At 63.9% G+C, this 55346-nt stretch carries 55 protein-coding genes and 2 pseudogenes (1 of these 57 running past the window's edge); 25 read left to right on the forward strand and 32 right to left on the reverse strand.

Features of this window, described 5'->3' with window-relative positions; translation table 11 throughout:
• Positions 1-130 precede the first annotated feature (130 nt).
• The 9 genes and pseudogenes from NKH80_RS13195 to NKH80_RS13235 all read right to left on the reverse strand — a co-directional run bounded on the left by NKH80_RS13195 (position 131) and on the right by NKH80_RS13235 (position 7515).
• Positions 131-370: a DUF680 domain-containing protein gene (locus tag NKH80_RS13195; protein ID WP_352700926.1), complete on the reverse strand. Its 240-nt coding sequence runs from the start codon at positions 368-370 to the stop codon at positions 131-133.
• Between the two features lie 65 nt (positions 371-435).
• The gene (locus NKH80_RS13200; protein ID WP_254815995.1) at positions 436-642 is read right to left on the reverse strand and encodes a DUF680 domain-containing protein; all 207 of its coding nucleotides are present in this window, start codon (positions 640-642) and stop codon (positions 436-438) included.
• 71 nt (positions 643-713) lie between these two features.
• Positions 714-917, reverse strand: coding sequence for a DUF680 domain-containing protein (locus tag NKH80_RS13205; protein WP_352480241.1), 204 nt, complete (start codon positions 915-917; stop codon positions 714-716).
• A gap of 440 nt (positions 918-1357) precedes the next feature.
• Positions 1358-2104 (reverse strand): FAD-binding oxidoreductase, encoded by a 747-nt coding sequence (locus tag NKH80_RS13210; protein WP_352480240.1) that lies wholly within the window; start codon positions 2102-2104, stop codon positions 1358-1360.
• On the reverse strand, positions 2101-2712 hold the full coding sequence (locus tag NKH80_RS13215; RefSeq protein WP_352480239.1) for a molybdopterin-dependent oxidoreductase: 612 nt from the start codon (positions 2710-2712) through the stop codon (positions 2101-2103). Before NKH80_RS13215 ends, NKH80_RS13210 begins: the two co-directional genes overlap by 4 nt.
• Before the next feature lie 131 nt (positions 2713-2843).
• Positions 2844-4382, reverse strand: a pseudogene (locus tag NKH80_RS13220) (DegQ family serine endoprotease).
• Positions 4383-4746: 364 nt separating this feature from the next.
• Positions 4747-5472, reverse strand: coding sequence for an MBL fold metallo-hydrolase (locus tag NKH80_RS13225; RefSeq protein WP_352991907.1), 726 nt, complete (start codon positions 5470-5472; stop codon positions 4747-4749).
• A gap of 16 nt (positions 5473-5488) precedes the next feature.
• Positions 5489-6655, reverse strand: a complete 1167-nt coding sequence (locus NKH80_RS13230) for a diphosphate--fructose-6-phosphate 1-phosphotransferase (RefSeq protein ID WP_352991909.1) — start codon at positions 6653-6655, stop codon at positions 5489-5491.
• Positions 6656-6750: 95 nt separating this feature from the next.
• The gene (locus tag NKH80_RS13235; protein ID WP_352505924.1) at positions 6751-7515 is read right to left on the reverse strand and encodes a L,D-transpeptidase; all 765 of its coding nucleotides are present in this window, start codon (positions 7513-7515) and stop codon (positions 6751-6753) included.
• Positions 7516-7703: 188 nt separating this feature from the next.
• Here NKH80_RS13235 and NKH80_RS13240 point away from each other — a divergent pair, with 188 nt between their 5' ends.
• From NKH80_RS13240 to xylB, 3 genes are all read left to right on the forward strand, one after another.
• A complete protein-coding gene (locus NKH80_RS13240) occupies positions 7704-8327 on the forward strand; it encodes a LysE family translocator (RefSeq protein WP_352751845.1) in 624 nt (207 codons plus the stop codon).
• A gap of 9 nt (positions 8328-8336) precedes the next feature.
• Positions 8337-9662 (forward strand): tetratricopeptide repeat protein, encoded by a 1326-nt coding sequence (locus NKH80_RS13245; RefSeq protein WP_352751843.1) that lies wholly within the window; start codon positions 8337-8339, stop codon positions 9660-9662.
• 191 nt (positions 9663-9853) lie between these two features.
• On the forward strand, positions 9854-11308 hold the full coding sequence (xylB, locus tag NKH80_RS13250; RefSeq protein ID WP_352754353.1) for a xylulokinase: 1455 nt from the start codon (positions 9854-9856) through the stop codon (positions 11306-11308).
• A 38-nt stretch (positions 11309-11346) separates the two neighbouring features.
• On the opposite strand, the gene NKH80_RS13255 is transcribed toward xylB, so the two are convergent.
• Complete coding sequence (locus tag NKH80_RS13255) at positions 11347-11709, reverse strand: nuclear transport factor 2 family protein (RefSeq protein ID WP_352505928.1); 363 nt, start codon at positions 11707-11709, stop codon at positions 11347-11349.
• 110 nt (positions 11710-11819) lie between these two features.
• Between NKH80_RS13255 and xylA the strand changes: the two genes are divergently transcribed.
• Positions 11820-13145 (forward strand): xylose isomerase, encoded by a 1326-nt coding sequence (gene xylA / locus NKH80_RS13260; protein WP_352505929.1) that lies wholly within the window; start codon positions 11820-11822, stop codon positions 13143-13145.
• Positions 13146-13274: 129 nt separating this feature from the next.
• On the opposite strand, the gene NKH80_RS13265 is transcribed toward xylA, so the two are convergent.
• Positions 13275-13907, reverse strand: coding sequence for a TetR/AcrR family transcriptional regulator (locus NKH80_RS13265; RefSeq protein WP_352505930.1), 633 nt, complete (start codon positions 13905-13907; stop codon positions 13275-13277).
• Positions 13908-14000: 93 nt separating this feature from the next.
• On the opposite strand from NKH80_RS13265, the gene NKH80_RS13270 reads away from it, so the two are divergent.
• Together NKH80_RS13270 and NKH80_RS13275 are read left to right on the forward strand one after the other, a co-directional pair.
• Positions 14001-14657 (forward strand): O-methyltransferase, encoded by a 657-nt coding sequence (locus NKH80_RS13270; protein ID WP_352505932.1) that lies wholly within the window; start codon positions 14001-14003, stop codon positions 14655-14657.
• A 165-nt stretch (positions 14658-14822) separates the two neighbouring features.
• Entirely contained in the window at positions 14823-15032 is a 210-nt protein-coding gene (locus tag NKH80_RS13275; protein WP_352505933.1) for a hypothetical protein, read from the forward strand.
• A 61-nt stretch (positions 15033-15093) separates the two neighbouring features.
• Here the strand turns inward: NKH80_RS13275 and NKH80_RS13280 are convergent, their stop codons facing one another.
• The gene (locus tag NKH80_RS13280) at positions 15094-16074 is read right to left on the reverse strand and encodes a GlxA family transcriptional regulator (RefSeq protein WP_352505934.1); all 981 of its coding nucleotides are present in this window, start codon (positions 16072-16074) and stop codon (positions 15094-15096) included.
• A 76-nt stretch (positions 16075-16150) separates the two neighbouring features.
• Here NKH80_RS13280 and bcoG point away from each other — a divergent pair, with 76 nt between their 5' ends.
• The 7 genes from bcoG to NKH80_RS13315 all read left to right on the forward strand — a co-directional run bounded on the left by bcoG (position 16151) and on the right by NKH80_RS13315 (position 23895).
• Positions 16151-17062 carry a 3-dehydrocarnitine:acetyl-CoA trimethylamine transferase BcoG gene (gene bcoG, locus NKH80_RS13285; RefSeq protein WP_352505935.1) on the forward strand — a complete coding sequence of 304 codons (912 nt, stop codon included), beginning with the start codon at positions 16151-16153 and terminating at the stop codon, positions 17060-17062.
• A gap of 28 nt (positions 17063-17090) precedes the next feature.
• On the forward strand, positions 17091-17720 hold the full coding sequence (locus tag NKH80_RS13290; protein ID WP_352505936.1) for an HD domain-containing protein: 630 nt from the start codon (positions 17091-17093) through the stop codon (positions 17718-17720).
• On the forward strand, positions 17717-18790 hold the full coding sequence (locus tag NKH80_RS13295) for a 3-hydroxyacyl-CoA dehydrogenase NAD-binding domain-containing protein (protein ID WP_352505937.1): 1074 nt from the start codon (positions 17717-17719) through the stop codon (positions 18788-18790). The genes NKH80_RS13290 and NKH80_RS13295 overlap by 4 nt, the downstream gene beginning before the upstream one ends.
• A gap of 4 nt (positions 18791-18794) precedes the next feature.
• Positions 18795-19958, forward strand: a complete 1164-nt coding sequence (locus NKH80_RS13300) for an acyl-CoA dehydrogenase family protein (RefSeq protein WP_352505938.1) — start codon at positions 18795-18797, stop codon at positions 19956-19958.
• A 64-nt stretch (positions 19959-20022) separates the two neighbouring features.
• The gene (locus NKH80_RS13305; RefSeq protein ID WP_352505939.1) at positions 20023-22101 is read left to right on the forward strand and encodes an acetate--CoA ligase family protein; all 2079 of its coding nucleotides are present in this window, start codon (positions 20023-20025) and stop codon (positions 22099-22101) included.
• Positions 22094-22876 (forward strand): carnitinyl-CoA dehydratase, encoded by a 783-nt coding sequence (locus NKH80_RS13310; protein WP_352505940.1) that lies wholly within the window; start codon positions 22094-22096, stop codon positions 22874-22876. Before NKH80_RS13305 ends, NKH80_RS13310 begins: the two co-directional genes overlap by 8 nt.
• Before the next feature lie 77 nt (positions 22877-22953).
• Complete coding sequence (locus NKH80_RS13315; RefSeq protein WP_352991912.1) at positions 22954-23895, forward strand: alpha/beta hydrolase; 942 nt, start codon at positions 22954-22956, stop codon at positions 23893-23895.
• A gap of 46 nt (positions 23896-23941) precedes the next feature.
• Here the strand turns inward: NKH80_RS13315 and NKH80_RS13320 are convergent, their stop codons facing one another.
• The 3 genes from NKH80_RS13320 to NKH80_RS13330 form a co-directional block, all read right to left on the reverse strand.
• Positions 23942-24205 carry a hypothetical protein gene (locus NKH80_RS13320; RefSeq protein WP_352505942.1) on the reverse strand — a complete coding sequence of 88 codons (264 nt, stop codon included), beginning with the start codon at positions 24203-24205 and terminating at the stop codon, positions 23942-23944.
• Positions 24206-24299: 94 nt separating this feature from the next.
• Positions 24300-25085, reverse strand: coding sequence for a DUF899 domain-containing protein (locus NKH80_RS13325; RefSeq protein ID WP_352480219.1), 786 nt, complete (start codon positions 25083-25085; stop codon positions 24300-24302).
• Between the two features lie 170 nt (positions 25086-25255).
• A complete protein-coding gene (locus tag NKH80_RS13330) occupies positions 25256-25810 on the reverse strand; it encodes an autotransporter (RefSeq protein ID WP_352505944.1) in 555 nt (184 codons plus the stop codon).
• A 99-nt stretch (positions 25811-25909) separates the two neighbouring features.
• On the opposite strand from NKH80_RS13330, the gene NKH80_RS13335 reads away from it, so the two are divergent.
• Entirely contained in the window at positions 25910-26656 is a 747-nt protein-coding gene (locus tag NKH80_RS13335) for a GntR family transcriptional regulator (RefSeq protein WP_352686559.1), read from the forward strand.
• Between the two features lie 136 nt (positions 26657-26792).
• On the opposite strand, the pseudogene NKH80_RS13340 reads toward NKH80_RS13335, so the two are convergent.
• From NKH80_RS13340 to NKH80_RS13360, 5 genes and pseudogenes are all read right to left on the reverse strand, one after another.
• Positions 26793-26976 (reverse strand): annotated as a pseudogene (locus tag NKH80_RS13340) (FAD-binding protein); the annotation flags it as partial.
• A gap of 55 nt (positions 26977-27031) precedes the next feature.
• Positions 27032-28018, reverse strand: coding sequence for a Gfo/Idh/MocA family protein (locus NKH80_RS13345; protein ID WP_352686556.1), 987 nt, complete (start codon positions 28016-28018; stop codon positions 27032-27034).
• Positions 28019-28160: 142 nt separating this feature from the next.
• Positions 28161-28736: a YceI family protein gene (locus NKH80_RS13350; protein WP_352686553.1), complete on the reverse strand. Its 576-nt coding sequence runs from the start codon at positions 28734-28736 to the stop codon at positions 28161-28163.
• A gap of 68 nt (positions 28737-28804) precedes the next feature.
• Positions 28805-29383: a cytochrome b gene (locus tag NKH80_RS13355; RefSeq protein WP_352991914.1), complete on the reverse strand. Its 579-nt coding sequence runs from the start codon at positions 29381-29383 to the stop codon at positions 28805-28807.
• A gap of 60 nt (positions 29384-29443) precedes the next feature.
• Positions 29444-30334, reverse strand: a complete 891-nt coding sequence (locus NKH80_RS13360; RefSeq protein ID WP_352991916.1) for a LysR family transcriptional regulator — start codon at positions 30332-30334, stop codon at positions 29444-29446.
• Between the two features lie 105 nt (positions 30335-30439).
• Between NKH80_RS13360 and NKH80_RS13365 the strand changes: the two genes are divergently transcribed.
• A complete protein-coding gene (locus NKH80_RS13365; RefSeq protein WP_352769738.1) occupies positions 30440-31435 on the forward strand; it encodes an aldo/keto reductase in 996 nt (331 codons plus the stop codon).
• A 257-nt stretch (positions 31436-31692) separates the two neighbouring features.
• On the opposite strand, the gene NKH80_RS13370 is transcribed toward NKH80_RS13365, so the two are convergent.
• The 7 genes from NKH80_RS13370 to infC all read right to left on the reverse strand — a co-directional run bounded on the left by NKH80_RS13370 (position 31693) and on the right by infC (position 38392).
• On the reverse strand, positions 31693-32295 hold the full coding sequence (locus tag NKH80_RS13370; RefSeq protein ID WP_352736793.1) for a nucleotidyltransferase family protein: 603 nt from the start codon (positions 32293-32295) through the stop codon (positions 31693-31695).
• A 39-nt stretch (positions 32296-32334) separates the two neighbouring features.
• Positions 32335-34743: a phenylalanine--tRNA ligase subunit beta gene (gene pheT / locus NKH80_RS13375; RefSeq protein ID WP_352991919.1), complete on the reverse strand. Its 2409-nt coding sequence runs from the start codon at positions 34741-34743 to the stop codon at positions 32335-32337.
• 142 nt (positions 34744-34885) lie between these two features.
• The gene (gene pheS / locus NKH80_RS13380) at positions 34886-35971 is read right to left on the reverse strand and encodes a phenylalanine--tRNA ligase subunit alpha (protein WP_352991921.1); all 1086 of its coding nucleotides are present in this window, start codon (positions 35969-35971) and stop codon (positions 34886-34888) included.
• A 96-nt stretch (positions 35972-36067) separates the two neighbouring features.
• Entirely contained in the window at positions 36068-36469 is a 402-nt protein-coding gene (rplT, locus tag NKH80_RS13385; RefSeq protein ID WP_006201247.1) for a 50S ribosomal protein L20, read from the reverse strand.
• A 147-nt stretch (positions 36470-36616) separates the two neighbouring features.
• Positions 36617-36820 carry a 50S ribosomal protein L35 gene (gene rpmI / locus NKH80_RS13390; RefSeq protein WP_006201248.1) on the reverse strand — a complete coding sequence of 68 codons (204 nt, stop codon included), beginning with the start codon at positions 36818-36820 and terminating at the stop codon, positions 36617-36619.
• Positions 36821-37011: 191 nt separating this feature from the next.
• Positions 37012-37653, reverse strand: coding sequence for a methyltransferase family protein (locus tag NKH80_RS13395; RefSeq protein ID WP_254815960.1), 642 nt, complete (start codon positions 37651-37653; stop codon positions 37012-37014).
• Between the two features lie 202 nt (positions 37654-37855).
• Positions 37856-38392, reverse strand: a complete 537-nt coding sequence (gene infC, locus NKH80_RS13400; protein WP_023677573.1) for a translation initiation factor IF-3 — start codon at positions 38390-38392, stop codon at positions 37856-37858.
• A gap of 214 nt (positions 38393-38606) precedes the next feature.
• Here infC and NKH80_RS13405 point away from each other — a divergent pair, with 214 nt between their 5' ends.
• From NKH80_RS13405 to NKH80_RS13420, 4 genes are all read left to right on the forward strand, one after another.
• A complete protein-coding gene (locus NKH80_RS13405; protein WP_352991923.1) occupies positions 38607-39374 on the forward strand; it encodes an alpha/beta hydrolase in 768 nt (255 codons plus the stop codon).
• A 4-nt stretch (positions 39375-39378) separates the two neighbouring features.
• Positions 39379-40521: a benzoate/H(+) symporter BenE family transporter gene (locus NKH80_RS13410; protein WP_352480205.1), complete on the forward strand. Its 1143-nt coding sequence runs from the start codon at positions 39379-39381 to the stop codon at positions 40519-40521.
• A 116-nt stretch (positions 40522-40637) separates the two neighbouring features.
• Positions 40638-41114 carry a DUF2852 domain-containing protein gene (locus NKH80_RS13415; protein WP_352480204.1) on the forward strand — a complete coding sequence of 159 codons (477 nt, stop codon included), beginning with the start codon at positions 40638-40640 and terminating at the stop codon, positions 41112-41114.
• 97 nt (positions 41115-41211) lie between these two features.
• The gene (locus tag NKH80_RS13420) at positions 41212-41970 is read left to right on the forward strand and encodes a M48 family metallopeptidase (protein ID WP_352472563.1); all 759 of its coding nucleotides are present in this window, start codon (positions 41212-41214) and stop codon (positions 41968-41970) included.
• A gap of 8 nt (positions 41971-41978) precedes the next feature.
• Here the strand turns inward: NKH80_RS13420 and NKH80_RS13425 are convergent, their stop codons facing one another.
• On the reverse strand, positions 41979-42197 hold the full coding sequence (locus NKH80_RS13425) for a hypothetical protein (protein WP_254815955.1): 219 nt from the start codon (positions 42195-42197) through the stop codon (positions 41979-41981).
• 164 nt (positions 42198-42361) lie between these two features.
• Between NKH80_RS13425 and NKH80_RS13430 the strand changes: the two genes are divergently transcribed.
• The 6 genes from NKH80_RS13430 (at position 42362) to NKH80_RS13455 (ending at position 47980) form a co-directional block, all read left to right on the forward strand.
• Positions 42362-43021, forward strand: coding sequence for a phosphoribosylanthranilate isomerase (locus NKH80_RS13430; protein ID WP_352879513.1), 660 nt, complete (start codon positions 42362-42364; stop codon positions 43019-43021).
• Positions 43022-43054: 33 nt separating this feature from the next.
• The gene (gene trpB, locus NKH80_RS13435) at positions 43055-44305 is read left to right on the forward strand and encodes a tryptophan synthase subunit beta (RefSeq protein ID WP_352879442.1); all 1251 of its coding nucleotides are present in this window, start codon (positions 43055-43057) and stop codon (positions 44303-44305) included.
• A gap of 2 nt (positions 44306-44307) precedes the next feature.
• A complete protein-coding gene (gene trpA, locus NKH80_RS13440) occupies positions 44308-45147 on the forward strand; it encodes a tryptophan synthase subunit alpha (protein ID WP_352879440.1) in 840 nt (279 codons plus the stop codon).
• Positions 45148-45183: 36 nt separating this feature from the next.
• Positions 45184-46110, forward strand: a complete 927-nt coding sequence (gene accD, locus NKH80_RS13445) for an acetyl-CoA carboxylase, carboxyltransferase subunit beta (RefSeq protein ID WP_352480200.1) — start codon at positions 45184-45186, stop codon at positions 46108-46110.
• 62 nt (positions 46111-46172) lie between these two features.
• On the forward strand, positions 46173-47498 hold the full coding sequence (locus NKH80_RS13450; RefSeq protein WP_352700958.1) for a bifunctional folylpolyglutamate synthase/dihydrofolate synthase: 1326 nt from the start codon (positions 46173-46175) through the stop codon (positions 47496-47498).
• Between the two features lie 62 nt (positions 47499-47560).
• Positions 47561-47980: a VOC family protein gene (locus NKH80_RS13455; RefSeq protein ID WP_352700959.1), complete on the forward strand. Its 420-nt coding sequence runs from the start codon at positions 47561-47563 to the stop codon at positions 47978-47980.
• 48 nt (positions 47981-48028) lie between these two features.
• Here the strand turns inward: NKH80_RS13455 and NKH80_RS13460 are convergent, their stop codons facing one another.
• From NKH80_RS13460 to addB, 4 genes are all read right to left on the reverse strand, one after another.
• Positions 48029-48310: a cupin domain-containing protein gene (locus NKH80_RS13460; protein ID WP_023718287.1), complete on the reverse strand. Its 282-nt coding sequence runs from the start codon at positions 48308-48310 to the stop codon at positions 48029-48031.
• A 128-nt stretch (positions 48311-48438) separates the two neighbouring features.
• Positions 48439-48762 carry a thioredoxin gene (gene trxA, locus NKH80_RS13465; protein ID WP_023677558.1) on the reverse strand — a complete coding sequence of 108 codons (324 nt, stop codon included), beginning with the start codon at positions 48760-48762 and terminating at the stop codon, positions 48439-48441.
• A 73-nt stretch (positions 48763-48835) separates the two neighbouring features.
• On the reverse strand, positions 48836-52348 hold the full coding sequence (addA, locus tag NKH80_RS13470) for a double-strand break repair helicase AddA (RefSeq protein ID WP_352991927.1): 3513 nt from the start codon (positions 52346-52348) through the stop codon (positions 48836-48838).
• Positions 52345-55346, reverse strand: the 3' portion of a protein-coding gene (addB, locus tag NKH80_RS13475; protein WP_352991929.1) for a double-strand break repair protein AddB. Its footprint extends 136 nt past the window's final position; the window shows 3002 of its 3138 coding nt (coding positions 137-3138); its start codon lies beyond the right edge, outside the window; it ends in the stop codon at positions 52345-52347. Before addB ends, addA begins: the two co-directional genes overlap by 4 nt.

The raw sequence follows: 55346 nt of genomic DNA on the forward strand, positions 1-55346 counted from the left end.
CGGCCGCCCCCGCCTGGGCCCCCCATCACCCCGAAGCAACGGGGGCTGGAGGCCGGGGTTTTTCCCCCCCCAAAACCCCACGCGCGGCGGGCAGGCCCCGCCGCTCTTATCTGGAATTCCGGTTCGGCTGTTAGTTGTTGCCGAAGAGGTTGCGGTCGGCGCCCTGAGGCGCGGACTTGGGCACATCGCCGGACGAATTCAGCAACTTGTAGATCGGCGAGTTGCTGTCACGCACCGAATATGTCTGCGTCTTGTCGACATTGACGGTCGACTGCTTGTTGATGTCGGTCCCGCCAACATTGTCGTTTTGGGCATAGGCGCCGCCGGCGGCAATTAAGAGTGCGGCGGCAGTAAGAACAATCTTTTTCATTTGGATACTCCTGGATTTTCGGATCAAAGCGGCGGGCATGCCCGCCTTGATGATGGGATCGGCTGTTAGTTGTTGCCGAAGAGGTTGCGATCGGCGCCCTGGCCGACCGGCTGCTTTTCAGCCTGATCCGACTTCTTGAGGGAGGCCGTGTACGAGCTGTCGACCGCGACGGCCGGCTGGTTGGCTCCGTTGGAACCATAATTGTCGCTGCCGGCGAAAGCGCTGCCGGTGATGGCCAAAACGGCGACGGCGGCAAGAAAGATCTTTTTCATTTCAATACTCCTGAATTTTTTCAGATCCCGGGCGGCGGATATGCCCGCCGCCCTGATGCTGGGATCGGCTGTTAGTTGTTGCCGAAGAGGTTCCGGTCGGCGCCCTGGACAGGCTGCTTGTCAGCATCAGCCGGTTTCTGAATGGAAGCCGTGTACGAGCTGTCGCCCGAGGCGGCAGGCTGGTTCGCACCATTGGAACCATAATTGTCGCTGCCGGCGAAGGCGCTGCCGGTGATGGCCAAAACGGCGACGGCGGCAAGAGCGATCTTTTTCATTTTTAGTACTCCAGTATCTTAGTCTCAGTCCGTCTAGCGGCGTGTCTTGGGAGGAGTTCGCGTCGTTCGGACCGCCCCGATGTGGGAAAGCCAATGGCCAGTTTCCAATCACGAAGTTGTTTGGTGTGGACCAAGAATCTACACCTTGAAATTGTGCCACGGACTCCCTCCGCCACATTTTTACCGTTTAATGTCAACAAGATAGCCCATCGCCTCGGTCTGACTGCAATGGGACTTGGAAGGCAGCGTTCACAGCGTCCTGCACGCATTGTCAACAGAAACGAACCGTTCGGTTCGATTTTTTAAACCGATAAAAGTCGCAGCCGGGGTTGTTTGTCGAATCGTTAACCATTTCAGCCAAGCGCGGCCTCGCCGTTCTGCCGGTTTTCGGCCCGTTTAGGCCGGCCGGCAAAGGCAGCAACCGGGCAAGCAGAACCGGGTCAGACCCCGTAGCGTTCGGTGCGGATGAGAGCCGCAGGCACCCCGGCATCGATCAGTGCCTCGGCGGCGGCCGTCACGAATGCGTTCGAGCCGCAGACAAAGGCCAGCTTCGGCGGCGCGGGCAACCTGGTCATGGCTTGCACCATCATCGCGGCGTCGACCCGCCGCGCATAATCCGCCGGACGGCGGGCCGGCTCGCGCGTCAGCGTCAGCACCAGGTCGAAGCCATCCCGGCGCTCGGCGAGGTCGATCAGCTCATCGCGAAAGATCACCTCGTCCCAGACCCGCGCCGAAACCACCAGGGCGGCGGCAACCAGCGACCCCCGCATCGCCCGGTGACGGACCATCGACATCAACGGCACCACGCCCGACCCACCGCCGACGAGCAGGAGCGGTCCGCCATCGCCGTCGGACCAGACGAAATGGCCGCCGAGCGGCCCGCGCAATTCGAACTCGTCGCCCACCGCCGCGATCTCGTGAAAGAACGGCGAGACCTCCCCGTCCTCGAGTTTTTCAATCGCCAGCTCGATGGTCTCGCCGGTCTCCGGTGCCGAGGCGATGGAGTAGGAGCGCCGCGCCTGATAACCGTCAGGCGCCGTCAGCCTGACATCTACATGCTGTCCGGCACGGTAGGCGAAGGGCCGCGACGGCTGCAGGAAAAAGCTGGTGACGCGCGGCGTGCGCTTTTGGATGCGGGTGATGGTCACTATCTGCCAGGGCGACTGCGCCGCCGGTGCGTCGCTCATGGATCGTTCGTGTAGCGCTGCTCGCGCCACGGGTCGCCATAGATATGATAGCCTCGCAACTCCCAGAAACCCGGCTCGTCACGCTCGGTGAACTGCAGCCCGTTCAGCCATTTGGCCGATTTCCAGAAATAGAGATGCGGAACGAGCAGCCGCGCCGGGCCGCCATGGTCGGGGGTGATCGGCTTGCCCTCGTAAAGCAGCGCCACCATCGCCTTGCCGCCGGTGAGATCCTTCGTCGGCACGTTGGTGGAATAGCCGTCGAAACCCAACGCCAGCGTGAAGGCGGTGGGCGGCTCGATGCCGGCGTCGGCAAGGATGTCGTCGACCAGCACGCCCTGCCACGCCGTGTCGAACTTGGTCCATGCGGTGACGCAATGGATGTCGCGCGTCATCTTGGTCAGGGGCAGCGCGTTGAACTCGGCCCAGTTCCACTTCTTGATCGGCCGCGGCCCGTGCTTAAGCGTGAACGACCAATCCTCGGTGCGCACATGCGGCGTCGGGCCGGCCGACAGGACCGGGAAACCTTGCTCGAGATATTGCCCCGGCGGGATACGTGCACCCGTATCCGTCGGCGGCTTTCGTCCGGAAGAGAAGCCTCGGGTAGCCATCGAGAATATCCGTTTGCGCAAGGTCCAATCGACCTTTGTCAGTTTTCTCGAAGACGCGCGCGCGGGCAACCGAAATCTTGGCTCGGCCTGGCGGCAATGCCTCCATCGATCTTGGCAGCGCGGCGCCTGCCTCAGCCACTGGCGAAGGGGACGGCGACAAACATCTGGGCGTCGCCGCGCTGGACAAGCAGCAGCACCGATTTCTTGCCGGATTTGGCAGCCTGCACGATCGCCTGGTTAGCCTGCCTGGCGCTTCTCACCGGATGCTGGTCGACGGCGACGATGATATCGCCGGGCTGGATGCCGGAAGCCGATGCCGCCTTGTTCGGGTCGACGCGCTCGACCAGTGCGCCGTGCTGGTTGCCTGCCAGGTTCATTGCCTGGCGTACATCCGGGGTGACATCCATCAGGCGCAGACCGAGCGCCGGTGCACGGAGGCCCTGCTCCGTCGACGGCTGACCCTGATCGCCGGTCACCGATCCCGTTGCCATGTCGTCTTCGTTGCGCCCGATCTCGACCGAGATCTGCAGGCTTTGGCCCTTGCGCCAGACATTGAGGGTTTCCCTTGTGCCGGGCGCAACGTCGGCGACAGCGCGCGACAGGTCCCTTGGGTCCTTTATGTCGCGATCGGCGAAGCTGGTGATGACGTCGCCGGTCTCGATGCCGGCCTTGGCGGCCGGCGATCCGTCGCTGACCTGCGCGACGAGCACGCCGGCGGGGTGATCGAGGCCGATGGCGCTCGCCATATCAGGCGTCACCGGCTGGATCTGGACGCCGAGGTAGCCGTACTGGATGGAGCCGCCCTTCATCAGCTTGGCGACGACCTTTTGCGCCTGGTCCGAGGGGATGGCGAAGCCGACGCCGACGCTGCCGCCATTCGGCGAAAAGATCGCCGTGTTGATGCCGACGACATTGCCGTTCACATCCGTCAGCGGGCCGCCGGAATTGCCCCGGTTGATCGGTGCGTCGATCTGGATGAAGTCGTCAAACGGCCCGCTGTGCAGGTCGCGGCCGCGCGCCGAGACGATGCCGGCCGTCACCGTGGTGCCAAGGCCGAAAGGATTGCCGAAGGCGAGCACCTGGTCACCCGGCATGAGCTTGTCGGAATCGCCTCATCTGACGGTCGGCAAGGGCTTGCCGGCTTTGACCTTGAGCACGGCAAGATCGTTCTTGGCGTCATGGCCGATCAATTTGGCGGGAAGCTCGGTGCCGTCGTCGAGCGTCACCTTGATCGATTGGGCGCCATCGACAACGTGATTGTTGGTGACGATGGTGCCGTCGCTGGCGACGATGAAGCCTGAACCGAGCGCCTCGGTGCGCGGCGCCTGTTCCGGCGGTGTTTTGGGAGCGGGCAATCCCTGGTCACCGAAGAAATGGCGGAAATAGTCGTCGAAAGGGGAGGTTCCGCCAAAGGGAGAGGCGTCGCTCATGGTGTCGGGCTGTTGTACTTTCATGACCGTCGTGATGGTCACCACCGCCGGCTTATCGGCCGCCACGACCGGCGCGAACGAGCCGCTCGGCGCCGTCATGCCGGTGACGGGAGGGGTGACCGTTGCCGCCAGGACATCATTCAGCCTGGGAGCGAGAGGCAGAGCGAAAGGGCTGACGATCAGCGCTGCGCCCAGCAGAGCGGCGACGCGATGTCTGCGAAGGGTCAGGATTGGTGACATGGCCGTTGTCCGGGCGAGAGATTGGTGAAGCGCCCTAACGTTCCGTCACCGGAACAATTCATCGGCGCGTCGGTCGTCGGCCTTGCCTGTCTCGCCTGTCAGGCAGCCGACCGGATCGACAGCCCCGCATCTAGGGCGCCGATCATGGTTTCCAGATAATGTTACGAAGATTTAATTTTCGGCTGGCAACCGCCGTGCCGGGCTGGCGCCGAAACCCGAAAACAAAAACCCGCCTTGCGGCGGGTCGTTGGGGCAAATCAGCACCATACCCAAATTACTAGCATAGCTGCCGGCACAAAGCAAGAACAAAATAGCTACCCAAGCCAAATAGCTTCAGGCCCCCCTCACTGCCCCGCCAAGGCTTCTATGCCGCTGTCCCGTCCGTTCGCCTGAGATACGCCGAGGCGATCTCGCGCATCCGCCTGCCGTCGAAGCTCGGTCCATGGCCGCCATGACCGATCCGGATCGGCAGGTCGAGCAGTCGCTGCATGGTGCGGCGGTAGGCGGCACGATCGGAATCCGGCAGGTCGTCGATCAGTGTGGCGTCATAGATGGCGTCGCCGGCGAAGAACAGGCCGTCTGCCTCATCGAACAGCGCGATCGAATCCGGAGAGTGGCCGGGCAGGTGCAGGACGCGGAATTGCCGGTCGCCGAGGTCGATCCTATCGCCCTCGTCCAGGGTCCGGTCCAGCGGCGCCGGTGGAATCCTGTAATCGGCCGCTTTCCAGCCCTTTGCCGGCAGTCTGGAGACGGCGCCTTCCAGATCATGGAACATGTAGGCGTAGGTCACCGCTTCGTCCATGCTGTCGAACTGCGTGGCGCTGTGGCGCGGACCTGCCCGTAACGGAAACTCGTGCAGCGAGCCGACATGATCGAGATGGATATGCGTGGCGACGACGAGCAGCGGCTTGCCGGCCGGCGTGTCGATCTGCGGCGCCAGCGGGCAGATCCCCATGCCGGTGTCGACCAGCAGGTCGACATCGCGGCCGCGCACATGCCAGATGTTGGCGCGCACGAAATCATGCACGAAGGGCTCGGTCAGCATCATCGTGTTGGCGTCGACGATAGTTTTGCTGAACCAGCTGTCCATCAGATCAAGGCCGGCATCAGACGAACGGCTTACCAACCCTGTACTTTCGCGGAACCAGCCGCTTCAGATAGGCCATGCCCGCATCGGACAGCCGGTTGACGTCGGGCAGCATGAAATCATCCGGCATATGGCGCGTCTTGCCGGCGACGTTCTTCAGCGGCACCTTCTTCAGTACGGTTTTTTTGCCGTCATATTGCAGCGCCACCGAACCGCCGCCCTCGTCGGCCACGGTGACGGCGAAGGCACCGGCATCGAAGGCCTCCTGCGCGTCCACCGCGCTGATGGCGCCGACATAGCCGCGCGGCATATAGCCGAGCGCATCGACGCGCGCCCGCTTGCCCGGCAATCCTTCGGCGAGCGCGCGCTCCAAGGCTGCCGGCAGGTCGCTGCCCGACAGCTTGACGTTGCCGTGCTGGTCGCGCTCCAGCCTTTCCGGCGGCACCAGGCTTTCGACCAGCGCCTTGCCGTCGGCGGTGCTGACGCCTTCGGAGACGGCAACGATGCAGCGCTTGTGGCGGTCGAGCGTGGCGCGCACGTCGTCGATGAAACCGGCCGCCGAGAACGGCCGCTCCGGCACGTAGACGAGATGCGGGCCGCTGTCCTGGTCGAGCTGCCAGGCCGCGGATGCGGCCGTCAGGAAACCGGCATGCCGCCCCATGACGATGCCGACATAAATGCCCGGCAAAGCGCGGAAATCGAGATCGACCGAAAGAAACGCGCCGGCGACGAACTCGGCCGCCGACATGAAGCCGGGCGTATGGTCGTTCTCCTCGAGATCGTTGTCGATGGTTTTCGGCGCGTGAACGAAGGCGATCTTGCCGCCGGCGGCGTCGGTGAGGATCTGCTGCGTGCCCGAGGTGTCGTTGCCGCCGATATAGATGAAGGCATCGGCGCCGGCTTTCTTCAAGCCGCTGAGGATGAGGTCGCAATAGGCGGCATCCGGCTTGTCGCGCGTCGAACCGAGCGCGGCGCTCGGTGTCGCCGCGATCAGCCGCAGGCGGTCCTCGGGGATGGCGGAAAGATCGACGTAATTGCCGTCACGAATTCCGCGCACGCCGTGGATGGAACCAAGCACCTTGGCGCCGGGATGCCGCTTGCGGATTTCGAGCGCAGCACCCACCACGGTCTGGTTGATGACGGCGGTCGGGCCGCCGCCTTGCGCGATGACAAAAGTTCCGGCCATTGTTCACGTCTCCCGGGCGATGAAATCGCAGGCACTTTCGCCTGTCTTGCGGCATCGCGCAACGGCAGAGTGATCGCTGAAGGCGAAGCCGCCGTTCAGACGACGACGACCGGGTTTTTCTTGGAGACGCGGCTGTAGAGATCGATGATGTCCTGGTTGATCAGGCGCACGCAGCCCGACGACATCGCCTGGCCGATGCTCCACCATTCGGGCGAGCCGTGGATGCGATAACCGGTGTCGCTGCCGTTCTGATAGATGTAGAGGGCACGCGCGCCGAGCGGATTGTCGAGGCCGCCCGGCTGTCCGCCTTGCCACTTCACCAGTTCCGGCCTGCGGGCGATCATCTCGGGCGGCGGGGTCCAGACCGGCCATTCCTTGCCGTACTGGATGTTGGCGCGTCCGGACCAGCGGAATCCGTCCTTGCCGATACCGACGCCGTAACGGATCGCCTCGCCGCCGGGCTGCACCAGATAGAGCAGCCGTTCCTGCGAGTGAACGACGATGGTGCCGGGCTGCTCGCCGGTCGGATCGACGACGATCTGGCGGCGAAACTCCGGCTTGATCTTGAGGTAGGGCACCTCCGGCACGTTGAAGCCACCGTCGGTAAGCGAAGCATACATCACGTCGGGGCTGGTGATGTTCTTGTCGACGCTGATGCTCGGACGGACGGGCCGGATCGAGCCGGTGGTGACGTCGTCGAGCTGGAGCGACGGCAGATCCAGCGTCTGGCTGCAGCCTGTGACGCCGAGCAGCGCCAGCGCGCCGGCGCCGGACAGCACCGTGCGGCGGGAAAGCTGTAGTTCGGTTTCGATTGCGTCGCCATTATGCGGCAGCGACAGACCGTGCGGCAACTCACGCATTTACCCAAACCCTACGCTGTCGGCGGGAAACACGGTCCGGCCGGATAGCAGGCATTTTCACCAATCATGGTTGAAAAAGCGTGAAGGCCAGCCGCCTGGCGTTAACGAGGGGCTTTTTCGATTCTTGCCTCTTTACATCTGCGCGAGGCCAAGGATTTATCCTCTCCTTTAAGCTCAAGGAGAAGAAAATGTCCTTCGAAAACTGGGCCGCGTTTGCCGCTGCCTCGGCAGTCCTTCTGGTCATTCCAGGCCCGACCATCCTGCTGGTGGTTTCCTATGCACTCGGCCAAGGCTGGCGCACCGCGCTGCCGATGGCAGTCGGCGTGGCGCTCGGCGACTTCACCGCGATGACACTGTCGATGCTGGGCATCGGCGCGCTGCTGGCGGCGTCGGCCACCGTATTCACGGTGCTGAAGGTGATCGGGGCCTTCTATCTGATCTATCTCGGCATCAAGCTGTTTCGCGCCGGCGGCGCGCTCCGGGCCGAACCGCGCACCGATGCGGTGTCATCGGCGAAAATGGCGGCGCATGCCTGGCTGGTTACTGCGCTCAATCCGAAAAGCATCACCTTCTTCGTCGCCTTCCTGCCGCAGTTCCTCGACCGGCACGCGGATTTCTGGACACAGATGCTGATCTTCGAGATGACCTTCCTGACGCTCGCCTTCGCCAACGCCTTCGGTTATGCGCTGATCGCCGCAAGGGCGCGCAACGTCGTGCGCAATCCAAAGGCGATCCGCATCTTCAACCGCACCGGCGGCACGCTGCTGGTCGGCGCAGGCATCGCCACGGTGGCGATGCGATCGGGCAACTGAGGACAAGCCATGGCGGTCAGGGATGCATTCGGCCTGACACTGTCTGGCGCGACGGAGGCCGGGTTTTCGTCCTACAGCCAGGCCGTGCGCGAATTGCAGTGCTTCATCGGCGATCCGGTCGGCTCCATTGACCGGGCAATCGCCGACGATCCCGGCTTCGTCATGGCGCAGGTGTTCAAGGGTTATCTCTTTGGCCTCGCCACCGAGCGTGAGGCGACGGCGGTGGCCAAGGCATGTCACGAGGCGGCGCTGCCGCTTGCCGCGACGACACGCGAGCAGGCGCATGTCGCCGCCCTTGGCCACCTTGCGGAGGGACGCTGGCACGAGGCCGCCCGCGTGCTGGAGGATATCGCCATCGAGTTTCCGCTCGATGCGCTGGCGCTGCAGACCGGGCACCAGATCGACTTCTTCACCGGCAACGCGCGCATGCTGCGCGACCGCATCGGCCGCGCGCTGCCGTCCTGGCAGAGCGGCATGCCGGGCTATCACGCCATACTCGGCATGCAGGCCTTTGGCCTGGAGGAAATGGGCGATTACGCGCGCGCCGAAAAACTTGGCCGCACGGCGGTCGATATCGAGCCGCGCGACGGCTGGGCCCAGCATGCGGTGGCCCATGTCATGGAGATGCAGAGCCGGCAAAAGGACGGCATTCTGTGGATGCGCGCCAATCCCGAAGCGTGGACGCGGGAAAGTTTCCTGCAGGTGCACAATTGGTGGCACCTGGCACTGTTCCACTACGATCTCGGCGAAATCGACGAGGTGCTGGCGCTCTATGACGGGCCGATCTATGGCGAGCGCTCGACGCTGGCGCTCAACATGGTCGATGCCTCGGCGATTCTGTGGCGGCTGCATCTCGGCGGCGTCGATGTCGGCAGCCGCTGGGCGGCGCTCGCCGCCAACTGGTTGCCCAAGGCCATCGCCGGCCATTATGCCTTCAACGACGCCCACGCAATGATGGCGTTTGTCGGTGCCGGCCTCGACGCGCCGGCCAGCGGCTTGCTCGAGGCGCAGCGCGAGGCGATGCTCGGCAAAGACGACAACGCCGGTTTCACCCGGGATGTCGGCCATCCCCTGACGCTCGCCATCAAGGCATTCGGCGAGGGCAATTATGCCGGGGCGATACGCCTGATCCGGCCGATCCGGGCGATCGCCCATCGCTTCGGCGGCAGCCACGCCCAACGCGATGTCATCGACCTGACGCTGATCGAGGCGGCATTGCGTTCCGGTGATGGCGCGCTGGCGAGGGCGCTTGCGGCGGAACGCGCGCTGGCACGGCCGGACAGCCCGTTGTCGGCACTGTTTTCACGGCGCGCAATCGCTCTCACGGCGAATTGACCAAGATTAAATCTTGCCTTAAAAACTGCCCCGGCCAGATTTTTTCGAGTGTCGAAAAAATCTTCGCGTGTTGACTGGAGCGTTTTTCCGGCAGCACGATTGCCGGGATATCTTCGCCGCTCGTGTCGCAGGACTAGGCTGGGAAGCAAGAAAGACCGTCGCCGCCAGGCCTGACGGACATGGGAGGAAGCATGTATCTCGGCCTCGATCTCGGCACGTCGGGCGTCAAGGCGCTGCTGATCGATGCAAGGCAGGGCATCGTCGGCTCCGGCCACGCGCCGCTCGATGTGTCGCGCCCGCATCCCGGCTGGTCCGAGCAGAACCCGGCCGACTGGATTCGCGCCTGCGAAGCGGCGATCGCCGAGCTGAGGTCCATGCATGCGAAGGAGCTCGCGGCGGTCAAAGGCATCGGCCTTTCCGGCCATATGCATGGCGCCACCCTGCTAGATGCCGCCGACCAGGTGCTGCGCCCCTGCATCCTGTGGAACGACACACGCAGCCACGCCGAGGCGGCTGCACTCGATGCCGACCCGCGCTTTCGCAAGCTGACCGGCAACATCGTCTTTCCCGGCTTCACCGCGCCAAAGCTCGCCTGGGCGAAAAACAACGAACCGGCTGTTTTTGCCAAGGTGGCAAAGGTCCTGCTGCCGAAGGACTTTTTGCGGCTCTGGCTCGCCGGCGACCATATTTCGGAAATGTCGGATTCGGCTGGCACGTCGTGGCTCGATGTCGGCAAACGCGCCTGGTCCTCCGAACTGCTCGCAGCGACGTCGCTCGACGAAAGGCAGATGCCGTCATTGGTCGAAGGCACGGCCAAGGCCGGTGCCTTGCGCGGCGAACTGGCTGCGAAATGGGGCATGCAGACGGGCATTCCGATCGCCGGCGGCGCCGGCGACAACGCGGCCTCGGCCTGCGGCATGGGCACGGTCGGCGCCGGCCAGGCTTTCGTCTCGCTCGGCACGTCGGGCGTGCTTTTTGCCGCCAACGCGTCCTATCTGCCCAATCCGGAAAGTGCGGTGCACACCTTCTGCCACGCACTGCCCGGCACCTGGCACCAGATGGGCGTCATCCTGTCGGCAACCGATTCACTCAACTGGCTGTCGGCAATTGCGGGAAAAAGCGCCGTCGAGTTGACCGCCGAACTCGGCGATGCGCTGCAGGCGCCGACCGGTGTCTCCTTCCTGCCGTACCTGTCAGGTGAGCGGACGCCTCACAATGATTCCGTCATTCGGGGCGCCTTTACCGGGCTTGCCCACGAGTCCGGCCGCGCGGCGCTGACCCGGGCCGTGCTCGAAGGCGTCGCCTTCGCCTTCCGCGACAGCCTCGAAGCCCTGGCCAAAGCCGGCACGACGCTGACCCGGGTGACGGCGATCGGCGGCGGCTCGCGTTCGCGCTACTGGCTGAAGGCGATCGCCACAGCGCTTGGCCTGCCAGTCGATATTCCAGCCGACGGCGATTTCGGCGCCGCCTTTGGCGCCGCCCGGCTTGGCCTGATCGCGGCGACCGGCGCCGATCCGCGCGCCGTGTGCACGGCGCCAGCGACGGACGCCACGGTCGAGCCGGTCGCCGCCCTCGGCGGTGCCTATGCAGAGGCCTATCAGCGCTACCGCCAGCTTTACCCGGCGATCAGGAGCGCCACGGCGTGAGCGATTTCCCGCCCTCGCCGTGGCCTGCCGAGAAGGCCTTACTGTGCCGGCACCTTGTCGAGAAAGCCGGTGACGCTTTTCAGCCGGCCATTTTCGATGACGCCGATATCGGTGCCTTCGATGACGGACTCGACGCCTTCCGGCCCGAGATTCCAGGAGAAACGGATGGTATCGGCGAAGCCGTCCGGCTTGCCTTTCAGCGAGAACCTGAAGCCGGCAAAGCGCTGCTGCACGCCTTCGATCAGCGCAGCGATGCCGTCATGGCCGTCGCCCTGCATGATCGGATCGCGGTAGCCGACGTCCTCGGTGAAGGTCGCCTCGAGCAAGGCTTTCCTGCGTGCGGCGTCGCTCTCGTTCCAGGCGGCGATGTAGTTTTCGGCAATGGTGTTGAGGTCGGTCATGGTCTGTCTCCTTCGTTGGGTGGCTTTGACATGAGCCTTTTCGACCAGCGCCAGCGCGAAACCAATTACGCCTGAGGTAATCAGGCCGAACCATGCGAGAGGAAAAGAACATGAGCAGCGGTTTTTTCGGCGACATCCAACAGATCAAATACGAGGGACCGGATTCGACCAATCCGCTGGCCTACCGGTTCTACAATCCCGACGAGATTGTCGCCGGCAAGCGGCTCGAAGACCATCTGCGCTTTGCCGTCGCCTATTGGCATTCCTTTGCCTGGCCGGGCGGCGATCCGTTCGGCGGCCAGACATTTGACCGGCCGTGGTTTCCGAAGGCCGGCAGCACCGACACGATGGAGTTGGCCAAGCTCAAGGCCGACGTCGCCTTCGAGATGTTTTCGTTGCTGGGCGCGCCTTATTTCTGCTTCCACGATGCCGACGTGCGGCCGGAGGGCCGGGACTTTTCCGAAAGTGCGGCGCGGCTCGACGAGATCGCCGATTATTTCTCGGAAAAGATGAAGCAGACCGGCGTCAAGCTGTTGTGGGGCACGGCCAACCTGTTCTCCAACCGCCGCTTCATGTCGGGCGCCGCCACCAATCCCGATCCGGACGTCTTTGCCTATTCGGCGGCGACGGTGAAACACTGTATCGACGTCACCAAGCGTCTGAACGGCGAGAACTACGTGCTGTGGGGCGGCCGCGAGGGCTATGAGACGCTGCTCAACACCGACCTTGCCCGCGAGCAGGAACAGGCCGGCCGTTTCCTCAATCTGGTCGTCGATTACAAGCACAGGATCGGCTTCGAAGGCACCATCCTGATTGAGCCGAAGCCTCAGGAGCCAACCAAGCACCAGTATGATTACGACGTCGCCACCGTCTATGGCTTCCTCAAGCGTTTCGGACTGGAGAATGAGGTCAAGCTCAACATCGAGCAGGGCCACGCCATCCTGGCCGGCCATTCGTTCGAGCATGAACTGGCGCTGGCCAATGCGCTGGGAATCTTCGGCTCGATCGACATGAACCGCAACGACTACCAGTCGGGCTGGGACACCGACCAGTTCCCCAACAATGTGCCGGAGATGGCTCTCGCCTACTATCAGGTGCTGCAGGCCGGCGGCTTCAAGACCGGCGGCACCAATTTCGACGCCAAGCTCAGGCGCCAGTCGCTCGATCCGCAGGATCTGCTGATCGGCCATATCGGCGGCATGGATTGCTGCGCTCGCGGCCTCAAGGCGGCAGCGCGCATGGTCGAGGACAAGGCGCTGTCCGGCCCGCTCGCCGAGCGCTATGCCGGCTGGGATTCGGCCGAAGCCAAGGCGATGCTTGCCGGCAAGCGCACGCTGGAGGAAATTGCCGAGCGCGTCGTCAAGGAGAAGATCAAGCCGCAGCCCAGATCCGGTCGTCAGGAACTACTCGAAAACGTCGTCAACCGGTACGTCTGAGGCATACCATCCCGCGGCCGCATTGTTCAGCGGCCGCGGGATAAAGACGACTTTCCGCGGGGCTGACACCGACAAGGTTTGCCCGTGCGAAACTTTCGGTCTGCTTGCTGACCGGGCCTGGCATTTGCCTTAGCCGTGATCGAGGCCTCTCAGGTAGGCGCAGAACATGTCGGCCATGGCGTCGGCGTAGGCTTCGATCTCCGCGGGGGTTCGGGGCAACTCCGAGAACTGCTTCCCCACCGTGCTGAGCGTCGTCATGACCAGGTCGCCGGCCAATTCGCGAGTCGCTTGCGCGGCGTTGGGCAACGCCTTCTGCATGAAGAGCTGGATGGTGCGGTCTCCGGACGCCCTTGCCGCCTGCGCCTCAGGCGCGTCGCGGTAAAGCGGTGCGGCGTCGTCGAGCGCCACACGCACCGCGGCCTCGTCACACTCCGAGCGGAGGAAGGCGTGGACCAAGGCGCGCAGCCGTTCAAATGGCGGTTTCCCGACATCCTCGAGGATGTCGCGCAGCAAATCGGTCGTCTGCCGCCATTCGTCGCTCTGGAGCCGGAACAGGATCGCCGCCTTGTTCGGAAAATACTGATACAGCGATCCGACACTGACACCGGCCTTCTCGGCCACCCGCGCCGTGGTGAAGCGCTGCGCGCCTTCCCTCGCCAAAACCTGAACAGCAGCCTGCAAAATCGCAGCAACGAGCTCTGCCGAGCGGGCCTGCTTGGGCTGTTTTCGCGAGGAAATCCGCGGACTGCGGTGATCGCTCATTGAGAGGCGCGCCAATGCGATTAGTAAATGCGAATGATTAGTCGTGTTTTGAGTGCCGCGCAAGAACGCATTCAATTCTGACTGGAGACCAACATGACTACACTGTCGACAACGCCGCTCGCGCCCCTGCTGGATCGCCTGTTCGAGGAAGCCGCTGCCGCAACGAGCCCTGCGGTGGCGGAGCTCTCCGCCGAAGATCGGATGCGCCTGGTTCGAAGCAAGACCGAATACCTCGATTTCTATGGGCGGCTAAAGGACCTCTGGCTTCCCGTTTCGCGAGAGACCGGCACGCTGCTCTACATGCTGGCACGGGGCAGCAGCGCAAGGACGATCGTTGAATTTGGAACCTCGTTCGGCATCTCGACCCTGCACCTTGCCGCAGCCTTGCGGGACAATGGCGGTGGCCGCCTCATCACCAGCGAGTTCGAGCCATCCAAGGTGGCGCGCGCCAGGAACAATCTGACGGCAGGCGGTCTCATCGACCTGGTGGAAATCCGAGAAGGAGATGCGGTGCAAACATTAAGCGTCGATCTTCCCGAAACCGTCGACCTGCTTCTGCTCGACGGCGCCAAAGCGCTCTATCCAGAGATCTTGAGTCTGGTCGAAAGCCGCCTCAGGCCGGGCGCCTTCGTCGTTGCCGACAACGCCGATCTTTGCCCCGAATACCTTGAGCGGGTGCGCTCGACCGGAGGCGGCTACATGTCCACGTCGTTCAGCGAGGATGTCGAGCTGTCGATGCGGCTTGGCTGAAGCACTGCCTGACCTACTGGTACGATCGTGCCCAAGATGGGCGGCGGCGGACAAAACTTTGCCCGGCGCCGCCCATCAATCGCCTCGCTCTTGCCTTCAAACAGCCGTCACGAACCTCCTATAGTGTGGTTCGTGGCGGGAACGGAAAGAAGGAGGCGAAACGATATGCAGCACGAACGCGAAATCGACGCCCTGCTCTCATCTGGCGAGGCCGGATCGATCATCGACCGGCTGATGGCGCTGCCGCACCCGAAGCAAGGTGCGCTGAGTGCGAACGAATGGGATCGCGCGGTCGCCAGCCGCTTCGAGACCCATCTTGCGAGACAAATGCGCTCGCAGATCGACGGCAACAGCGACCGCCTGGACGCTGCCTGATCTACCTTTGTCTATGCATGCCGTTGTCCCAAAACCGCTACGGACTTTTGGGCGACATGCATTATCCCTGACGCAACCTGACCGGCGCTTCGCCGAACGCTCTTGAAAACGCTCTGGAAAATGCCGCGGCGGACGAAAAGCCCGTTCGCCCGGCAATATCGGCCATAGCCACGCGCGTGTCGACCACCAGCCGGCGCGCGGCGCCGAGGCGCAGCCTGAGATAATAGGCGCCGGGCGTTTCGCCGATCGACTTGCGAAAGATACTTTCCAGCGTTCGTGCCGTCACCCCGGCGCGCTTGGCCACCGCGGCTATGGTCAGCGGCTGGTCGATATGCGCTTCCATCAGCCGGATGGCTTGCGCCAACCTGGGATCGTAGCCGTCGAGACGGCCGAGCGAGACCAGCGGCTGCGCGTCGGTCGCGGCGCGCGCCTGGTCGTAGATGAAGACGCTCGCGACATCGAGCGCCACGGCCATGCCGAGCCGCGTGCGAATCAGATGCAGCATCAGGTCGAAGGTCGGCGAGGCGCCGCCGGAGGTGAACACCGGGCCGTCGATGACGTAGCGATCGGGGCGCACGTCGACGCCGGGAAAGGCCGACGAGAAATCCTCCATGTCCTCCCAGTGGGTGGTGGCGCTGCGCCCTTCCAGCAAGCCCGCGCGCGCCACCAGCCACGTACCCGCCTCGACGCCGCCGCAGGCGCGTGCCGCGCGCGCCGCCCGGCGCAGTCCGGACAGCAGGGCCGATGTGGCATAGTTCTGCGTGCCGAATCCGGCGACGACGACCAGCATGTCGGTTGTGTCAGCCGCATCGAAGCGGCCGCTGACCGCCACCGGCAGGCCGCATGTGGTAACCGGCGCCTCGCCCGTCACCGAGACCAGCCTGAAATCGAACAGCGTCTCACCGGCAATGCGGTTTGCGGCGCGCAATGGATCGACGGCTGAGGCGACGCACATGATCGATGAGCCGGAGAATACCAGCAGCGTTACCTCGAGCGGCAAACGCTCGGCCTGAAAGATCGTCGGTTTTTCGTTTTTGGTCACACGATCTTCGTAAAACGCAAAACAGTTTCCGGCAAGTCAGGCATTCTTGCCCTACGTCCTATTGGGAGAGAGTCCGATGCCGTTAGCGATGAACCGTGAGGTCTTCATTACCTGTGCCGTGACCGGGTCCGGCAGTTCGCAGGATCGCAGCCCGCATGTGCCGCGTTCGCCCAAGCAGATCGCCGATTCGGCCATCGAGGCGGCAAAGGCAGGTGCGGCGATCGTCCACTGTCATGTGCGCGATCCCGAAACCGGCAAGCCCAGGCGCGACGTACACCTTTATCGTGAAGTAACGGAGCGCATCCGCGCGGCGGATGTCGATGTGGTTTTGAACCTGACCGCCGGCATGGGCGGCGACATGGTGTTCGGCCCGCCGGAAAACCCGCTGCCGCTGAACGAAAAAGCCACCGACATGGGCGGTGCCAGCAACCGCATGGAGCACGTCCGCCAGTGCTTGCCGGAAATCTGCACGCTCGACTGCGGCACGATGAATTTCGCCGAGGCCGACTATGTCATGACCAATACGCCCGGCATGCTGCGTGCCATGGGCGGCATGATGACGGCGCTCGGCGTCAAGCCGGAGATCGAGGCTTTTGACACCGGGCATCTGTGGTTCGCCAAGCAATTGGTCGAGGAAGAAGTGCTGAAGCCGGACGCCTTGGTGCAATTATGCATGGGTGTGCCGTGGGGGGCGCCGGACGACCTCAACACCTTCATGGCGATGGTCAACAATGTGCCGTCGACCTGGAACTGGTCGGCTTTTGCCATCGGCCGCAACCAGATGGCCTACGTCGCTGCCGCGGTGCTCGCCGGCGGCAATGTCCGCGTCGGGCTGGAGGACAATCTCTGGCTCGACAAGGGCGTGCTGGCGACCAATGCGCAATTGGTCGAGCGGGCGGTCAGCATCGTGTCGAATATGGGTGCCAGGGTCATCGGCCCGGACGAAGTCCGCAAGAAGCTCAACCTGACGAAGCGCGCACCGCTTTGAACAGGGAATCGGTTGGGAGGAGCCGCCGATGAAGACCGTGAAATTCACCGCCATGAAGGACGGCGACCGCGAGGATTACGCCTTCCTCACCGAGCACGAGATCGACTACGCGGCAAAGACCGGCGAACGGCTGCTCGATGCGCTCGTCCAGCTTGATGCGGGTCTCTCGGGCTACAAGATCACCCGGCTCGGCCATTCGCTGCAAGCGGCAACGCGGGCCTGGCGCGACGGCGCCGACACCGACTGGATTGCCTGCGCCTTGCTGCACGACATCGGCGACATCTACGCGCCCTATAATCATGACGAATATGCGGCGTCGATCCTGAAACCCTTCGTTCGCGAGCAATGCACCTGGGTGGTGGAAAAGCACGGCGACTTCCAGCGCCTCTATTACGCCCATCACCTCGGCGGCAATCCGCACGCCCGCGACCGTTTCGCCGGGCACATCTACTTCGACGATTGCGATGAGTTTTGCGAACGATGGGATCAGTCGAGCTTCGATCCCGACTACGAGACATTGCCGATCGATTTCTTCCGGCCCTTCGTGCTCGAAGTGTTCGCGCGCAAGGCCTATGACGCGTCCGTGATCCGTGCCGGCGAACGCGTCGCCCTCACCGACCCCGCAACAGCCAGCACAAGAACCGGAGCTTCCGCATGAGCATCATCAACAAGGCGGCAGCCATCGGCGGCGGCGTGATCGGCGCCGGTTGGGTCGCGCGGCTGCTGCTCAACGGCATCGACGTATCGATCTTCGATCCCGACCCCGAGGCATCACGCAAGGTCGGCGAGGTGATGAAGGGAGCGCGACGCGCCTACAAGCAGATGCTGCCCGGCGGCTTGCCGAAAGAGGGCAAGCTCACCTTCGCCAAGACGATCGCCGAGGCGGTGGCCGATGCCGATTTAATCCAGGAAAGCGTGCCGGAGCGGCTCGACCTGAAGCACCGCGTGCTGGCCGAAATCGACCTTTATGCGCCGGCCAACGCAATTGTCGGCTCCTCCACTTCCGGCATCAAGCCGACCGACATGCAGGTGGCGATGAAGAAGCATCCGGAGCGGCTGGTCGTCGGCCATCCGTTCAACCCCGTCTATCTGCTGCCGCTGGTCGAGATCGTCGGCGGCGAACAGACCTTTCCCGAGGCGATCGACGTCGCCAAGGAGATGTATGCCTCGATCGGCATGAAGCCGGTGGTGATCCGCAAGGAGATCGAAGCCTTCGTCGGCGACCGCCTGCTCGAAGCGGCATGGCGCGAGGCGCTGTGGCTGGTCAAGGACGGCATCTGCACGGTCGAGGAGCTCGACGACATCATGCGCTATGGCTTCGGCCTGCGCTGGGCGCAGATGGGCATGTTCCAGGTCTATCGCGTCGCCGGCGGCGAGGCCGGCATGCGGCACTTCATGGCGCAGTTCGGCCCGTGCCTGAAATGGCCCTGGACCAAGCTGATGGACGTGCCGGAGTTCAACGACGAGCTGGTCGAGCTGATCGCGACCCAGTCGGACGACCAGGCGCACGGTCTGTCGATCCGCGATCTCGAAAAGATCCGGGACGACAATCTGGTCGCCATCATGGAGGCACTGTCGAAGCAGAACAAAGGCAAAGGCTGGGGTGCCGGCGCCTTGCATAGGGACTACACCAGGCAGTTGGCCAAGCTTGCGGCAAAGAAGCCCAGCGCCTCCAGGGCGGCCGAAAAGGCCAAGGCTGAAAAGCCGAAGAAAAAGAAGAGAGGCTGAGACCATGGATTTTGGTCTTTCGGAGGAGCAGAAGCTCATCGTCGAGACGACGCGGGCCTTCGTCGAGAACGAGCTTTACCCGCATGAGCGCGAGGTTGAACGCACCGGCGTGCTGCGCCGCGAGCTGATCGAGGAGATCAAGGCCAAGGCGATCGAAGCCGGCCTCTATGCCGCCAACATGCCAACGGAAGTCGGCGGCGCCGGGCTCGATACAGTGACCTGGCTGCTCTATGAAAAGGAACTCGGCCGCGCCAATTACGCGCTGCACTGGACCTGCGTGGCGCGGCCTTCGAACATCCTTCTCGCCGGCACGCCGGAGCAGCGCGAAAAATATCTGTTTCCCTGCATTCGCGGCGAGAAATGGGATTGCCTGGCAATGACCGAGCCGGGCGCCGGCTCCGATCTGCGCGGCATGAAGGCAACCGCCGTGCAAGACGGCGACGACTGGGTGCTGAACGGCACCAAGCATTTCATCAGCCATGCGGACCTCGCCGATTTCGCCATCGTCTTCATGGCCTCGGGTGAGGAAGAGTCTTCGCGTGGAAAACGCAAGAAGATCACCGCCTTTTTCGTCGACAAGGGCACCAAGGGTTTCACCGTGCGCGACGGCTACCGCAACGTCTCACATCGCGGCTACACCAATGCCATCCTCGAATTCGACGATTGCCGGTTGCCGGCCAGTCAGGTTCTGGGCGAGGTCCACAAAGGCTTCGACGTCGCCAATTCATGGCTTGGCGCGACGCGCCTGCAGGTCGGCGCCACCTGCCTCGGCCGCGCCGAGCGGGCGCTTGGCCACGCCGTCGAATACGCCGCGCAGCGCCAGCAGTTCGGCCAGCCGATCGGCAAATTCCAGGGCGTGTCGTTCAAGCTCGCCGACATGGCGACCGAGCTGAAGGCCGCCGACCTGATGGTGTTCGAAGCCGGCTGGAAGTACGATCAGGGTACCGTCACCGACCAGGACATGGCCATGGCCAAGCTGAAGGCCACCGAGATGCTTGCCTTCGTCGCCGACGAGGCGATCCAGATCCATGGCGGCATGGGGCTGATGGACGACCTGCCACTGGAACGCATCTGGCGCGACGCCCGCGTCGAGCGCATCTGGGAAGGCACTTCGGAAATCCAGCGACACATCATCTCGCGCGCGCTGCTGCGCCCGTTCGGGGGCTAGAGCGTGACCCCAAAAAGTGAAATCCGGTCTTTGGAAAAGATCATGCTCAGACGAAAAGATGACAATGCACAGGCTTGAACGTCTTTTGCGGCCGAAATCGATCGCTGTCTTCGGTGGTGCGCAGGCGGCGGCCGTCGTCGCGCAATCGATCAAAATGGGCTTTGCCGGCGAGATCTGGCCGGTGCATCCGACCAAGGACGAGGTCGCCGGCCGCAAGGCCTATCGCTCGGTGGCCGAATTGCCCAGTGCGCCGGATGCCGCTTTCGTCGGCGTCAACCGGCACTTGACCATCGAAGTGGTCAAGGCGCTGGCGGAGCGCGGCGCCGGCGGTGCGGTCTGCTTCGCCGCCGGCTTTCTCGAAACCGAGGCCTATGACGAAGACGGCGAGCGGCTGCAGGCCGAACTGGTCGAGGCGGCCGGCCAAATGCCGATCATCGGGCCGAACTGCTATGGGCTGATCAATTACGCCGACGGCGCGCTTTTGTGGCCCGACCAGCATGGCGGCATCAGGCTGCCGGAAGGCGGTCGCGGCGTTGCCATCATCACCCAGTCGTCGAACATCGCCATCAACATGACGATGCAGAAACGCGGCCTGCCGATCGCCTTCCTGATGACCGCCGGCAACCAGGCGCAGACCGGGCTTTCCGAAATGGCGCTCGGCCTGATCGAGGACGACCGCGTCACCGCGCTCGGCCTGCATATCGAGGCCTTCGATTCGGTAGCCGGCTTCGAAAGGCTGGCGGCACGGGCACGCGAGCTGAAGAAGCCTGTTATCGCCATGAAGGTCGGCCGCTCCGAGCAGGCGCGGCAGGCGACCGTCTCGCATACCGCGTCGCTGGCCGGCTCGGACGCGGCGTCCGGCGCTTTCCTGAGGCGGCTCGGCATCGCCCGGATCGATTCAATTCCCGCCTTCATCGAGGCGCTCAAGCTATTGCACGTCACTGGCCCCCTGCCCGGCTACCGGCTGTCATCGATGAGCTGCTCGGGCGGCGAGGCGTCGGTCATGGCCGACAGCGCCGAAGGCCGCTGGGTGACGTTTCCGCCACTCACCCCCGAGCACCGCGCGCGGGTCAAATCGACGCTCGGGCCGCTGGTCGCGGTGGCCAACCCGCTCGACTATCACACCTTCATCTGGAACAACGAACCGGCGATGACCGCCGCCTTCACCGCCATGGTGTCTGGCGGCTTCGACCTCAATATGCTGGTGCTCGACTTTCCGCGTCCCGACCGCTGCTCGGACACGGACTGGTGGGCGACGCTGCGCGCCTTCGAATCGGCGCTGAAGACCAACAGCGCGCAGGGCGCGATCGTCTCCTCGTTGCCGGAAAACCTGCCCGAGGAATACACTGCCGGCCTGATGGCGCGGGGCATGGTGCCGCTGTTCGGCATTTCCGAGGCCATGGACGCCGCCCAGGCGGCAGCCTTCATCGGCTGGGCGTGGCGCGAGCCGCAGGCGCAGCCGATCGACACTTCCGCGTCCGGCGCGCCGGCCGGCGACCATGTCACGCCGGACGAGGCCGAGGCGAAGGCGCGGCTCATCGAGGCCGGGCTCCCCGTGCCGAAGGGCGAGCGCGCCGGCAATGCGGTCGAAGCTGTGATCTCCTCGATGGCGCTCGGCTTCCCGGTGGCGCTGAAGGCTCTTGGCGTCATCCACAAGTCCGAGCTCGACGCGGTCCGGCTCAACCTCAGGGATGCCGAATCGGTCAGCACCGCCGCCCATGATCTCGGCCCGCTCGGCACCGGCCTTTATGTCGAGCGCATGGTGCGCGACGGCGTCGCCGAGCTGCTGGTCGGCTTCACTCGCGACCCGATGTTCGGCGCGGTGATGACGCTCGGCACCGGCGGCGTGCTGGTCGAGCTGTTGCGCGACAGCGTCACACTGATGCTGCCGGCGACCCGTGATGACATCGAGGCCGCTTTGCGCGGGTTGAAGCTGTTCCCGCTGCTCGACGGTTATCGCGGTCGGCCGAAGGCCGATGTCGCAGCTGCAATCGATGCGATATCGGGCATTGCTGCTTTCGTGCAGCAAAATGCCGGCGAGATCGAGGAGCTCGACATCAATCCTCTGATCGTCTGCACCGAGAGCAAGGGCGCCTGGATCGCCGACGCGCTGCTGGTGCTGGGAGAGAACAAAAATGTCTGACGTCATCACCACCCGCCGCGAGGGCACGATCCTCGAAGTCATGCTCGACCGGCCCAAGGCCAATGCCATCGACCTGAAGACGTCGCGGCTGATGGGCGAGACGTTCAAGGGGTTTCGCGACGATCCCGACCTGCGCGTCGCCATCGTCAAGACCGCCGGCGACAAGTTTTTCAGCGCCGGCTGGGACCTTAAGGCAGCGGCTGGCGGCGATGCCGTCGACGGCGACTATGGCGTCGGTGGCTTCGGCGGGCTGCAGGAATTGCGCGACCTCAACAAGCCGGTGATCGCCTGCGTCAACGGCATGGCGGTCGGCGGCGGCTTCGAGCTGGCGCTGTCCTGCGACCTCATCTACGCGTCGGACCACTCCTCCTTCGCGCTGCCCGAAATCCGCGCCGGCACGCTGGCCGATGCGGCAACGATCAAGCTGCCGAAGCGCATCCCTTATCACGTCGCCATGGACCTTTTGTTCACGGGCCGCTGGATGGATGTCGCCGAGGCGCATCGCTGGGGCCTGGTCAACGAGGTGCTGCCCAAGGAAAGACTGGAGGACCGCGTCTGGGAGATCGCCCGGCTGCTCGCCAGCGGCCCGCCGCTGGTCTTCGCCGCGATCAAGGAAACGGCCCGGGTCGCAGAATCGCTGACCTTCCAGGATGCCATGAACCGGGTGACGCGCCGGCAACTGCCGACGGTTGACGCGCTCTACGGCTCGGAGGACAATCTCGAGGGTTTTCGCGCCTTTGCCGAAAAGCGCGATCCGGTGTGGAAGGGCAGATAGTGAGTGTCCCTGGAACGACGGCGTTCCGTCCCAGAGGAGGGTGTTCAGGCGGATTCGTCACTATCCGTTCCGTTCCCATGACTAACTACAAGAAACTCATCGACGCCGAGACCTGGGCGTTCATCGAGCGGACCAATTCGTATTATCCGCCGGATACGATCGACTACACGATCGCCGAGCAGCGCGCGATCTACGACCGGATGTGCCGCGAATTCTCTGCCGGCTATCCGGATGGCGTGACGGCTGAAACCACCGCCATTGCCGCGCCAGCGCACGACGTCCCGATCCGCATTTATCGCAGCGCGGCGCCGAACGCCTCTGCGATGGTGCTCTATGTCCATGGCGGCGGCTACATCCTCGGCGGGCTCGACAGCCACGACGATGTCTGCGCCGAGCTTTGCGCCCGCACCGGCTATGAGGTGGTCTCGGTCGACTACCGGCTGGCGCCGGAACATCTGCACCCGGCCGCCTTCGACGATGCGATGGGCGCCTTCGAATGGGCCACCGCCACTTACGAATGCCCCGTCCTGCTCTGCGGCGACAGCGCCGGCGGCAATCTCGCCTGTGCCGTCAGTCATGCGACGCGTGGCCACGTGACAAAGCCGGTCGACCAGGTGCTGATCTATCCTGGCCTTGGTGGCGATCGTTCACTCGGTTCCTATGTCACGCATGCCGAAGCGCCAATGCTGACGATGCGCGACCTGGAGTTCTATAAAAACATCCGGACTGGCGGAGTGGACGCTACAGGCGACATCACTTTGTCTCCGCTCGCCGACGCCGATTTCGCCTATCTGCCGCCTACCGTCGTGATCACCGCCGAATGCGACCCGTTGTCGTCGGACGGCGAAGCCTATCGCGACCGCGTCGTTGCCGCAGGCGGACGTGCCTGGTGGCTCGAGGAGCCGGGGCTGGTGCACGGCTATCTCAGAGCCAGGCACACGGCCGGCCGCGCCCGCTCGAGCTTTACCCGGATTGTCGATGCCGTGACGGTACTTGGGAAGGGCGAATGGATCTGGTGAGGGCTGTCCTCCTCACCGCGAAGGGCCTTTATCGGCCGCTATAGCTCTACTTGCGGCGGCGTCGGCCGGAGACCCGCCTCAACCAAGGTCCCAAATGAAAGGCGCTCATCAGCAGGTACATCGGGACCATGCCGCCCAGCGGCGACGCATCTTGCCCGGTCGAGCACATCATATCCGGCGCTCCGCCAAGAAACGTCAGCAGCGCCATGGTTGCGAAGGCCGGCGCGGCCGCAAAGGACAGCCAATCGGCTGCGCCAAGGCCGGCCGGGCTCGCATCGGCGGTGGATCCGCCTGCATGAATCTCGCTCATGGCCATAGTCCTGCATAACGAGCGGGATGCGTCGAATGAACGTGCATCCCGCTCCTCCAATTGTCCTAGCCGCATTTCCGCGACGCCAAACGTTCTATTCGGTGCGGTTCCGGAACGCGGCCTCTCCGGCGTCCGACACCTCGACCCACTTTTTGTCGGGAACGGTTTCGGCGCCATAATTGTCGTGCCAGTTCCACCACTTGTACGTCGGCGTCTGCGGATAGCCTTCGGGCGAATCCTCCCAAACCTCCTGGCGGCCGAGCGGCGACAGGTCGAGATAGCTCCATACGGTCCCCATCGCCTCGTCGCCGCGGTTGTTGATGAAGTAGGTACGGAACACGCGATCGCCATCGCGGATGAACACGTTATGGCCGTGCCACTCGTCAACGCCGAAATCGGCATCGAAGCTGTCGGTGATGGTGTACCAGGGCATCTTCCAGTCCATCCGCGCCTTCAGCCGCGCAATGTCGGCCTGCGGTGCGCGCGAGGCGTAGGCAAGCGTGGTGTCGCGGGCGTTCAGATGGGCAAGATTGCCGACCTGGTCTGCCCCCAGCGAGCAGCCGCGGCAAGCGTGATCGGGCCAGCCGAATACGCCGGGCTCGAAGAAAGCGCGGTAGACGATCAGCTGACGGCGGCCCTCGAACAGGTCGAGCAGGCTCACCTTTCCGTTGGGGCCCTCGAACGTATAGGCCTTCTCCACCGCCATCCACGGCATCCGCCGACGCTCGGCGGCCAAGGCGTCGCGAGCCCGGGTCACGGTTTTCTCCTTCACGAGCAACTGCTGGCGCGCGGCCTCCCACGCATCAGGCGAAACGACCGGTGGTGTCTTCATCGCGAGCCGCGTCGTCTGCTCGCCTGTGCCATTCTGATGTGCCGTCATTGTGCATCTCCCTTGCTGGTCTGTTGTCGCACCATTCCCGGCGCGACGTGTTGCTGATCGGTCATGAGCCAGGATAGGGGCGATAGCGGATTGGCGAGAGTGACAAGTGTGACGCGATTCCGACGGGTTCGCTGATCACGGCCAATTTCGCCGCCCCGTGACGCCTCTGCTCATTCGTGCCCGGACTGCTGAATGGGCCGTGCGCCAGCCAGGTAGCGATCATTGTCAAACGGTTCGGCCTGGTTGCTGTCCGGGCTCCACAGCTGCCGGTGGGTTCGTGTGAGATCGCCGAGATAGACATGCAGCGCACCGGATCGCGCGCTGCCCGTATTCGCAACCGCATGCACGGTATTTGACGCCATGTGCACGACGGCAGGCGCTGCGATGTCCTGCCTTTCGGGAACATCGAGTTCGCTGCCGGCAACGGGATAGATGAAGTTCGTCTCGCTGCCCTTGTAGATGCCGATCAAGGCATCCATCAGGTGGTTGTGGGGCGGGTACTGCAGGCCGGGCGACAACGTGATGTGATAGATCGTCAGGTTCGGGCTGGCATGCAAAAGAACCTCGTCGTCGTCTTCTTCGTGAGCGAGTGTTCCCGATGCGTGAAAACGGTTGATGTAATCGCCCAGGACCGTCCTTACCGCTTCGAGGGGATCTGGCCCCTTCGCGGCATTGACGATATCATCGGCAACAGCGTAGAGAGGCGAGTTGGCGGGTAAAGGCATATCAGTTATCCTCCCTGAGATGCTCAGATTTTCAACCTGAGGTGCTCACGCTAGCGAATGTCGATGCCAGCGTCAACCGGACAGCCAAACGGACAAAATATGAAAACGACGAAGTTGACCGCCGAACCGGCAAGGCCGGCCACGGTCGAGGCGACAGCACTGTCAGCCGCCGACGTCCTTCGCAGGGAACAGGCATATGAGCAGCTGAGGAACGACATCATTGCCTGCGTGCTGCGCCCCGGCGAAGCGCTGACCGAAAAACAGATCGGCGATCGATACCAGATCAAAAAGGCAACCATCCGCGCGGCGTTGGCCCGTCTGATGCAGGAAGGTCTGGTCAGGAGCGAGCCGCGCCGCGGCTACGTCGTTGCAACGCTCAGCCTGCGGGACGTCAACGAGATCTTCGATGTCCGCAGCTTGATCGAACCGGAAGTGTTCAGGGTGGCGGCATCGAACATTACCGAGCGCGGGCTGGAGGACATCGGGCTGGCAGCGAGAAAAGTGCTGAAGCCGGAGACGTTGCGTAGTCATGTTGCATTCCTGGCGGCGGATCGTGCGTTTCGTCTGGCCCTTGCGGGGCTCTCGGGAAATTTACGACTGGCGCATCTACTGGACCAGATACTCGACCAGTCGGCGCGGGTTCTCCACCTTGGGTTCAAATCCCGCGACTTCACCCAGTTGATCATCGCCCAGCAAAAGGAACTGGTTCTTGCCTGCGAGGCAGGCGACGTTTCCGGCATCGTCAAACTTGCCCGTTCGCAGTGCCTGTTTCTCAAGAAGCAGGTGCTCGAGGCTTTGCTTGCCGGTTCCAAGCTTCGGGACGTCAATTTGCAGCCCTTCGCCTAGAGCGGTTCTCCTGGAACCGGTAACCGGCTCTAACTATCTGTTTTGCCGCATTTATGCGGGCGCCGAATGATTCCATTTGGCTGCAAAATGCTCAGAGGGAAAGTTGGCCGTTCGGTGCGACCGCCACCTTGGCGCAACGGCGCCGGCGGGGCTTGTTCACCCCACCGAGGAAGATGCCGCCGAGCGACCAGAATGCCTGGCCGCCAAGCGACTGCTCCGGCTCCTGCTCGACGGCCTTTGCCGGCCGCAGTCAGTTCGGCGGCCGCGACAAAGCCGGCAAGGCCGGCGCCGACGATGATCACATCCGCATCGTCGGGCATCTATTTGGCCAAGATCTCGTCCAAAAAACCGGCCCGTTGCAGGATCACGGCCGGCCTAGACTGCCTCCCAGCCTTCCTTCTCGCCGGCGCGGAAGATGGCATCGATGACCTTCTGGTTGAGCACCGATTCTTCCAGGGTGAAGACACGATCCTTGCCACCCTGTGCCGCCCGCGCGAAGGCCTCGACTTCCAGCCGGTACTGTTGCGTGCCGGGAAAGCGGAAGACCTGCGCCTCGCTGTGGTTCTGGTTGTGCAGTTCGACACGGTGATGGTCGTAGAGTCCGGCATTAAACGGTGAGAACACCTCGATGAAGCCCTTCTCACCGTGAAAGACCATCACCTGGCGTGCCGCCATCTGTGTCGACAGGTAAAACGACAACTCGAAGTCGCCGAAATCGGCGCGGATCGAGGAATAGATGTCGGTGCCGAATGTCTTGTCGCGCTCGATCCTCGCCTGGACGCGCAGCGGCTCCTTGCCGGTCGAAAAGCGCGTCGATACCGTCGGATAGACGCCGATGTCGGGCAGCGCGCCGCCGCCGAGATCGAGCTTGTTGCGCATGTTGTTGGGGTCGACATTGTAGTAGGAGAACGCGCCCTGGACATGGCGCAGCCGGCCGATGGCGCCGTTGCCGATCAGCTCGCGCACCTTGATCCATTGCGGGTGGTAGACGACCATGAAGGCTTCGCAGACCAGCACCTTCCTGGCATCGCGCAGCTTGATCAGTGGCGGAATGTCCTTGGCGTCGAGAGCCAGTGGCTTTTCGACCAGAACATGCTTGCCGGCCTCGATCGCCTTGGCTGCCCATTCGACATGCTGCGAGGTCGGCAGCGGAATGTAGACGCCGTCGATGTCGCTGGAGGCGAGCAGTTCCTCATAGGAGCCGAAAGCATGGCGCGCCCCGAAGCGTTCGCCCAGCGCCCGAGCTTTCGACAGATCGCGGCTGGCGATCGCCGACAGCACGCCGTTCTCCGCCTCGACGATTGCCGGTAAAAGCTGCTCGCGGCCGATTTTGGCCGTCGACAAAACACCCCATCGGAACATCAGATTTCTCCTCTCGATTGCAGGCCTGGAGGTTTGCCTGAAATCGGCGGAAAAGCCAATGCGGGAGCATGGTTCCTCGCCCCACCAAGTGGGGAGAGGAACCCAGGTCCTGCAGCGACGGTGAAATCGCAGGGAGAACCGCTCAACCCCTTCTACCCGTCAGCGTCATGTCGAATTCGACGACGTTGGAATAAATCGGCGTGCCGACATCCATGCCATAGCGCGACCGCAACACCTTGCCTGTGACGTGGAACTTTATCGTGCCCGCCTTGAGGCTGCCGAGCTCGGCCGTGAACTTTTCCTGAAAGGTCTTGCCGCGCGCCGTCAGCCGGCCGGTGACAAGGGCCGACGTGTCGCCGGTGCGTTTGACGCTGGTCGAACGGAACTGGATCTCCGGATTGTTGGTCGCGTCGAAAACCGCGTCCGAGCGGAGAAAGGCATCGATGCGACTTTGGCCGGTACCGACGCTTTCGGGGAAGATGGTGAAATTGACCTGGGACCGGCCGACATCGCTGTTGTCGATAAGGATATTGCCCTTGAAGCGGGAGAAAGCACCGTCGAGCCCGCCGCCGCCGAGCTTGGCAATGGAGAAGTGGATGCTGGAACTCCCTGGGCTGATCGTGTAGCTGCCGGCCGCCTCGCCAAGGGCAACGGCGGCAAAAACAGGCATGGCAAAACAAGCGGCGGCTGCCGCAAATCCGAAGATGCGCGCGTACATGGAAATGGTCCTCTTGGCAGGCAACGCTTTCTTGCGTCCTCGCCCCATGAACGAATGAGCCGCCCGCTCTATTCCGTCTCGCGATGTGACGAAGCCGTGATCATGCGCGTCAGCACGGTATCCCTCAGCCAGAAATGATGACGCAGCGCAGCGGCGAGATGCAAAGCGACAAGACCGATGCCGGCATAAGCGAGATACCAGTGCGTCGCTGCCCAGAAGCTTTCTGCCATGTCCGATTCACCAAGCGGCAGATTGGGCATGACGAACAGATTGAACGGCACGCTCGGGATCTCCAGCACCGAGACCGAGACCAGCGCCCAGCCGGACAGCGGCAGAGCGAGCTGAAACGCATAAAGCGCGAGATGGACCAGCGGCGCCATCCGGCGCTCGAACGGGCCGACCGAGCGCGGCAGCGGCGGGGCCGGTCTGCCAAGGCGCCAGGCGATGCGCAGGATGACCAGTCCAAGCAGCAGGAAGCCGAAGGATTTATGCAGCTGGATCAGCTCGAAGGCGGTGCGCTGGCTGGACAGCCGCACCATGACGAGGCCGAGCACGAACTGGCCGATAAAGAGCGCCGCGATCAGCCAGTGAAGGATGATCGCCGTCCAGCCGTAGCCGGCCGTCTGGTTTTTGGGCAGTGCTGACATGGTCGGTGAACGAATGCCAGGTCGGCTTTCTTCCACCTCTCCCTTGTGGGGAGGGTTGGCTTATTCGCCGACCTTGAAAAAATCGACAACGGCCCTGAGCGCCGGCCGCATCTGGCGGCGGCTGGGGTAATAGACGAAGAAGCCGTCGAAGCGCGGGCACCAGTCCTCCAGCACGCGAACGAGCTTGCCGGCGGCGAGCGCGTCGCGGACATAATCCTCGAACACGAAGGCGAGCCCGGCGCCGTCGACCGCGGCGTTGGCAATCAGATGGTCCTCGTCGAGGATCAGCGGCCCTTGCACCGGTATCTCGATCTCCTCGCCGTTTTGCTCGAATTCCCAGCGGTAGAGAATGCCGCTGGAGAAGCGGAAGCGGATGCAGCGGTGAGCGGCGAGATCGCGCGGATGCTGCGGTTTTGGCATGGTCTCGAAGTAGGCTGGCGCGCCGACCACGGCGCCGCGAAGGTCTGGTCCGATGCGCACCGCGATCATGTCGCGCTGCAGGCTCTCGCCCAGTCGCACACCGGCATCGAAGCCGCCCTCGACGACGTCGGTGAAGCGGTCCTCGATGACGATCTCCAGCACGATGTCGGGATAGGCAGCCGCAAAGGCGCTGAGCCTCGGCGTCAGCGCCAGGTGGGCCGCGGTGCGCGGCACGGTCAGCCGGAGATTGCCGGCCGGCCGGTCGCGCGCCTCGATCGCCGATTCCAGCGCCAGGTCGATTTCCGACAGCGCCGGCCTGAGGCGCTCGAGCAGTTGCGCGCCCTCCTCGGTCGGTGCGACGCTGCGCGTGCTGCGCGCCAGAAGGCGCACGCCGAGGCGCGCTTCGAGGCTGGACACCGCGTGGCTGACCGCCGACGGCGCGATTGCCAGTTCCTTGGCGGCGCCGCGAAAACTGCCGCATCGGGCGACCATTGCCAGTACCGCGAGCTGTGAAAGATGGGTTCGCTTCATTGATCTATTTCTTGGAACAGCCCGTGCAATTGAGAGCCGATTATCGAACTCGGCGCAAGACGCTATCTCTGCGGCATCACAACCATCACAACAAGGAGACACGTGATGCAAACCCGCAAGCTTGGCAATGAACTTGACGTCTACCCGGTCGGCCTCGGCTGCATGGGGATGAGCTTTGCCTATGGTGGCCAGCCGGAGGCGGAGGCGATTGCCACGCTGCGCCATGCCGCCGAGATCGGGGTCAATTTCTTCGACACGGCCGAGGTCTATGGCCCTTTCGAGAACGAGATCCTGGTCGGCAAGGCGCTGAAGCCGGTGCGTGACAAGGTGACGATCGCAACCAAATTCGGCTTCAAAATCCTCGAAGAAGGCAGCGGCATGGAGCGCATGGCCGGTGTCGATAGCCGCCCGGAGCATGTCAAGGCCGTGGCCGAAGCGTCATTGAAGCGGTTGGATACGGAGGTGATCGATCTCTATTACCAGCACCGTGTCGACCCCAACGTGCCGATCGAGGATACGGTCGGCGCCATGGCCGAGCTGGTGCGCGAGGGCAAGGTGCGGGCGCTCGGCCTGTCGGAGGCGAGTGCGGCGACCATTCGTCGGGCGCATGCCGTGCATCCGATCGCCGCCGTGCAGAGCGAGTATTCACTGTGGAGCCGCGATCCGGAGGAAGGGGTGTTTGCTGTCTGCCGCGAGCTCGGCATCGGCTTTGTCCCCTATAGCCCGCTCGGCCGCGGCCTGCTCACCGGCACGATCGCCAAGCCCGATGTTCTCGGCGCCGACGACTGGCGCCGTGGGTTGCCGCGCTTCCAGGCCGACGCCATGGCGGCCAATGCGGCGGTCGTCGCCGTGCTGGAAAAGATGGCCGCCGGGAAGGGCGTGACGCCGGCGCAGCTGGCGCTCGCCTGGGTGCTGCATCAGGGCGACTTCATTGTGCCGATCCCTGGTGCGCGAAAAATGCGCCATCTGGAGCAGAATACGGCGGCAGCCGATATCGTGCTGAGCCAGGCCGAAGTGGCATCCATCGGCGACGCGCTGTCGCCGGAAAAGGTGGTCGGCAAGCGCTATACCGAGGAGCTGCTGGCCCTGGTTAACGGGTGAACGGCGATCGACGGCGTAATCGAAACGGGGCGTTTCGGCACCCCTTTTTGAGTGCCGCAGCGGTGCAAATAATTGCGAGAAATTGGCGCGAAACACTCCCCTCTGTCCTGCCGGACATCTCCCCCTCAAGGAGGGAAGTTGGACGTCACCTCGGCTTGGCCAATCACCGGCGCCGGAAGGGCGGGCAGGGCGATGGAACTGCCAATCTCCCTTCTTGCGGGAGATGCCCGGCAGGGCAGGTGCCTCGCGCCGACATTCTACCAAGGCACGACAGTAATCTCCGGCCAGCACTCCTGTGCCCGCCTGCCCTTCATCTCATGGGTCCGCTGATTATCCAGCACCCTATTCGGCGTGATGCGGAACGAAAAGATGTCGTCGAGCCCGAACGGTGCCACCAGATCGAGGCGCCCCTCGGCATCGAAGCGGACGCCGACGGCATGCGTCTTCGACGCAAAATAGCTGACCGATTCGCTAGCGCTCATATAACGCGGGCATTCCTGCCCGAACTTGCTCGGATACCACAGATGCACCCGCGCCTGATTGCGCACCTCGACCGGCAGCTTCAGCCCTTCGAAATGCTCCGCCGCACAACGAATGACCAAATCCTCGGCCTCGTAGGACAGATCGCTCTCATCGAAATAGAACAGGTCGACATCCCGGATGCCGTACCCCGAGGGCTTTCCGGTCAGATGATTCCAGACGCTGTTGTAGAGCGCGCCGGAGACGACCAGCCAGTCGGGGAGGTCAAGCGTGCGCACCCGCGACAGCGTCTCGCCGATCAGCGGATCGGACGAGACGATATCGAGAAAGACTGCACGCTGTTCCTCGAAGGGCAGCCCTGAATAGCGCAAATGGCCCATCGCCCTTTGGACGGCGATTCGCCAGGCGCTCGCAACCCCTCAGCCGCGCAGCACGCCGCCGGTCTGCTTGTGCACGTTCTCGACGATGCGCTTGGCCAGCGCCTCGAAATCCTCGTCGGTCAGCGTCTTTTCGACCGGCTGGATCGACACCTCGATGGCGATCGATTTCTTCGCCGCGCCGAGGGCTGCACCCTCGAAAACATCGAACACCGAGACGCCGGAAATCAGCTTCCTGTCTGCGGCAAGAGCGGCGCGAACGAGTGTGCCGGCTTCGACCGCCTTGTCGACGACGAAGGCGAAGTCGCGCTTGACCGCCTGGAAGGCGGACAGATCGAGCCTTGGCTTTGTCCGCGTCGGCTTGGCCTTAGGCTCAGGCACCGCATCAATGAATACTTCGAAGCCGCAGAGCGGGCCGGAGACGTCAAGCCCTTCCAGCGTCTTCGGGTGGAATTCGCCGAATGTGCCGAGCACGACCTTCGGCCCGAGCTTGATCGTGCCGGAGCGGCCCGGATGATACCAGGCCGGGCCGCCGGCCTCGATCTGCAGCCGCTCGACCGGCGCGCCGCAGGCTTCGAGTGCTGCGATCGCATCGGCCTTGGCATCGAAGACGCCGACGGCGCCGGCGTTGCCGGCCCAATGGCGGCCGGAGCCCTCGAGCTTGGCGGTGCCGCGCCGCACGCCGGCGGCAACGCGCCGCTGCTGGTCGGCGCCGTCGCCCTCGTAAGTGCCCGACACTTCGAACAGCGCGACATCGCCGATGCCCTTGTCGGCATTGCGCTGCGCTGCCGCGATCAGCCCCGGGAGCAGCGACGGCCGCATATCCGACATATCGGCCGCGATCGGGTTGGCAAGCTTTAGCGCCTGCTGGCCGCCGCCGAACAATTCGGCGTGTTTTGCCGGAATGAACGACCAGGTGACGGCCTCCATCATGCCGCGCACGGCAAGCGCCCGCTTGGCGGCGCGGGTGCGTATCTGCAGCACAGTCAGGATTTTGGCGTTGACCGCATCGTGGGAACCGAGCGGCTGCGGCGCGATATTGTCGACGCCGTGGATGCGCATGACCTCCTCGACCAGGTCGGCCTTGCCATCGACATCCGGCCGCCAGGACGGGACCGCGACATTGACGACATCGCCCGTGCCCTCCGGCCTGAAGCCGAGGCGGGCAAGAATGTCGAGGCTCGTCGAGCGCGGCACTTCGATGCCGGTCAGCCGCTTCACTTCCGACAAAGGGAACGAGACGATCTTCGGCCGATGGCCGGCATAGCCGACGACCTCGGTTTGCGCCGGCGTGCCGCCGCAGAAATCGAGCACCAGCTTCGTTGCAAGCTCCACGCCGGGAACCATCATTTCCGGGTCGACGCCACGCTCGAAGCGGTAGCGTGCATCGCTGATGATGCCAAGCGTGCGGCCGGTGCGGGCGGTGGCGATCGGGTCCCAAAGCGCCGACTCGATCAGCACGTCGGTGGTGTTCTCGTCACACCCGGAATGCTCGCCGCCCGTGATGCCGGCGATCGATTCGATGCCGTCCTGGTCTGCGATCACGCACATCTCAGGCGTCAGCGTGTATTCGCGGCCGTCGAGCGCCAGCACCTTTTCGCCGTCACGCGCCCGGCGCACGGTGAGATTGCCGGTGACCTTCCCAGCGTCAAAAACATGCAGCGGCCGACCGCGGTCGAAGGTGACGTAATTGGTGATATCGACGAGCGCGCTGATCGGCCTCAAGCCGATGGCGAGAAGCCTTTGCTGCAGCCATTTCGGCGACGGTCCGTTCTTGACGCCGCGGACCAGGCGCAGGGCAAAGCCGGGACAGAGCTCCGGGGCTTCGATCGTCACCTTGACCGGCGTCGCGCCTTTGCCGGGGATCGGCTCTATCGGCGCGCTCTTCAGCGTACCGAGCCCGCTCGCCGCCAGATCGCGGGCGATGCCATGGACACTGGTGGCGTCCGGCCGGTTCGGCGTCAGATTGATCTCGATCAGCGGATCGTCGAGATGGGCATAGGCGGCGAAACTGGTGCCGACCGGCGCATCGGCCGGCAGGTCGATGATGCCGTCATGCTCTTCGGATAATTCGAGCTCACGTTCGGAGCACATCATGCCGTGGCTTTCAACGCCACGGATCTTGCCGACGGTCAGCGTCACGTCGATGCCGGGGATATAGGTGCCCGGTGCTGCAAAGGCGCCGATCAGGCCGGCGCGGGCGTTCGGCGCTCCACACACGACCTGCACCGGTGGCTTGCCGTCGCCGGTGTCGACGGTCAGCACGCGAAGCCGGTCGGCATCTGGGTGCTGCACCGCCGTCACCACCTTGGCGATGACGAAGGGGGCCAGGCTCGCCCGGTCGTCGACATGCTCGACCTCGAGGCCGATCGAGGTGAGACGCTCGACGATTTCCGCCAGCGAGGCGTCGGTCTCGAGATGATCCTTGAGCCAGGAGAGGGTGAGTTTCATGACTGTGTTCCGTCTGGTCTTTGCCGGCTGACTGGTCTTTCCAGGCTGACTGGTCTGGGCACATCGCACTTGAAGCTATGCGGCCGCGCGTCCGACATGTGCAGGAAGGCGAGCTGTCCGCGGATTTGCTGCAGCCCGCTCATCACGCGCTCAAGCCCCCGAACAGCGTTGGCATGTCGAGCGGCCTAAAACCGTAATGCGAAAGCCAGCGGACATCGGCGTCGAAGAAGGCGCGCAGATCCGGCATGCCGTATTTCAGCATGGCGATGCGGTCGATGCCCATGCCCCAGGCGAAGCCCTGGTATTCGTCAGGATCGAGGCCACCGTAACGGAGCACATTGGGGTGCACCATGCCGCAGCCGAGGATCTCCATCCAGTCGGAGCCTTCGCCGAAGCGCACCTCGCCCGGCCGCGAACGATCGCACTGGATGTCGACCTCGAGGCTGGGCTCGGTAAACGGGAAGAAAGACGGCCGGAAGCGCATCTTCACGCTCGGCACCTCGAAGAAGGCCTTGCAGAACTCCTCTAGCACCCACTTCATGTTGGCGACATTGGCCGATTTGTCGATCACCAGCCCCTCGACCTGATGGAACATCGGCGAGTGGGTGGCATCGGAATCCTGCCGGTAGGTCTTGCCAGGAATGACGATGCGGATTGGCGGCTTCTGCATCTCCATGGTGCGGATCTGCACCGGCGAGGTGTGGGTGCGCAAAAGCTTGCGTTCGCCCTGCGCGTCCGGCTGGAAGAAGAAGGTGTCGTGCATCTCGCGCGCCGGGTGGCCTTCCGGGAAGTTCAGCGAGGTGAAGTTGTAATAGTCGGTCTCGATGTCGGGACCTTCGGCGATGGCAAAGCCGAGATCGCCGAAGATCGCCGCGATCTCGTCGATAACCTGGCTGATCGGATGGATGCGGCCGCGCTCGGCCGGCGATTGCCTGACCGGCAGCGTCACGTCGACCTTCTCGGCGGCGAGACGCGCCATAATCGCCGCGTCCTTCAGCTCGGCGCGGCGAACAGAAAGCGCCTCGGTGAGGCGGTTCTTGAGGCCGTTGACCGCCGGGCCCTTGACCTGGCGCTCCTCGGCGCTCATCGAGCCGAGCGTCTTCAGCATCTCGGAAACCGAGCCCTTCTTGCCGAGGGCCGAGACACGCACCGCCTCGATCGCCTGCTCGTCGGCGGCCGAGGCGATCTCGGCCATCAGGGAATGTTCGAGAGTTTCCATGTCACTCATGTTCCAGATCCGATTGGAAGCAAAGAAAAACCCGCGCCAGCCCTGCCAGCGCGGGTTTCCCAAATCAAGTGTCGAATAGCTTGGGAAGCGCTGGTCTTAAGCGACAGCGCTTTCAAAAGCATTCGGCGTGGTGTTCTTAAGATATTCGAGCGCGACCTTGGCCTTGGCCACGAGTGCGGCGAAGGCCTGCGGCTCGTGGATGGCCATGTCCGACAGGATCTTGCGGTCGATCTCGATGCCAGCCTTGTTGAGACCGTCGATGAAGCGGCCGTAGGTCAGGCCATGCTCATGCGTCGCCGCATTGATGCGCTGGATCCACAGCGCGCGGAACGAACGCTTGCGATTCTTGCGGTCGCGATAGGCGTACTGCAGCGACTTTTCCACCGCCTGCTTGGCGATGCGAATGGTGTTCTTGCGGCGGCCGTAAAAACCCTTGGCGGCTTTCAGGACCTTCTTGTGCTTGGCGTGCGAGGTGACGCCTCTCTTTACGCGTGCCATGTCATGATCTCCTTAAAAGCAATTCCAGGAAAAGTGCCTAGCGGTTTTCCGTTCGGAATTGCGTAAAACAAATGCGTGTCCAGACCGAATGCTCTTATTTTGGCGCATGATGTTTCCAAAAAGTCTGCAACTTTTTGGCACCATGCCTTAGAGGCCGTTCGGCAGAAAATTCTTGATGACCTTCTTGCCGTCCGGTTCAGCCAGAACCATCGTGCCGCGGGCATTTCGAATGAACTTGTTGGAACGCTTGATCATGCCGTGACGCTTGCCGGCCGCAGCCGACAGAACTTTACCCGTACCTGTGATCTTGAACCGCTTCTTGGCGGCCGACTTGGTCTTCATCTTGGGCATTTTGCTACTCCGTTTATATGCGCACCAATGCGCTTTTTGTTCGCTTCAGGCCGACCAAAGCCCGAAAAGCAAATGAAACCGCCACGGCATGCCCTGCCGGGCGGTTTTTTGGGAACGGCGGTCCTATACGTCAAAGCGGGCTGGCGCGCAACACCCCGTGCCGAGCAACACTGTACTCCGCAACACTGCACTCAGGGGAGACGGAACAGCACCGGCAATATGCCTGACTGCTGGGCGCCGTCGATCAGTTCGAAAGCCGGCAAGGCAACCAGGAAGACCAGACCGTCCAGCAGCGTGGTTCGCAGCAGGCGCGGCTTGAAGCCGCCGGTGTCGCCTTCCTGGTACAGCGACAGCTTCGGAAAAAAGCGCGGCACTTTCGCCAGGTAGGCCTGGTATGGCGCGCCGAGAACCTCCTTGAGGAATTTCTCCTCGCGCAGGATAACGATGTAAAAGGCACCAGCGCAGAGCGCTGCAAAGCCGATCGTGGCGGTGATGGAGCCGATCTGTGCGCCGACACCGGCGGCAGCTAAAGTAGAGAAGACATAGAGCGGGTTGCGGGTGATCGAATAGGGGCCGCCGGTCACCACTTCGGAGGATTTGCGACCGCCGATATAGAGCGTCGACCACAAGCGTCCGACGATGCCGAGAAAGATCAGCACGACGCCAACCATTTCGATCGTTTCATGCACAGGCGTATCGGGCGGAAAAACCGACTGCCCGAACAAAAGCATCGCGAACAGGACGACGACGACGACGGCAAGCACCATCCTGCGTGTGTGCTGGTAGCTGCCCAGCCCATATTTGGCTTCCGAATGCTTGACGTCATTGACCATGTCGGGAATCCGATCGTCGAGGGAACCAGAGCGTCTTTGCTCTCGCCGGCGATCGCAGCGTCTGGCCAAGAAAACAGGCGCCCCGCCGATCGCCGGGACGCCTTGCAACATGATTCAGGCGGATTTTATGCACGTCGCCCAAAAGTGCGCAGCGGTTTTGCGACAACGACATGCACAAAACAGAACTAAAGCGCAACGCGCTTTAGCGGGGCGCCAGCACCATCATCATCTGGCGGCCTTCGAGCTTCGGTTCGGCTTCGACCTTGGCGATGGGCGCCACTTCCTCGCGAACCTTGTTCAGAAGCTGCATGCCGAGTTCCATATGCGCCATCTCGCGACCGCGGAAGCGCAATGTCAGCTTGACCTTGTCGCCTTCCTCGAAAAAGCGCCGGACAGCCTTCATCTTGGTCTCGTAGTCGTGGCTGTCGATGTTCGGGCGCATCTTGATCTCCTTGATCTCGATGACCTTCTGGTTCTTGCGCGCCTCGGCCGCCTTCTTCTGGTTGGCGTATTTCAGCTTGCCGAGATCGAGGATCTTTACGACGGGCGGCACTGCATTGGGCGATATCTCGACCAGGTCGAGCCCAGCCTCTTCGGCGAGCAGCAATGCGTCGTTGATGGAGACATCGCCGCGGTTCTGGCCTTCGGCGTCGATTAGCTGGACCCGGGGAACCCGGATGTCACGGTTGGAGCGCGGGCCTTCCTTGGTGGGCGCCGCTGCTTTGAAAGGTCTGCGAATGGTCGTGGTCTCCTTGAGCCGTTTCGTTAAGGGGTTCTTCAGTTCAGAATTGCGAACGCGCAATGTGGTGAGCGCGCGGTCGGAGTCAATAGCACAGCATTCTCAGGAAATCACCTGCCCGATGAATGCTCCTCTGCACCAAGCGAAGAAAGTAGCAGAGCACTTTTCGTTGAACCCCCGCTTGTGCCAAAAGACCGGCGTGAGGGAATACACCATGAGCGCCACCCCGATCTTCCTGGACGTCGACGGGACGAGCATCGCCGTCAGGCATGCGGCAGGGGCCGAGCCCGGCATCGTCTGGCTTGGCGGCTACAAATCCGACATGCTGGGCACCAAGGCCGAAACCTTGTCGGAATGGACGCGCAACGAAGGCCGCGCCTTCCTGCGCCACGATTATTCCGGCCACGGCGAATCGAGTGGCGCCTTTGCCGACGGCACCATCTCGAAATGGCTGGGCGAGAGCCTGGCGGTTTTCCGCCGCTTCACCCGGGGCAGGCAAATCATGGTCGGTTCGTCGATGGGCGCCTGGATCGCGCTGCGCATGGTGCAGGAGTTGCGCAAGGCGGGCGAGAACAGCGTCGCCGGCCTTGTGCTGCTTGCGCCGGCGCCCGATTTCACGTTCGAACTGGTGGAGCCGGTGCTGACCGGGGCGCAGAAGCGCGACCTCAGGAAAAAGGGCTTTTTCGAAGAGCCGTCGGACTATTCCGCCGAACCGTACATCTACACGCGCGCACTGATCGAGGACGGCCGCAACAACCGGGTGATGACCGGGCCGATCGACACGCACTGTCCGGTCCACATCCTGCAAGGCCTGGCCGATCCCGACGTGCCGTCAAGCCACGCGTTGAAGCTGGTCAGCCTGCTGCCGGCCGACGACGTCACGCTGTCGCTCATCCCCGACGGCGACCACCGCCTGTCGCGGCCGCAGGATCTCGACATGCTGGTGCGGGCGGTGGACGCTATGGTGCGGCAGGCGGGATAGAGGCATGCGCATTTCCATTCCGGTGTCCGCCTTCGTCGCGGCGATCGTCGGCTTCGGCGGTACGCTGGCCATCGTCATTGCCGCCGCCAAGGCCGTCGGCGCAACGCAGGTCGAGACGGCAAGCTGGGTGACGGCGCTTTGCCTGGCGATGGCGATCGAGAGTCTGTGGCTGTCCTGGCGCACAAAAATGCCAGTCATCACCGCATGGTCGACGCCAGGCGTGGCGCTGATCGCCGCGTCGACCGGCTTTTCGATGGGTGAGGCGGTTGGCGCCTTCGTCGTCACCGCGGTCCTGCTGATCGCCACAGGCCTGTTCGGGCCCTTGACCAAGCTGATCGCCAGAATACCGGCGTCCGTCGCGTCCGGAATGCTGGCCGGCATCGTCGTCACCTTCGCCATCAATGCGGTCAAGACCGTTCCCGTCGACCCCTGGCTGATCCTGCCGCTGGTTGCGGCGTTCTTCGTCATCCGCCTGTTCAACCCGGCGCTGTCGGTGCTGCTGGTGCTGATCGGCGGCGGTCTCGCCGCCTTCCTCACCGGCCGGGTCGGCGGTCTGCCGGCACCGGAACTCTCGAGCTTGACGCTGGTGATGCCGCAGTTCACCGCCACTGCAATCATCGGCCTCGCCTTGCCGCTCTACCTCGTCACCATGGCCTCGCAGAACCTGTCCGGCCTCGCCGTGCTGAGGGCAGCCGGCTATCATCCCGAACCCGGGCCGCTGATCGGCGTCACCGGCCTGTTTTCGCTGCTGACGGCGCCGTTCGGCGCCTCGACCACCAATCTGGCGGCAATCTCGGCGGCGATCTGCACCGGGCCCGACGTGCATCCCGATCCGGCCGAGCGCTGGAAGACCGGGCCGTTCTATGCGTTGGCCTATCTCGTCTTTGCCCTGTTCGGCGCCTCGCTGGTGGCGATCTTCGCCGTATTGCCGCAGAGCCTGATTGCGCTGGTCGCCGGCCTGGCGCTGATGGCGCCGCTCGCCAATGCACTGTCGATCGCCTTGAAAGACGAGGACGAGCGGATGGCCGCCACCGTCACCTTCGCCGTTACCGCATCGGGGCTGACGCTGTTCGGCGTCGGCGCGGCGTTCTGGGGGCTGATTGCCGGATTGGTCGTGCTTTTCCTCGAAAATCTCAAAAAGCGATAATCATTTCAGCCGCTTGTCCGGTTTTGGCGATCGCTGTCTTGAATCGCCGTTTTCTCCATCCCATTTCGATTCAACGCAGCCGGATTTGGCTGTCTCCAACTGAAGGATTGGGAGAAATGAACACATCTGCATTGATCCGTCCGGCCTGGACGCCGGCGACCATCGCGTTGATGGTGATCGGGTTCATGGTGTTCTGGCCGCTCGGCTTGGCCATGCTCGCCTACATCATCTGGGGCGACCGGCTCGAGGGCTTCAAGCGCGACGTCAACCGCGCCACCGACGGCATCTTCGCCGGTTGCCGCCGCGGTTCCGACAAGGCCGCGCGCTGGGGTCATGGCTCCGCCCGCACCGGCAACGTCGCTTTCGACGACTGGCGCGAAAAGGAACTCGAGCGGCTTGCCGAGGAACGCCGCAAGCTCGACGAGATGCTGAGCGAGTTCGACGAATATGCCCGCGAGTTGCGCCGCGCCAAGGATCAGGAAGAGTTCGATCGCTTCATGGCCAATCGCAACAAGTCGACGTCCCCCACGACCGGGTCGGCGACGAACAACAAATCCAGCGGCAAGTCCACGCCAGGCCTGCTCGACGAGTAAGGTCCCGTGCGCAGATAGATAATCCAACGGCGTCGCGTCAGCGGCGCCGTTTCTTTTTTGTTCTAGTCGTTTCCCTCGAATCACGTATCGTCCCGGAATGTCCTTCGGCTTCTTTCGCACCCCGACGAAACCCAAACCCACGCCCGTCGTGGAGCGCGAGCATTGCGTTGCCGGCCGCACGCTGCCGCTCAAGATCGTCGAGAACGACCGGGCGCGGCGCCTGACACTGCGCATCGATTCCGGCGGCCGTGGTCTGCGCATCACCGTGCCGCCGGGGCTGCGGCGCGGCGAGGTGGAAAAATTCCTCGACCGCCATCAGGACTGGCTGGAGCAAAGGCTAGCCAAAGTGCCCAACCGGCCGCAGGTCCGGCCCGGCATCAAGGTACCGGTGCGCGGCGTGCCGCATCGCATCGTCCATGAACCGTCGAAACGCGGCACCGTCACGCTGTCGCGCGACGAGCGCGGGCCGCTGATGATCGTGCATGGCGAACGCGTGCATCTGCCGCGCCGCATCGCCGATTTCCTCAAGCGCGAAGCCAAGCGCGAGATCGAAGCGCTGGTGACCAAGCACAGCGCGGCGATCGGCAAGCGCGCCAAGGCGATCCGCTTCAAGGATACGTCGAGCCGCTGGGGGTCGTGCACGTCGGACGGCAATCTGTCGTTTTCTTGGCGCATCATGATGGCGCCGCGGCCGGTGATAAACTACCTCGTCGCGCACGAGGTGGCGCATCTCAAGGAGATGAACCACGGGCCGAAATTCTGGAAGTTATGCGAGCAGCTTTGCCCGGATACCGAGCGCTGCAAGGATTGGCTCAAGCGCAATGGCGGCGCGCTGCAGGCGATCGCGTTCGAGTAGTTGTCCGATCAATCGTCATTCGCCGCGTTCAACTCCTCCGGCCGCAACCCCTCATCGACATGGCGGGGCCAGGGCAGAAAATCCTTCTCGAAGGTCTCGTTGCTGAAATAAGCCAGCGCCCGGTGCGCCTCGGCGCCGTTGAAAGCCGCCTTGTCCATCAAATGAGCGATGACCTCATGGGCCTGCGCCAGCTTTTGCCTGAGTTCCGCGACGGTCTTTTCCGGCATGATCTTTGTTCTCCCGCCTTTGTGCCTGAGCAAGTGGCGTTGCGCTCTTAGATTAGCGAGGTAGCGCGTTCCGCTCTTACATTAGCAAGGTAGCGCGTTCCACGCTGGCGGCAAACAGGATGCTTTTTCTCGACTCTTTGGCCGTTTCGTGCCAATCCCGCGCCATGGCGCTCGACATCAAGATATGCGGGTTGAAGACCGACAAGGCACTGGCTGCGGCATTGGCCGGCGGCGCCAGCCATGTCGGCTTCATTTTCTTTGCCAAAAGCCCGCGCTATGTCGAGCCGGCGGAAGCCGGCCGCCTGCGCGAAGCGACGCGCGGCAAGGCCAAGGCGGTCGCCGTGACGGTCGACGCCAGCGATGCGTTCCTGGACGAGATCGTCGAAAAGATGCAGCCCGACATGCTGCAGCTTCACGGCGCCGAGCCCCCCGAGCGGGTGGCAGAGGTGAAGGCCCGCTACGGTTTGCCGGTGATGAAGGCGCTGCCGGTCAGTGAGGCTGCCGATCTCGCGCGGGTCAAACCCTTCATCGGCATTGCCGACCGCTTCCTGTTCGATGCCAAGCCGCCTAAGGGTTCGGAATTGCCGGGCGGCAACGGTCTTGCCTTCGACTGGCGCATTCTGGCTGGCCTTGACGCCGGCGTTGATTACATGCTTTCCGGTGGGCTCAATGCCGGCAATATCGGCGACGCCTTTCGGCTGGCGAACCCGCCCGGAATAGATGTTTCCTCGGGCGTGGAGAGCGCGCCGGGCGTCAAGGAACCGGCGCTGATCGAACAATTTTTCCGCGCCGTCGGGGCAGCACGCGACAACCGCGCCGCCTGACCACGCTTCAAACCTCAGACCAGGAGATCGGCGATGGACAAGCCGGCGATACCGAATTCCTTCCGCACCGGCCCCGATGAGCAGGGCATGTTCGGCATTTTTGGCGGTCGTTTCGTTGCCGAAACGCTGATGCCGCTGATCCTCGAGCTGGAGCGGCACTGGAACGAGGTCAAGAACGACCCGAATTTCAAGGCCGAACTGACCGATCTCTCGACGCATTACGCCGGGCGGCCGTCGAAGCTCTATTTCGCCGAAGGCCTGACCAGGCATCTTCGTGAGGTGTCCTTGGCAAAGGGCGTCGGGGGCGGCGCAAAGGTCTATTTCAAGCGCGAGGACCTGAACCACACCGGCTCGCACAAGATCAACAACTGCCTCGGCCAGATCCTGCTCGCCAAGCGCATGGGCAAGACGAGGATCATCGCAGAGACCGGCGCCGGCCAGCATGGCGTCGCTTCCGCCACGGTCGCGGCGCGCTTCGGGCTTCCTTGTATCGTCTATATGGGCGCGACCGATGTCGCCCGGCAAAGCCCCAACGTCTTTCGCATGAAGCTTCTGGGCGCCGAGGTGCGGCCGGTGACGGCCGGCCACGGCACGCTGAAGGATGCCATGAACGAGGCCCTGCGCGACTGGGTGACCAACGTCGACGATACCTATTACCTGATCGGCACCGCCGCCGGCCCGCACCCCTATCCGGAGTTGGTGCGCGACTTCCAGTCGGTGATCGGCACCGAGGCGCGCGCCCAGATCCTCGAGCAGGAAGGCCGGCTGCCGGACACCATCATCGCTTGTGTCGGCGGCGGTTCCAACGCTATCGGCCTGTTCCATCCCTTCCTCGATGACAGTGAGGTGCGCATCATCGGCGTAGAAGCCGGAGGCCGCGGCCTCGACGGCATCGAGCATTGCGCCTCGATGAGTGCCGGCGCGCCCGGCGTGCTGCATGGCAACCGTACCTACCTCCTGCAGAACGCCGACGGCCAGATCATGGACGGCCACTCGATCTCGGCCGGCCTCGACTATCCCGGCGTCGGGCCGGAGCACTCATGGCTACGCGATTCCGGCCGCGTCGACTACGTGCCGATCCTCGACAGCGAGGCGCTGGAGGCGTTCCAGTTGACGACACGCGTCGAGGGCATCATTCCTGCGCTTGAATCGGCCCATGCCATCGCACAGGCGGTGAAGATCGTGCCTGACATGGACAGGGACCAGATCGTCATCGTCAACCTGTCCGGCCGCGGCGACAAGGACGTGCATTCGGTGGCCAACATGCTGGGCATGGAGATCTGATCATGGCCACCCGTATCGACCGCCGCATGGCAAAGCTGAAGGCCGAGGGCCGACCGGCACTCGTAACCTATTTCATGGGTGGCGACCCTGACTACGACACGTCGCTTTCGATCATGAAGGCGCTGCCCGGCGCCGGCAGCGACATCATCGAGCTCGGCATGCCGTTTTCCGATCCGATGGCCGACGGCCCGGCGATCCAGGCGGCCGGCCTGCGGGCGCTGAAGGGCGGCCAGACACTGGCCAAGACACTGAAGATGGCCTCGGAATTCCGCGCCGGCGACAGTGAAACGCCGATCGTCTTGATGGGCTATTACAATCCGATCTACATCTACGGCGTCGAGCGCTTCCTGAGCGACGCGCTGGCCAGCGGCATAGACGGGCTGATCGTCGTCGACCTGCCGCCGGAGATGGACGAGGAACTTTGTATCCCGGCACTCAAGGCCGGCATCAATTTCATCCGGCTGGCGACGCCGACCACCGACGACAAGCGCCTGCCCAAGGTGCTGCAGAACACCTCCGGCTTCGTCTATTATGTGTCGATGACCGGTATCACCGGTTCGGCGCTGGCCGACACCGGCAAGGTAGCGGCAGCTGTCAAGCGCATCAAGAGCCATACCGACCTGCCGGTCTGCGTCGGCTTCGGCGTCAAGACAGCAGAGCAGGCGCGCATCATCGGCGCGTCGGCCGACGGCGTCGTTGTCGGCACCGCGATTGTCAATGCCGTCGCCAACGTGCTCGGGCCGAAGGGCGAAAAGACCGCCGATCCGGCCGAGGCCGTCGCCACGCTGGTCAGCGGGCTTTCGCAAGGGGTTCGCGCGGCTCGCCTTGCTGCCGCCGAATAATCTTCCTACGTCTTCTTAAGGACAGGAGCCGAAGCGATGAACTGGATCACCAATTACGTCCGTCCGAAGATCAATTCGATGCTCGGCCGCCGCACCGACATGCCGGAAAACCTGTGGATCAAGGATCCCGAGACCGGCGAAATGGTGTTCCATAAGGATCTGGAGCAGAACCAGTTCGTCATCCCGTCCTCCGGCCACCATATGAAGATATCGGCTAAGGAACGGCTGAAATTCTTCCTCGACGACGGCAAATACGAGACGCTGGAAAACCCCAAGGTCGTTCAGGATCCGCTCAAGTTCCGCGACGAGAAGCGCTACGCAGACCGGCTGAAGGATGCCAAAGCCAAGACCGGCATGGAAGACGCCATCATCAATGCGCTGGGCACGGTCGAAGGCGTGCCGGTGGTGGTGACGGTGCAGGATTTTGCCTTCATGGGCGGCTCGCTCGGCATGGCGGCAGGTGACGCCATCGTGCATGGTTTCGAGGTCGCCTTGCAGCGCAAGCGGCCGCTGATCCTGTTTGCGGCCTCCGGCGGCGCCCGTATGCAGGAAGGCATCCTGTCGCTGATGCAGTTGCCGCGGACCACGGTCGGCGTCGACAGGCTGAAGGAGGCCGGCCTGCCCTACATCGTCGTCCTGACCAACCCGACGACCGGCGGCGTCACCGCCTCCTACGCCATGCTGGGTGACGTGCATATTGCCGAGCCAGGCGCGCTGATCGGCTTTGCCGGACCGCGTGTCATCGAGCAGACGATCAGGGAAAAACTGCCCGAAGGCTTCCAGCGCGCCGAATATCTGATGGAACACGGCATGGTCGACATGGTGGTGTCACGGCTGGAGATGCGCCAGACGATTGCGCGGCTGCTGAGAATGCTGCTCAAGCTGCCGGAAGAGCAAAAACCGCAGGAGCCGGAGATCCTGCCGCCGTCGGTGATTCCGGCCGAAGCCCGGCCGCACGCCTGACGCGACAGCCCGCGGCGCGAGCGGCTGTTGTGTGCCGTTGCGCACGCGCCTAGGATTCTCCCATGACCACGCTTGCCGCGGACCGCGAAATCGAAAGCCTGATGGCGCTTCACCCGAAGGGCTTCGACCTTTCGCTCGACCGCATTTCGCGGCTGCTCGAACGCCTCGGCAATCCGCAGGACCAGCTGCCGCCGGTCATCCACATCGCCGGCACCAATGGCAAGGGCTCCTGTGCCGCCTTTTCACGGGCGCTGCTCGAAGCAGCCGACTACCGCGTCCACGTCCACACTTCGCCACACTTAGTGAACTGGCACGAGCGCTACCGGCTGGCCGCCGATGGCGGCGGCAGGCTGGTTGACGACAAGGTCTTCGCCGAAGCCATCGCCCGGGTCGCCGAGGCCAATCAAGGCCAGAAGATCACCGTCTTCGAAATTCTCACCGCCGTCACCTTCCTGCTGTTTTCCGAACATCCGGCCGATGCCGTCATCCTCGAGGTCGGCCTTGGCGGCCGCTTCGACGCCACCAACGTCATCGCCGAGCCGGCCGTGTCGGTGATCATGCCGGTCTCGCTCGACCACGAAGCCTATCTCGGCGACCGCGTCGAGCTGATCGCCGCCGAAAAGGCCGGCATCATCAAGCGCGGGTGCCCGGTCGTCATCGGCGCGCAGGAAAGCGAGACGGCCCAGCAGGTGCTCATCGAAACCGCCGAACGGCTCGACTGCCCCGCCTTCGTCTATGGCCAGGATTTCCTTGCCTATGAGGAAAACGGCCGCATGGTCTATCAGGACGAAGATGGATTGATGGATCTGCCGCCGCCGCGCCTGCCGGGGCGCCATCAATTCGCCAACGCGGCGGCGGCGATCGCGGCGGTCAAGGCGGCCGGCTTCGAGATCAGCCACCGCGCTGCCGAGAAGGCGATGGCGAATGTCGCCTGGCCGGGCCGCATGCAAAAGCTGCCGCAAGGCCGGTTGAGCGAACTGGCGCCGAAGGGCGCCGACATCTGGCTCGACGGCGGCCATAATCCCGGCGCCGGCGTGGTCGTCGCTGAGGCCCTGGCGGAGCAGGAGGAAAAGAACCCGCGGCCGCTGTTCCTGATCTCGGGCATGATCAACACCAAGGACCAGAGCGGCTATTTCCGGGCCTTCAAAGGGCTGGTGCGGCACGTCTACACCGTGCCGGTGAGCATGAGCGACGCCGGCGTGCCGAACGACCAACTGGCGACCCGCGCCATTGAGGCAGGCTTGTCGGCCGAACCGGTTAGTTCCGTTGCAAGCGCACTGATGCTGCTGCGCGACACATGGGACGGACCGCCGCCGCGTATCCTGATCGGCGGATCGCTTTACCTGGCCGGCGCGGTACTGGCCGAAAACGGCACGCCGCCAACCTGAGGCGTGCGTTCGCCCGGGCCGCGATGACGCCACACCTGTCAGATCACCGCGAGGAGCCAATCATGATCAAGGTAAAGCAGCTCGCACACGTTTGCATTTTCGCGAATGACCTGGAGATGACGCGAAGCTTCTATCGGGACGTCCTCGGAATGGACACTCAGTTCAATTTCCTGCGCGAGGGGAAGATTTTCGGCTTCTACCTCAATTGCGGCAGCCGCAGCCACGTCGAGGTGTTCCAGAAAGACGGCGCAAGCTATAGCGACTTGAACCAGATCAACCACTTCTGCCTCGAAGTGGAAAACATCGACGCCGCGATCGCCCATCTGAGGTCAAAGGGGGTCGATGTCACTTCCAAGAAACGCGCGTGCGATGACACCTACCAGGCTTGGATCCGCGACCCCAACGGTGTGAAGATCGAACTGTTCGAATACACTGAGAAAAGCGCACAATTCGTCGGCGGCGATCGTATCGCGGATTGGTGAATAGCGCCGCGCCGGACAATTGTAGCGGCGCAGCCGGTGGTTGGTGGACTACTTCAGTTCGACCTCGATGAAGGCGAATTCGCCATCGTTTGCGCTGATGACGTCATGTTCGACGCCCTCATTGCGGAAATACGGCGCGCCCTTCTTCATTTCGGCAAAAGATTCCCCATCCTTGGTCAGGAGCTTCACCTTGCCGTCGGTCAACGGCACGATCACATAGTCGTGGCCATGGCGGTGCCAGCCGGTGTTGTCGCCCGGGGCGAAACGGTATTCGGTGACAATGACTCGCTCATTGTCGATGAAGACGGTGGCCTTGGCGGATCCGGTCATATCGCTCCTCCTGCTTTAAGCCAGACAAGAGCATGAGACGACAAGTGGCGAGTGCCAGATCTGCGGATCGGTGGCGCCACAAGAAAGCCCGGCGCGAGGCCGGGCTTTTCTGCAAAATTCTGGTCGGATCAGGCGAGGCTGCCGTTGATCCAATGCGACAATGCCGTTTTCGGCGCAGCACCGACCTTCATGTCGGCGACTTCGCCGCCCTTGAAGATCATCAGCGTCGGGATCGAGCGCACGCCGAACTGCGCGGCCAGCTCAGGATTCTCGTCTATGTTGAGCTTGGCGATCTTTATCTTGCTGCCGAGTTCGATGGCGATGTCCTCGAGCGCCGGGGCGATCATCTTGCACGGGCCGCACCATTCCGCCCAGAAATCGACCACGACGGGCTCCTTGGCGTTGAGCACGTCGGCCTGGAAATTGCTCTTGTCGACCTTGACGGTGGCCATGCTGAGATCCTTTCGATTTGTTCGTCGCACCAAATGTGGTGGTGATCGCGTCCGTCTTCAAGCAAGTGTTGTGTCACGCTCCCGTGAGTCTAGCAAGCGCGTCGTCCATGGCCGCTGCCGGCAGATCGATCAGCCGCGGCGCCTCGGTGAACAGCAGCGCCGCCGAGACCTCGCGTCCCGGATAGAGCGGCTGAAGCAGCGCGCGATAGAGTGCGAGCTGCAGAACATAGGCTTGCGGGACTTCGGCGAGCGTAGCTGGCGCTGGCCGATTGGTCTTGTAGTCGACGATCGAAACCTTGTCCGGCGTTACTGTCAGCCGGTCGATCTTGCCGGAAATCGAGCGCAGTTTGCCCCTCACTCCCAAGCTGCCCATGATGGCGACTTCGGCGCGCGAGTTCGGCGCAAACAGCGGTGCGAAACGGCTGTCGGCAAGAATTCTGAAAACGCCAGCCAGGGCCTTGTCGCGCTCGCCGTCGGGCCATGCCGCGCCGGCTCTTGCCAGATAGCGTTCGGCGGCATCCCGGCGTTTTCCCTCGGCGATGCCGGGCAACATCTGCAGCAATTTGTGCAGCGCCAGCCCGCGCACGACGGCAAAGCCGGGCTCGGCGTCGGCATCCAGCACCGGCGAACGCGTGTCGGCCACCGCTTGCCGCGCCTCGTCGATCAGCACCGAGGCGCCGGACGGCGAGAGCGGCCGCGGCAATTCCTCGAAGGGCGGCAGAGGCTGGAACAGGGTTTCCGGCAATGGCGCGAAGCGTTCAGCCTGTCGTGCCTCATCCACGGACGCCAGTGGCATGGGCGTCAGTTTCGTCACCTGGAAACGATGCACGGTCTCGCCGGTGGCGGGATGCCGGCGTTCTTCGCTCTCCGTGGCACCGACCAGTGCGCGGCTGACGATCGAATGCCAGGTGCCGGTATTCGGCGCCCGCTTGCCATGGTAGCCGCAGACGATCAGCCGATCCTCGGCGCGGGTCATGCCGACATAGAGCAGCCGGCGATATTCATCGTCGGCGAGCTCTCGGGCGCGGGCCGATGCGGCGCGTGAAAATCCATTGGCGACATCGCTGGCCGAACGCCAGAGATAACCCTTGCCCTCCCAGCAGTCGCCCGAGCCTTCGAACGGCATCAATCTCGGCAGATGCTGGTCGCTGAACGGCGCGGAGCCGCCATCGACAAGGAATACCACCGGCGCCTCCAGGCCTTTGGCGGCATGCACGGTCATGACGCGAACCTCGTCGCGGGTCTGGTCCATTTCGCGCTTGATCTCGGGGCCGGCGTTTTCCAGCGTCGACAGGAAGGATTCCAGTCCCGGCAGGCCGGTCCGCTCCTCGGCCAGGCAGAAATTCAGGAATTCGTCGAGGATGTCGCCGGCCTCCGGCCCGAGCCGCGCGATCATCTTCTTGCGCAGGCCGTCGCGGGCGAGAGCTGCAGCATAGAATTCGAACACCGGCTTGAATGCGGCCTCGTTCGACCATGTGTCGAGCCGGCTGACGGCGGCGGCCAACGCCTCGCTTTCGCCGGCATGCCGGCGCAGCGAGGCGATCAGCGAGACGCCCGACGGCCTCTCCGCAGCAAACGCGAAAAGCTGCTCTTCCGAGACATCGAAGATCGGGCTGCGCAGCACGGCGGCCAGCGACAGATCGTCCTCGGGCTGGATGAGGAAATGACCGAGTGCGATCAGGTCCTTCACTGCGATATGGCCAGGCAGGCTGAGCCGGTCGGCGCCAGCCACGGGGATGTCGCGGCGCTTCAACGCCCGTGTCAGGGCATGGACGAAGCGGTCGCGCTTGCGCACCAGCACCAGCACGTCGCCGGGCCGGAGTTTCTTGCCACGCCCTTCGATGACCTCGCCGCCGCCGATCCAGCCGGCAACGGTCGCTGCAACGTTTTCGGCAACGCGCACCGCCGGTGCGTGGGCGTGATCCACCGCTTGCGTCCAGTCGTCCGGTTCGTCGACGATGTCGGCGCCGAGCGAGGGCCAGACCTCGACATAGCCCGGCGCATCGTTGCGGATCGCCTTGTGGTCGAGCGGATCGGGATCGTGGCTGATGCCGCGCCGCACGTCCGGGTCGGCAAAGACACGATCCACCGCCGCAAGCACGTCGTCGGTCGATCGAAACGACCAGGTCAGCTTGAGATCGGCGAAGGCGGCGGCGGCGGATCTGACTTTGCCGGCAAACAAAATCCGGCTGTCGGCAAAGGAGTCCGGGGCGGCTCCCTGGAAGGAATAGATCGACTGCTTTTCGTCGCCGACCGCAAAGATGGTGCGGTGGACGGCGTCGCGTGCGCCGAGCCCGGCAAAGAACTCCTCCGCCAGCCGCTTGACCACCTCCCACTGGTCGGGACTGGTGTCCTGCGCCTCGTCGAGGAGGATGTGGTCGATGCCCTGGTCGAGCTTGTATTGCACCCATGGGCCGGCGTCGGGCCGCGCCAGTAGATGGACCGTGCGGGTGATCAGGTCGTTGAAGTCGAGGAAGCCGCGGGCGCGCTTCAATTGCTCGTAGCGGGCGATCAGCCAGTCGGCGATGGTCAAGGCCGCACGCGTGCCCTCCAGCATCCTGAACAAGGCCAGCCGGTCGGAGATTTCGAGAATGGCTTCGACCGCCGCCAGATATCGTTCGGCAAGATCGGGCAACCGGTCAAGCAATGCCCTTTTGAACGTCTTTGCCGGATCGTAAGGCTCGCCGTCGGCCCTCAGGAAAGCCTTGGAGAGCAAATTCAGGCGACGTACCGGATGCTCCTCGGCGAAGGCGAGACGGGCGTATGGCAGCATATTGTTCAGCACCACGCGGGCATCGGCGGCCTCGGCCGCCCGTGAAAAGGTGACGAGATAATCCGGCAGGAAGCCGGGCAGCGGCCAGACGGAGGCGGCTATGCCTTCGGCCGTCTGGCCGGCGCGGAACTGAAACTCGTCGAACAGTGCCTGAAAACCATCGCCGCCGGCCGCGGCGATGAACGCACGCAAACCATCGCGCTTGCGCACGATCTCGGCCAGCAGTGCGTCGAGCCCATGTTCGCCGCCGCGCTCAAGCACGGTGGCGAAGGCCTCGGCCAACGCCGCATCGCCTGCAACGCCGCCCGAAATCATGTCGCGGCGGGCGGCGGCGAACAGCGAGGCCTCCATTTGCGGATCGAGCATTTCGAAATGCGCCGGGATATTGGCTTCCAGCGGGAACTGATGCAGCACCGATTCGCAGAAGGCGTGGATGGTCTGGATCTTCAGCCCGCCCGGTGTTTCCAGCGCCTCCGCAAACAACCGCCGCGCCCGGCGCATGGTTTCGCGGTCGGGCTGGCGGCCGTCCAGCGCCTCTATCCGTGTCGAGAGCTCGGCATCGCCCAAGGTCGTCCATTGCGACAGGGTCGAAAACACACGGTTCGACATGTTGGCGGCGGCGGCACGCGTATAGGTCAGGCACAGGATCTTGGACGGATCGGTGCCACGCAGCAGAAGCCGGATGACGCGCTGGGCGAGTACATGGGTCTTGCCGGATCCGGCGTTGGCCGACACCCAGGCGGAATTGCGCGGGTCGGACGCGCTTGCCTGGCTCGCGGCAGTGTCGCTTGGAATGGGGTAGGCCTTTTTCATGCCTCCCCTCCCTCGTCGTCGGCGTCGCCGCCGGCCGACCATTCGAGCACGCGGGCGAGATGGTCATAGTCGCCGTCGGTCTCGCCCTCGCGGAACGGCAGCGCCCGCGACAGATAGCCGGTCGCCGGGTCGGCGTAGTGGATCAGCAGTTTTTCCAGCCGCGCCCACGCTTCTTCGGCGAGATCGGCGGCGGTTCGCGGCTTGCGGTTGTATTCGAGGATGGATTCCTCGAACACTTCGCCATTCGGCCTCAGCCGCACGAAGGCCAGCTCCGACGGCTCGCATGCGCCAAGCTCCTTGAAAGCGCCGCGCCTGAGCAGCGCGCCCTCCAGCGCCAGTTGCGGCGCGAGTAGCGTGTGCGCCTGTGCTTTGGATGGCGACGAGCCGGTCTTGTAGTCGAGGATGTCGGCCATTCCGCCAGCCAGCAGATCGATGCGATCGGCATAGCCGGACAGGGTTACGCCGGATCGGCCGACCCCGGTCTTTTCGGCGCGTTCCTCGGCGTGCCGCCGTGCCACGGCTGCGGCCCGGCCGCGCTCCCATTCGATGATGCCGGCGGCAAGCTTTTCGAAGCGTGGCCACCACACCGCCTCGACATCGGCGGGCAGCGCAGCCTCGGCAAAGCAGGAGCGGCCTGCGGCGATGAGCCCGTCCAGCGCCTCCGGCGCGCGCGGGTCGGCCACCCTCGCCGAGAAGAGGTGCAGAATTGCGTGAAACAGCGTGCCACGCTCGGCGGCGCCCGGATCGCGAATGACCGGATCGAGCGGCATCAGGCCGAGTATCCTTCTGGCATAGACCGCATAGGGATCGCGACGCAGCGTTTCGATCTCGGTGACCGAGAAGTGGTGCGGCCGTACGATGAGCGGCGGTTTCGGCTGCGGCCGCGGCGCAAAGTCCTGCTTTTCGCCGGCATCGAGCGCACGCGCCCAGGCAAGCAGTTCATCGCCGCGCCGGCGAAGTGCCGTAGCATGGTCCTCGCCGACGAAGGTAAGGATACGCTGCAGCCAGCGCGAGGGCACCGACGGTGCGTCGCCGGAACGGGCGGAGCGGGCCAGCACCAATTTTTTGACGCCCATGGCCATCTGGAAATCATGGGCGGCAAGGCCGATGCGCCGCTCCGGCGGTTCAAGATCGATGCCGGTCTTCATCAGCCGCGACATGAAGCGGTCGCTCTCCGGCTTGCGCGGCCACACGCCTTCGTTGAGCCCGCCGACGACCAGCGTATCGACATCCTGAAGCCGCGCTTCCAGCACCCCCCAGATGGCGATGTTCCTGTCGGTGCCCTGCGCCGGCTTGACCATCTCGGGCGCGATCAGCGCCTCCATCACGTCAGGCCATTCGTCAGCCGCGAAGGAGAACGACACCGAGGCCGCGACCAGCCCGCGCAAGAGCTCGGCAAGCTTTTCGCCGGCATCGCCGGCGTAGAGTTCGCTCAAGCTGCCGTCGGCGGCGCGTCCGAGGCTTTCGAGCGCAACGACGCTGGCACGCACAAGCGTGACAAGATCGGCATTCTCCTCGCCGCGAAAAGCAACCAACGGCGCCAGCGCAGCCGTTAGCCGGATCAGCAGTTCGCGCGCCTGTTCGATGCGCCTGACCGAGAGCCGCGATCGCCAGAAAGGCGGGCGGCGATTGCCGCCGCCGTCGAATTCGAGGAGCCGGGTGTCGAAGAGCTGCGGCAGCGACGCGACGTCCGGACGCCCGGTGCCACCGCGCAGCGCCACGAGTTCGACGATTTCGGCCGCATGGCGCATGCTTGCCCGCTCCCGGCCGAGGCCAAGCAGGGGATGCTTGAGCAGCGACAGCAAGGCGACCGGGTCGCCCGGGCGGAAGGCTGCCTGAAGCGCCAGCCTGAGCAGGCTGGCGGCTGGCGTGTTGATGAGCGGCGTGCCCCCGGAATCGTCGGCGGCGACGCCGAAGCGCAACAGCTCGACCGAGACGCGCCGCGCCAGCGCGCGATCGCCGGTGACCAGCGCGGCGCGCTGGCCGGGCCGTTCGACGGCCTGTTTGAGCGCGACGGCGATCGCCACGGCTTCATCGCGTTCGCTGGCGGCTTCGAGAAGCGTCACGTCAGCGAAGGCCTCGGCAATATCACCGGCCGTAAAGCGGGCGCGCGTCTCGGCCCAGAGCTCGGTAGTCTCCGCCGGGCGAAGCGCTTCGCCGACGAGTGCGGCGCGCAATGCAAGCGGCCGCGGCGCAACAGCAAGGTCCTCGACGTCGGCGCGCGGCATGCCGATCTTGCCGATCAACTTTGCCAGGCCGTATTGCGGATGGCCAAGCAGGGCCGGGCGCGCACCGAGTGCACTGATGGCGGCAAAGGACGGCTCGTCCAGTGTACGGTCGAGCCCGGGCAGCACAACGGCGCCATTGGGCAGACCGGCGATTACAGAAAGCAGCTCGGCCGTGGCTGGGATCGATCCTGTGGAGCCGGCGGCGATCACCGGCCCGGCCGGCGGATTGCGCCTGAGCCGCGCCGCCTCCAGCCTTATCAGGGCATTGCGATGCGCGGCGGGATTGGAGCGATGGCGTTCCTCGAGCAGCTTCGGCCAGTTCTCGGTCACGATGCTCAGGAAATCGAGGGTCACCTGCCACCAGCCTGCGAGATTGCCGGTCACAAGGTCGGCGAGCCTCGTCCAATCCGTGCCCTCGGTCTCGATCTCATCCATCAGCCGCGCCAGGTCGCGCGCCAGCCAGAGGGCGTCGGCGGCGGAGGCCGGGATGACGATCTCCTCGTCGAACAATGCCGCGACATGTGCCGGCAGGCGGCGTTTCCACGCTCGCACCAGCGGCGCGAGCAGCAGCAGGCGCTCTACCGCGGCGATCGGCGGCGCAAGGTCGATGGCGGCCGAAGCTCCTGCCTCGAAGGCCGCTTCATCTTCGTCGAATTCGCCAAGCGGGCGGATGACCGGCAGGATCGCCGAGCGGCTTCCCGAGCGCGAGAGAGCATCGACGAATTCGCCGCGAAGCGCCCGCGCCGCACGGCGCGTCGGCACATAGATGG

Origin of the sequence: Mesorhizobium sp. M0904 (assembly GCF_040319475.1) — a bacterium.
Taxonomy (GTDB): Bacteria; Pseudomonadota; Alphaproteobacteria; order Rhizobiales; family Rhizobiaceae; genus Mesorhizobium.

Bases quoted from the DNA above. Each gene is read 5' to 3' on its own strand.
- NKH80_RS13195 (WP_352700926.1), bottom strand. From the start codon at position 370: ATGAAAAAGATTGTTCTTACTGCCGCCGCACTCTTAATTGCCGCCGGC.
- bcoG (WP_352505935.1), top strand. From the start codon at position 16,151: ATGCCGTTAGCGATGAACCGTGAGGTCTTCATTACCTGTGCCGTGACC.
- NKH80_RS13370 (WP_352736793.1), bottom strand. From the start codon at position 32,295: ATGGGCCATTTGCGCTATTCAGGGCTGCCCTTCGAGGAACAGCGTGCA.
- xylA (WP_352505929.1), top strand. From the start codon at position 11,820: ATGAGCAGCGGTTTTTTCGGCGACATCCAACAGATCAAATACGAGGGA.
- NKH80_RS13315 (WP_352991912.1), top strand. From the start codon at position 22,954: ATGACTAACTACAAGAAACTCATCGACGCCGAGACCTGGGCGTTCATC.
- NKH80_RS13275 (WP_352505933.1), top strand. From the start codon at position 14,823: ATGCAGCACGAACGCGAAATCGACGCCCTGCTCTCATCTGGCGAGGCC.
- NKH80_RS13355 (WP_352991914.1), bottom strand. From the start codon at position 29,383: ATGTCAGCACTGCCCAAAAACCAGACGGCCGGCTACGGCTGGACGGCG.
- NKH80_RS13360 (WP_352991916.1), bottom strand. From the start codon at position 30,334: ATGAAGCGAACCCATCTTTCACAGCTCGCGGTACTGGCAATGGTCGCC.
- rplT (WP_006201247.1), bottom strand. From the start codon at position 36,469: ATGGCACGCGTAAAGAGAGGCGTCACCTCGCACGCCAAGCACAAGAAG.
- NKH80_RS13365 (WP_352769738.1), top strand. From the start codon at position 30,440: ATGCAAACCCGCAAGCTTGGCAATGAACTTGACGTCTACCCGGTCGGC.
- NKH80_RS13295 (WP_352505937.1), top strand. From the start codon at position 17,717: ATGAGCATCATCAACAAGGCGGCAGCCATCGGCGGCGGCGTGATCGGC.
- NKH80_RS13210 (WP_352480240.1), bottom strand. From the start codon at position 2,104: ATGAGCGACGCACCGGCGGCGCAGTCGCCCTGGCAGATAGTGACCATC.
- NKH80_RS13300 (WP_352505938.1), top strand. From the start codon at position 18,795: ATGGATTTTGGTCTTTCGGAGGAGCAGAAGCTCATCGTCGAGACGACG.
- NKH80_RS13265 (WP_352505930.1), bottom strand. From the start codon at position 13,907: ATGAGCGATCACCGCAGTCCGCGGATTTCCTCGCGAAAACAGCCCAAG.
- NKH80_RS13450 (WP_352700958.1), top strand. From the start codon at position 46,173: ATGACCACGCTTGCCGCGGACCGCGAAATCGAAAGCCTGATGGCGCTT.
- NKH80_RS13405 (WP_352991923.1), top strand. From the start codon at position 38,607: ATGAGCGCCACCCCGATCTTCCTGGACGTCGACGGGACGAGCATCGCC.
- NKH80_RS13305 (WP_352505939.1), top strand. From the start codon at position 20,023: ATGCACAGGCTTGAACGTCTTTTGCGGCCGAAATCGATCGCTGTCTTC.
- rpmI (WP_006201248.1), bottom strand. From the start codon at position 36,820: ATGCCCAAGATGAAGACCAAGTCGGCCGCCAAGAAGCGGTTCAAGATC.
- NKH80_RS13430 (WP_352879513.1), top strand. From the start codon at position 42,362: ATGGCGCTCGACATCAAGATATGCGGGTTGAAGACCGACAAGGCACTG.
- NKH80_RS13335 (WP_352686559.1), top strand. From the start codon at position 25,910: ATGAAAACGACGAAGTTGACCGCCGAACCGGCAAGGCCGGCCACGGTC.
- NKH80_RS13460 (WP_023718287.1), bottom strand. From the start codon at position 48,310: ATGACCGGATCCGCCAAGGCCACCGTCTTCATCGACAATGAGCGAGTC.
- NKH80_RS13455 (WP_352700959.1), top strand. From the start codon at position 47,561: ATGATCAAGGTAAAGCAGCTCGCACACGTTTGCATTTTCGCGAATGAC.
- NKH80_RS13395 (WP_254815960.1), bottom strand. From the start codon at position 37,653: ATGGTCAATGACGTCAAGCATTCGGAAGCCAAATATGGGCTGGGCAGC.
- NKH80_RS13420 (WP_352472563.1), top strand. From the start codon at position 41,212: ATGTCCTTCGGCTTCTTTCGCACCCCGACGAAACCCAAACCCACGCCC.
- NKH80_RS13245 (WP_352751843.1), top strand. From the start codon at position 8,337: ATGGCGGTCAGGGATGCATTCGGCCTGACACTGTCTGGCGCGACGGAG.
- accD (WP_352480200.1), top strand. From the start codon at position 45,184: ATGAACTGGATCACCAATTACGTCCGTCCGAAGATCAATTCGATGCTC.
- NKH80_RS13425 (WP_254815955.1), bottom strand. From the start codon at position 42,197: ATGCCGGAAAAGACCGTCGCGGAACTCAGGCAAAAGCTGGCGCAGGCC.
- NKH80_RS13235 (WP_352505924.1), bottom strand. From the start codon at position 7,515: ATGCGTGAGTTGCCGCACGGTCTGTCGCTGCCGCATAATGGCGACGCA.
- trxA (WP_023677558.1), bottom strand. From the start codon at position 48,762: ATGGCCACCGTCAAGGTCGACAAGAGCAATTTCCAGGCCGACGTGCTC.
- trpB (WP_352879442.1), top strand. From the start codon at position 43,055: ATGGACAAGCCGGCGATACCGAATTCCTTCCGCACCGGCCCCGATGAG.
- NKH80_RS13225 (WP_352991907.1), bottom strand. From the start codon at position 5,472: ATGGACAGCTGGTTCAGCAAAACTATCGTCGACGCCAACACGATGATG.
- NKH80_RS13215 (WP_352480239.1), bottom strand. From the start codon at position 2,712: ATGGCTACCCGAGGCTTCTCTTCCGGACGAAAGCCGCCGACGGATACG.
- NKH80_RS13350 (WP_352686553.1), bottom strand. From the start codon at position 28,736: ATGTACGCGCGCATCTTCGGATTTGCGGCAGCCGCCGCTTGTTTTGCC.
- NKH80_RS13270 (WP_352505932.1), top strand. From the start codon at position 14,001: ATGACTACACTGTCGACAACGCCGCTCGCGCCCCTGCTGGATCGCCTG.
- NKH80_RS13255 (WP_352505928.1), bottom strand. From the start codon at position 11,709: ATGACCGACCTCAACACCATTGCCGAAAACTACATCGCCGCCTGGAAC.
- NKH80_RS13325 (WP_352480219.1), bottom strand. From the start codon at position 25,085: ATGACGGCACATCAGAATGGCACAGGCGAGCAGACGACGCGGCTCGCG.
- pheS (WP_352991921.1), bottom strand. From the start codon at position 35,971: ATGAGTGACATGGAAACTCTCGAACATTCCCTGATGGCCGAGATCGCC.
- NKH80_RS13200 (WP_254815995.1), bottom strand. From the start codon at position 642: ATGAAAAAGATCTTTCTTGCCGCCGTCGCCGTTTTGGCCATCACCGGC.
- pheT (WP_352991919.1), bottom strand. From the start codon at position 34,743: ATGAAACTCACCCTCTCCTGGCTCAAGGATCATCTCGAGACCGACGCC.
- NKH80_RS13415 (WP_352480204.1), top strand. From the start codon at position 40,638: ATGAACACATCTGCATTGATCCGTCCGGCCTGGACGCCGGCGACCATC.
- NKH80_RS13410 (WP_352480205.1), top strand. From the start codon at position 39,379: ATGCGCATTTCCATTCCGGTGTCCGCCTTCGTCGCGGCGATCGTCGGC.
- NKH80_RS13310 (WP_352505940.1), top strand. From the start codon at position 22,094: ATGTCTGACGTCATCACCACCCGCCGCGAGGGCACGATCCTCGAAGTC.
- xylB (WP_352754353.1), top strand. From the start codon at position 9,854: ATGTATCTCGGCCTCGATCTCGGCACGTCGGGCGTCAAGGCGCTGCTG.
- NKH80_RS13230 (WP_352991909.1), bottom strand. From the start codon at position 6,655: ATGGCCGGAACTTTTGTCATCGCGCAAGGCGGCGGCCCGACCGCCGTC.
- NKH80_RS13345 (WP_352686556.1), bottom strand. From the start codon at position 28,018: ATGTTCCGATGGGGTGTTTTGTCGACGGCCAAAATCGGCCGCGAGCAG.
- NKH80_RS13330 (WP_352505944.1), bottom strand. From the start codon at position 25,810: ATGCCTTTACCCGCCAACTCGCCTCTCTACGCTGTTGCCGATGATATC.
- NKH80_RS13320 (WP_352505942.1), bottom strand. From the start codon at position 24,205: ATGAGCGAGATTCATGCAGGCGGATCCACCGCCGATGCGAGCCCGGCC.
- addA (WP_352991927.1), bottom strand. From the start codon at position 52,348: ATGAAAAAGGCCTACCCCATTCCAAGCGACACTGCCGCGAGCCAGGCA.
- NKH80_RS13240 (WP_352751845.1), top strand. From the start codon at position 7,704: ATGTCCTTCGAAAACTGGGCCGCGTTTGCCGCTGCCTCGGCAGTCCTT.
- NKH80_RS13290 (WP_352505936.1), top strand. From the start codon at position 17,091: ATGAAGACCGTGAAATTCACCGCCATGAAGGACGGCGACCGCGAGGAT.
- NKH80_RS13205 (WP_352480241.1), bottom strand. From the start codon at position 917: ATGAAAAAGATCGCTCTTGCCGCCGTCGCCGTTTTGGCCATCACCGGC.
- trpA (WP_352879440.1), top strand. From the start codon at position 44,308: ATGGCCACCCGTATCGACCGCCGCATGGCAAAGCTGAAGGCCGAGGGC.